Here is a 57,671-nt window from a genome sequence, read left to right on the forward strand (position 1 = left end):
TCTTATTCAATTACAAAACGAATTGTCACCAACGCTTCCTCCCCTTAGAAAGGGGAGGTTAGGAGGGGATGATGTGCAAGCAGCAGAACAGCAAACGAACAAATGAACCCATAAACGTGCAGAAAGAAAAAGGCATGAAAAAGGGGCAAAGAAACATCCTCTCAAGGTGCAAAAGACCACAATCGGGAACTTTCGACAAGTGTCGCACGATTGTGTGACAGGTGTCGAATAATCGTGCGACACTTGTCGAAAGTTCCCGAAGCATAGCTTCAGCACCCTTCATAAGGATTTCCGGCAACCGCAGCAACGATGTTTGCTACTGTAAAGGCACAAAAAGAGGCATCTCCACCGATTGGGGAGATGCCTCTGTATGTGATTGGGCGAAAGCCGTTACTGCATGTCGTAGACCACCTGCATGAGCTTCTTGCCCAGTGCGTCGGCCTCTTCCATGGTGGCAGCCTCGCTGTACACGCGGATAATAGGCTCCGTGTTGCTCTTGCGCAGGTGCACCCACTTATCGGCAAAGTCCAGCTTCACGCCGTCAATATCAGTTACCGTAACGCCCGGCTCGGCACCGAACATGTCCTTGACCTTCAGCAAGATGGCGTCTACATCGGTAGAGGCAGTGAGGTCTATGCGGTTCTTGGCTATGAAATAGGTGGGGAACGAGCGGCGCAGTTCGCTCACCTTGCAGCCCTTCTGGGCCAGTGAGCTCAGGAAGAGGGCAATACCTACGAGGGCATCGCGGCCGTAATGGCTCTCGGGATAGATGACTCCGCCGTTGCCCTCGCCGCCTATGACGGCGCCAACTTCCTTCATCTTCGTCGTTACATTTACCTCGCCAACGGCTGCGGCGTAGTAACTGCCGCCGTGTTTCAGCGTTACGTCGCGCAGTGCACGTGTGGAGCTGAGGTTGCTCACGGTGTTTCCGGCGTCGTGCGAGAGCACGTAGTCGGCCACGCTCACCAGCGTGTACTCCTCTCCGAACATGCGGCCATCTTCCTGAATGAATGCAAGGCGGTCTACATCCGGGTCAACCACGATGCCAAGGTCGTATCCGCCCTTGGCTAACTCGCCCATGATGCCGCCCAGATTCTTCTCCAGCGGCTCGGGATTATGTGCGAAGTCGCCGTCTGCCTTGCCGTTCAGGAAGGTGTAGGACACGCCCAGCTCGTCGAGCAGTTGGGGCAAGATGATGCCGCCAACGGAGTTGATGGAGTCGACAACTACATTGAAGTGCGCCTTGCGAATGGCCTCTGCGTCGACCAGACGGAGGTTGAGCACGACCTCGATGTGGCGGCGGTTGAAGCTGTCATCTTCTGTGTAGTGGCCCAGACGGTCAACGTCGGCGTATTCGAAGTCTTCCTTTTCGGCTATCGCCAGCACCTCGTTGCCGTTGTCCTTGGTCAGAAATTCACCCTCGCTGTTGAGCAGTTTGAGGGCGTTCCAGTGCCTGGGGTTGTGGCTGGCGGTAATAATGATGCCGCCGTCGGCTTGGCTCATGCGCACGGCAAGCTCCGTGGTGGGGGTTGTGGCAAGGCCTATGTCGAGCACGTTGTAGCCCATTCCCATCAATGTTCCGCACACCACGTTCCTTACCATGTCGCCTGAAATGCGCGCATCGCGGCCTACCACGATGGTGTTGGTGGCCTGCCGGCCGCCTGCTGCCGTGCTGCGCCGGATGAAGGTGGCATAGGCTGAAGTGAATTTAACGATGTCGAGCGGGTTTAGTGTGTCTCCCGCGCGTCCGCCAATGGTACCGCGGATGCCTGAAATGGATTTGATTAAAGTCATATTTCTTCTATTAAAAACCGGAAAAACGAAACAAGGAAGGGCCCCACTCCATGTTTCCGGTTGTTGGTTGATTGCTGTTTGCCGTTCCGGCAGTGCCGCTCCGAGCCCGCCCGGGGTACGGAATGCTACCGTCCGCGCATGTAGGTTATGTCGTAAAGACAGGGGTACACGTACTGCGATGCCGACCGCTGGCCTTGCGCGGCAGGTACAATGAGGCGCACCTTGGCAATGCTTTCGTTGGCTGATGCAGGCCGCCCTACGTTAATATAGGTAAAGGGAACCAGCCAGCCGCCGGGCACCGAGGTGCTTCCATAGGCGTTGGCCATCACGCTCTCGCCCTGTATGAAGGAGCCGGTGAACGTGCCCGAGGTATTGGAAACCGACATCTTGTCGGTTATCATGGAGTATGCCAGCACGTTGTTCGACAGGATGAGCGAGTCGGTAAGCAGGTTACGCTCGTTGAAACGGCAGAGAACTGTGGCCGTTTCGCCGTCCTTCAGTTTCTCTCCACAGCCCTGTTCAATAATCTGCATGTACACGCCGTTGCTGGCAAAGAGCACGAACTCGTTCTTCCTGACATCCGTCTTGTAGCCGTTGGCGGCAAAAGCAGCTTCCGAAATCACCGTTACCGATGAGTCGGCTATGTAGCGTGCAATGGCAGCGTTCTCTCTTTTACGCTGGTCGGCATAGGTCTCCGTGTCGTTGCAAGCCATAAAGGCAAAGGCTCCGACGAGCAGTAACAAAAGACTGGTAAGTTTCTTCATTTACAGTGAATATAATATGTTACAGTGTACAAAGATACGAAAAGATTGGCTATTAGGCTTGGGCAGGGCGTTTATTTTGCTTTTTTTACCATACCGGAGTCAGCGTTTCAGCTTCTCGGCGTAGGCTATGAGGGCCTGCCGTACAATTTTTTCAGCCTCATCCATCGAGCATTGCAGCCTGCCGCCGCTGGCGTTCAGGTGGCCTCCACCATTGAAGAAGCGCTCCGCCATCTCGTTGCACGGGAAGTCGTCTACCGACCTCAGGCTCAGCCAGATGAGGTTGTCGTGGCGGTCGTCCTCACGGAGCGAGATGGAAAGTTTGAGCCCCTTGATGCGCAAGGGCTCGTTGACAAGCCCCTCGACGTCGCCCTTCATGAAGTGAAAATCCTTCATGTCCTGGCGCGTAATGGTAAAATAAGCGGCGTGGAACTCGTCGAACACGTTCAGTTTCCGGTACATCAGATAGCCGCGCAGGCGTATGGCCCACGAGCTGTAGTTATTGAACACCTGCCTGTAAATCTTGTCTTTGTTGATTTGCTTGGTAAGAAGCTGGCTGATGATGAAGTAGATGGCGGGGTCGTTTGAGTTGTAGGTAAAGCCTCCGGTGTCTGTCATCATGCCGCAGTATATCTGTGCGGCGTTCTTCTTTGACATGAGTTCGAAGCCGCCCAGCTGCCAGATGATGCGGAAGATGAGCTCCGAGGTGCTGCTCATCTCCGGATGGGAAGCCAGCAGCTCGATGCCTGCGGGCTCGGGGTTGAGGTGATGGTCAATCATTACTTTGTGCCCCGGAGAGGCCGTAAGCACCTCTTCCATCTCGTCGACACGGTTCATGGCGTTGAAATCAAGGCAGAAGACAAGGTCTGCGTGCTGCATGACAGCGTCCACGATGTCGGCATGTTTGTCGTATCTCACTATCGTTTCGGTGTTTGGCAGCCACTGAAGAAAGTCGGGAAAGGCATCGGGTATCACCACCATCGGGTCCTTGCCGCGCTGGTTCTTGAGGTATTCGGCCCAGGCGAGGCTGGACCCCAAGGCGTCGCCATCGGGCGACTTGTGGCAGCAAATCACGATGTTGTCGGCCTCGTCTATCAGCTTATTGAGCAACGAAAGCTCGGTTTCGGAGAGTATTTCTATTCGCATAATGGATGCAAAGATAGTAAAAGATTGCCGATTCGGGGTGCATGAAGGTGTTATTTTAGCATAAAAAAAGAGGGCAAAACCCGCAGGTTGCGCCCTCTGTTGCTGTCAGTAAGCCTGCCATAGCTAAAAGAGTTTGGCGGGATAGACGCCCTCGTCCACCAGCTTCTGTATCTTCTCAACCACGCTCTCACGGTCGGCAGCGTAGGTAACGCCGAACCATTTGCTGGTTGTATCAAGTACCTTGACCGTTGCGGTGCCCTCGTTGATGAGCTTGTTGACCATCAGGGGGATGAAGAACTCTGCCTTCAGGTTGGCCAGGTTGGCCGGATTGGAGAGGAACTCCTTAAAGTACGCCTCGCTGTACGCGAAGTAATCGGGCGTAAAACCCCACACATTCATGGACACGGGCGTGTTGTCGGGCACGGTAACCCACTGCCCCTGCTCGTCTTTGTACTGCACGCCGGCCTCGTGGCGCTCTATCTCGGTGCGCTCAACGACGGTGGTCAGGTTGTCGTTTTCATCCTTTGAGCACACGCCGCGGGCCACTGTACCGTTCTCGCTCAGCGTGTTGCTTACGCGGAAACCTACCATGGCGTAGCGGTTGCGGCTGCCTTCGGGCAGCTCGCTGAGGAACTTTCCGAGTACCATAAAGCTGTCGCGGTTGTAGAAGTCGTCGCAGTTGATGACGCAGAAGGGTTCCTTGATAACGTCCTTAGCCATCAATACGGCGTGGTTGGTGCCCCAAGGCTTTACGCGGCCTGCGGGAACCGAGAAGCCTGCAGGCAGGTCGTCGAGCGATTGGAACACAAGTTCAGCGGGTATGTGGCCTTCGTATTTGGAGAGTATCTTATCGCGGAACTCCTGTTCAAAGTCCTTTCTAATCACGAAAACTATCTTGCCGAAGCCGGCCTGAATAGCGTCATAGATTGAATAGTCCATAATGGTTTCACCGTTGGGGCCTAACCCGTCGAGCTGTTTAAGGCCTCCGTAGCGACTGCCCATGCCGGCAGCAAGAAGTAATAAGGTTGGTTTCATAATCTTGATATTTAATGTAACTGAATGCAAAAGTAAACAATTTAATTGACAATCGGCAAACTACAGGCCCCTCAAATGCAGTTTATTTTGTGCTTCCTCCATTTGAGCAGCCACTCCTGCCCACATTTCGGGAGTGGCAGCAGGAGGCAAATTCAGAACGGATAGCCCACGGCCAGGTGGATGCTCTGCCCGTCGCGGAACGACTTGATGTTGTAGAAGCCGCTCTTGCCGTTGTCGTAGGGCACGTGCAGACCGAAGCCCCAGTCGAGCCGGATGACGAAGAGGCCGAGGTCATAGCGCAGTCCCACGCCCGTTCCTACGGCCATCTGGCGGAAGAAGTTCTTGGCTTCGAACTTGGAACCGGTACGGTTGTCGTCGCCGTGAAGCGACCACACGTTGCCTGCATCGAGAAACAATGCGCCGTAGAGGCTGCCGAACAGGTGGGGCCGGTACTCCAGGTTAGCCAGGAACTTCACGTCGCCGGTCTGCTCGATGTACGAGAGTTTGGAGTCGGGCGGGAAGTATCTGCCCGGCCCGATGCTGCGTACGTTGAAGGCTCTGATGCTGTTGGCGCCGCCCACATAGAACTGTTCGTAGTACGGAGTCTGCTCGGCGTTGCCGTAGCTGTAAACTACGCCGGCGCTTACATGGCCTACCAGCGAGGTGTGTTCGGCGAGTTGCCACTTCTTGGAGAAGTCGGTCTCTACCTTGACAAACTGCGCATAGGGGTTCTTGAACATGGTTTTGTCCTTCTCGTTCCACTTTTCGCCGAAGGCGGCATAGCCCAGCGAGAGGATGTTTGCAGCCTCGCTCACCGTGACCGACCACGAGATGGGATTGCGCAGGGCAGGTGCGCTTATATAATTATAGGTGTAACTCATCTTCGGTACAAACTGGTCGCGCATGGAAACCTGCAGGTAAGGGTTCTTCTGCAGCAGGTCCAGGAAGGCGGAAGTTTGTCCGTGCATGTACTCATACGAGAGGATAAGCGGACTGAAACTGTGATGCGACTGTGCCGAAGTCCAGAAATCGTAGGTCAGTTCGCCCGATACAACATGGCGTTTGAAGTACCCCGCGCGGTTCAGAATATTCATCGCTGCCTTCAGCGTGGTAGTGGGGGTTTGCAAATAGCTATGCTTCAAGCGCCTTGAACGATACCTTCGGGCGCCTTGCTCACGGCGTTCAAGGGTCTTGAAGATGGTGTTCGGCGTGAGCAGTCGCGGCAACACGAGCGATACGTCGCCACCGTACTCGTAGGAATTGAACTTCGACGAGCTTCCCTCGGCATTGTGTCCGGTCTGCCACTCGTAGGAGCCGTGCAGGTTGATGTCCAGCTTCTCGCCCCCGTGGAAGGCGTTGTTCTTCGTTAAACCCAGCACCAGCTCGGGGCCGATGCGGCCCGACGTCTTGCCCTTGGCATTGGCTTCGATGTAGAACTGGTAAGGTTTGTCGAACACCAAGTCCATCGTCAGGTTCAGCGTATCGCACGTTTCGGACGAGTCGCGGGGCGTAAATTGCAGCGAACTGTAGCTGAACAGGCCCATGCTGTGCAGGTTCAAGGCGGCCTGCTCCTCGTTCTCGAGGTTGTAGAGCTGGCGCGGACGGAACCGCAGTCCGCCCCTGACGGCGCCCATACGGATGGGTGGGCGGCGCCCGTTGTAGCGCACCGTGAAGTGGCCCCGGCGCATGCTGTCGCGCAGCACCTCCATGAACTGCTTGCGGAAGTTCACGTTGATGTTGCCGATGTACCACTGCCTGGTTTCGCGAGTCTCCAAGCTGTCGGCCATCTGCAGCCTCACGCGCGCCTTGCCGGGCACGTTCACCGTATCGGCCAGATACGAGGCATTACTCGCCTTGTAGTAATAATAGCCGTTGTTGCGGAAGAGCCGGCTCACGCGTTGGCGCTCGCTTTCGAGCGCGGGCACGCTGAAGGGGTCGCCCTTTCTGATGAGCGCCTCGGCGGCATGGGCCGTTATGAGGCTGTCGGCAAACGGTGGAAAGTTGACGTAGCGCACGGAGTCGAGCGTCCACAGATGGCCCATATCGACCGTGTAGGCCACTTTGGCCTTCTTGGGGTTGTGCTGTGTAATGACTTCATAGCCCACCTTGCCGTCAAAGTAGCCGTACTTGCGCAGCTGCGAGGCCGCCACCTGTGCGCGCAGAGCGGGGTTCACGGCGCTCATCAGCTTGGGTTGGGTGCCGAAAGCGCGGACCATCCACTTGCCGAAGCCGCTCTCCGAGCGCGAAAAAGCATTCCATATCCAGAGCTTGAACTGGAAAGGCGTGCGGTAATAGCTGCTGCCCAGGAGCGCTCCGTTGGGTGCCGAAGCCAGCGCGTACTCCATTTCTTCCTGCGTGGTGGTGGCATGCTTGCTCTTCTCGAAGTTCGTGTACTTGATGTGCTTGAGCCCGGTAAAGAGCTGTTCGCCCTCGGGAATGGCGCTGGTAGTGGAGCACGAGGCGGCTACTGCTGCCAGCAACAGTGCCCAGAGGGCCGGTAGAAGGTTATTTCTTTTCATTTCTTACAGAGTCTCTTGGTTGTTGCGGCAGCTGTACTTTGTCGCTCTTGAAGTTGAAGATGTCCCAGAAGTGCTGCAGTTTGCGGCGCCACATGAAGCCTGCTCCGTACTCGCCGATGGGCCCTTCGAGCCAGTCGTACTTATTGTTGTTGTAGAACAGGCGCAAATACTTGCTGGAGTTCTGGTCCAGCCGGTACTCAAGCTCCACGTTGTCAAAGAAGGTCTGGTCGCGTCCCTGCTCCAGGTCAGAGCCCGAGGAGACCTTTCCTCCCACCACGATATTGAGCCTGTTGTTCCACAATCGCTTGGCAAAACGGAAGTTGTAGTCGGTGTGCATGGCGCCGCTTGCACCCACCGTGTTGTCTACACTCATACCTAAATCGAGCCCCATGGAGCGCAGCGCCGAGCCTGCCACGTTGTTTATCTCGGTTTGCAGGAACGAGCTGAGCGCGCTGTTCATGGAGAACGCGCGCGTATTTCCATCCGAGAGGTACATGCCGGAGGCCAACATAGTGATGGCGACCTTGCTGCGTCCCTCGGCCGTCATGGTGTTCAGCTCGTCCTGAATGCTCATGTCATTGGGCGCCTCGATGATGAATTCGATGCCCGGACTGTTCAATGTCTTCGACAACTTCACGCCGGTTTCGAACTCAACCTGCCGCCCCTGCCCCGTTCCTTCGTTGACCGAAGCCTTCATCCGCTCCGTGGCAGCGATGTGCAACAGCGGGTTGTAGGGCTCTCCCTGGAACTCTATGTAGCTGCCGTCCTGTATGGTGAAGGTCTTGAGCGGAATAACCGGCAGCGAATATTTCATCTCTCCGTTGTTCAGAGTGTAGCGGCCGGTGAGCCTGATGTCGTCCGTCGGATTGTAGCTAAGCCGCAAGTCGCCGCCGCCCATGAGGTCTATGTAGTTGCTGTGGTCGGCATTGAGCATGCACATGATGTGTGCCGACTCGTCTACGTTGATGCTCAGGTTCATGTTGAAACCCGTGAGCTGCGGCCGCTGAACTACCTGCACGGTCGTTGTGTCATTGAAGTCGGTGAACTTAACCAGCTCGTCAAGCTGCGTGTCGGTGGCCAGTTCCGAGTCTCGCAGCACGTAAGTCATGTCCGTAGAGCCCAGAACTTCGAGCCTGCCCAATAGCGACAGGTTCTCAACCGGCCCGCGCATGGCTCCGTAGAAGTTCACGAACGCCTTGCCGTAGGCCTCCGAACGGGGGTTCTCCTTGGCGTCTATGATCTCAAAGTTCTGTGCCCGCATGCGCACGTCGAGCATCATCCGGTTGGTATTCGAGAAGTCGAAAGAGCCCGAAACATTAAGCGGACTGTCGTTGTTGGCATACAACTCGAAGTTCTCGAACAGCAGTTTGCTGTCCTGTATGCGCACGGGGTCGTTGGCAAAGCGCATCTCCACGCCGTACGGAGCACTCATCAGGTAGGCCGAATCGAGGTAGATTTCGCCGTCAACATCGGGTTTCGACAGGGCTCCTCGTATCTTCAGCTCGCCGTCTCCATAGCCTCGGAAGCCGAAGAGCTGCTCGGGAATGAAGCCGTTCATCATCGACAGCGGCAGCCGTTCAAGCTTCAGCGTGGCATCCATGAAGCCTGCACCAGCCGAATTGTACGTGCCCCGGAGGGTTCCCACGGCGTTGTCGTCGCGATAGAGTATGCCGTCTACATAGTGGGAGCCGTCCTGCCGCGGCATGTACACTATCTCGGCACCCACGTTACCCATCGGATTTTGTTCGTAGAACATGTTGTCTATGCGCACGTCCGACGACACCGAGAGCTCGTCGGCCGTCTGTATAAGGTGCAGGTCGCCGTTCATCATGCCCGCAACATCGGGCGTATAGGGAATCACGGAGAGCACTTTCTCCAGGTCGAACTGATGGAGCGAGACGGTTACGTTCTGCAGATGGTCGCGGTCCTCGTCGTTGGTGTAGACCTGAACGCCCATGCCGTCGGCTGCCACCAGCTTCAGATTGGCCGACACGCGGCGGTCGTCGCCCAGGAAAACGTAGTTGTCCGCATTGGCCGCAAACTGCTTGTAACCCAGTATCGGGTCATCGCCAAAGAGGTGGAAGCGTATGCCGTGCGGCTCCATATCGCCCGCCACGCCGAGGCTGATGCCCAGTTTGTCGTTTTCATCGAATATCTGCGCCGTCAGATTAGTGCCGTTCTCATCGATGTTACCGTTAAAAAGAGCGTTGAAAACGTACTGCGGATTCTTCTTGTTATTGCGCACCTGGGCGGTGTAAGTCATCTCGGTGGCATCCGAGATAACGGCAAACTTCACCGTATCTATCTGTATGCTGTCTGCCGTCAGCGCCTCAATCCGCACGTTGCCGTTGAGCCCCGCCACGGGCGACGACGTCATGTCCATGAACGCCTGGCCAAAAGTGTAGCCGTAGCGTTGCAGGATACGGCCTACAATGTTGTTCCTTCCGCTGGTCAGATAGACGCGTCCGAGCGGCAAACGGCTGCGCAGTCGCACCTGGTCTATATGCCTGTTCTTGAGCTGCCGCTGCAGTTCGGTCACGAAACCGCTGCCCTGCGCCAGCACCCGGCGGTAGCCCCCGCGGGCGTTGAGGTTGAGGTGGAAGTCGCCGCAGTCTACCACCGCGTGGGTTGTATCACGGTTGGCAAGCACGTCGAGCACCACATCTTCGGGCCGATAGGACTGCCGCCCGTCGGCCACTGATATGTCGCTCACCCGCCCCTGCACCTTGTAGTAGTCGCGGAAGTCGGTATTCACGTCAACGTGACCGCTGAGGGCAGCCGACAGTTCACTGTCGGCAATGCCGAGACGGAACAGGTCGGCCTTGCTCAAGTCGAAGGAGAACGTGCCGCGCAGGCTACGCTTGGAGGTCTGCGCGTTTAAGGAGAGCTGCCCCATGAGTAGCCGGTTGCGGCTGTCAACATCGGCTTTTATCCGCCCGTTGGCTATGGTTGCCACGCCACTCATGTGGTCCAGGCTGTAGTCTCCGTACCTGAAGCGGCCGATGTTGACCTTGGCAGAGAGGCGGGTGCGGGGCGAGAGGAAGTCGGTACCCACGCCCCGGGCGTCTACCGAGCCAGTAAAGGCGTGCAAACCCTGCCCCGGCACGAAGTGTTGCAGGGGCAGGTTGTTGGCCCGGAGCTTAGCCTGATAGGCCATGCGGTCAACATCTACCGAGGCCGTTCCGCCCACGCTGCCCCCGCCCTCGCGGGCAGTAAAGCGGGCGGCATACACGTTTCCGGTCTTCTTCAGGTTGCCTTTCAGCCATATACCGGATGGAATGCGGATGCTGCGGGCGGTCTCCCTGTCGAGCAGAGCCGTGAGGAAGCCGAGGTTATAGGTGCGGGCGTCGATGTCGACATCGGCAGCCAGCCGCTTCATGTCGGTAAGATGACTGATGAAACCGTCGGCCTTTACGTTGAAAGCCGAGGGCAACCGCAGCACCAACCCGGCAAAGTGGGCTTTCTGCATGTTGCCCCGCATCACGCCGTCTACGCGCAGCGGATAGTTTGGCCAGTGCCTGCGGAACTGTGCGGGCACATCGGCAACGAAGTGCATGAGGTCCTGCTTGCCGATGCTGCCGTGCACTGTGGCCTTCAGCTTGCCCGGGTTGCAGTCGTCAAAGGTATTGAGGTCCATCTCAAAGTCGGCACTGAGGGTCGACTCCGGAGTGCGAACAGCCAGCGCGGGCATCCACAACCGCGTGGAGTCCATGGAGAAGGGACCGCTCAGGTTGCTCACGGCAAGGCCGCTCTTTTCGCGGAACCGGCTCTCGCGCAGGCGTATGTCGAGCCGCGAGTCACAATAATAAAAGGAGTCGGCCTTCAGTGTCAGCTCCTCCAAAGCTAAATGGTTGAAGTCCAAACCCTCTGCTCGTGGCTCGAAGTTGTTGTCATAGTGCAGCGTGCCCCCCTGCCACAGCAGGCTTGCTGCCTTGTAGAGGCCCTTGTGCAGGTCAAGGTAGCCGCCGGTTGCGGTGGCATGCTGCATCATGGCAGAAACCGAGAGCGTGTCGCCGGGCAGATGGACGGCCAGCGCGGTACGGGTAAAGCGGACGCTGTCGAGCCGTATTTTCCAGAAGTTCTTGCTCGGAGCAGTGTCCGGCGGCACGGTGTCGCTCAGCTCTATCTGTATGCTGCCGTCGGCTATCTGCGCCTCGTTCAGCCTCACGGTCTCACGGTTCAGGTCTATACCGTGGGCCTTCAGGGCCAGCTGCCCCACCCTTCCGCGGATGCGCACCTCGTGTATCAGGTTGGCCGTGTTCACCTTCAGGTCGTTGAACCGCAGCTCGTCTATCTCCACCTGTTTGCGCAGCAGGGGCAGCAGACGGATGTCGGCAACCACGTGACCCACGTCGGCAACAGTGTCTCTGACCTGTGGCAGCGAGTCGTTGGGCTGCAGCACCTTGACGCCATCAATGCCTAAATTAAGTGGGAAATCAAGGTTTACGTGCTCAACGCTTATCTCCATGCCCGTTTGGCGTGAAGCATAAGCGGCCACCTGCTTTACTGCCCAGTTCTGAAAAGGGGGGAAGTAAAACAACAGAACAAGCAACGCAAACAGCAGGATGGGCACAAGAATCGCAATTCCGGCCCACTTTGCAACTTTCTTCATAAGCCCTTGGTGGCGCCGTTGCTGGCAGAACGGCATATAATGGTTGCAAAGTAAGCATTTTTTTTGGAAACAAGGAAATTTTCGTCTGTATTTTAACAAAAGTCGCCTTTCAGTTCCCTGCCTTCCGAAACGCACCAAGCGGCGTGCACAGAAAACAGCCGTTGAAGTGTTGGAGATATCTTTCGCGAACTTTCGACACTTGTCGCACATGAATTCGACACCTGTCACACAATCGTGCGACAGGTGTCAAAAGTTCCCGCAAGCCATTAATTGTCCTGCAAGTCTGTACTCTTTGCGACATAAGGCCGGAGTGATAATGTGGAGAATATGCCGTGGAAGAAGAACAACCTTAATCTTCCGGCTCGCAATTTTAATGGTTTTTATGCTCTCATCAGTGATAAAGAATAATCGGTTAACTGTTCTATTACAGTTCTGGTGCAATGGCCTGCCACAGGCTGTCGGCAGGTAACGGGGCGGTAACGGATATCTCTGCCTTGGAGACAGGATGGATGAATTCGACGTGACGGGCCAACAGAGAGATGCTGCCGTCGGCATTGCTGCGGCGTGCTCCGTACTTCAGGTCGCCCTTAATGGGGCAACCCATACGCGCGAGCTGGCATCTTATCTGGTGATGGCGGCCTGTCAGGAGGTTTACTTCCAGGAGTGTGTAGCGGTCGGTGTGGCCGATGACGCGGTACCTTAGCACCGCTTTCTTGGCGTTCGGCACCTCGTGGTCGTACGCATAGCTCTTGTTCTGCTTCTCGTTACGCACGAGCCAGTCGGTCAACGTGCCCTCCGGCTCCTGCGGGGGCTGCTGCACAATGGCCCAATAGGTTTTGTGCACCTGCCCTTCACGGAACATGGCGTTGAGCCGGGGCAATGCCTTTGAAGTGCGGGCAAACACCACCAGGCCGGCTACAGGGCGATCGAGACGATGCACCACGCCAAGAAACACGTTGCCGGACTTGTGGTATTTCTCCTTGAGATAATCCTTCACGGCGTCGGAGAGCGGCGCATCGCCGGTCTTGTCACCCTGTACAATCTCGCCCGCAGATTTGGAAACAATGATGATGTGGTTGTCTTCGTAAACGACTTCCATAATTAATTATGAATTCATCATTCACAATTTTCAATTAACAATGAGGTGAGCGCACTCTTCATCATTCACAATTCACGATTCACAATGAGAGGTACACCATGCCCGATTCTTATACATGACAATGCTTCTGCACTGCAGCAAGAATGCCACATGGCCCTCAATTGTGAATGATGAATGGTCTCCCTACATGTTCATACCGCCATCTACCTGGATGACCTGACCCGAAACATAGCTCGAAAGGTCGGATGCAAGGTAGAGAGCCGTATTGGCAATGTCCTCAACCTGACCGCCGCGGCGCAATGGAATCTTGCTTATCCACTCCTTGCGGATGTCCTCCGAGAGCTGCTGAGTCATGGCCGTATCGATAAAACCGGGAGCTATGGCGTTGGCGCGGATGCCCTTGGGGCCCATCTCCTGCCCAATGCTCTTGGCCAGGGCGATAAGTCCGGCCTTGGAAGCAGCGTAGTTTGCCTGGCCTGCATTGCCGTGTACGCCTACCACACTGGCCATGTTGATAATGCTGCCGCCACGCTGGCGCATCATTACCGGTACGCAGGCATGGATAAAGTTGAACGCACTCTTGAGGTTGACTGCTATCACGGCGTCCCACTGAGCTTCGGTCATGCGCAGCATGAGGCCGTCTTTCGTGATGCCGGCATTGTTTACAAGAATGTCTATTGAGCCGAATTCTTCCTTCACCTGCTTAACTACTTCCTCCGTCTGGGCAAAGTCGGCGGCGTTGCTTGCATAGCCCTTGGCCTTCACACCCAGCGCAGCAATCTCGCGTTCGGTGGCCAATCCGCCGTGCTCTTCGTCGATAACGAGGTCGGTGAAAGCAATGTTTGCGCCTTCGGAAGCGAACTTCAGGGCGATACCTTTTCCAATTCCACGTGCAGCCCCAGTAATGAGAGCTGTCTTACCTGATAATAATCCCATGTTGTTTATGATTTAATTGTTACGTTGTTATCAATCTGTTACTTTACTGCTGCAGCCTTGCGCTACCTCTGCAGGTTCTTGCCAAGGGCGCCATACACCACCTTTGCCACGAGCGGTTTGCTGGATTCTACGTTCAGTCCATGCCCCAAACGGCCATAAATGAATGGAACTTCGAGCCCCTTGATGCAATAGTGGGTGATGTCGGCTACCAGTTCCACGTTCTCGATGTCGAACTCACCGTCTGCCTTGCCCTCTGCATAGACCTTGCGGAAGAGCTCTATCTCGTCTTCATCAAAGTTCTTGCGCACTTTCTCCACCATCCAGATGTTGCGGAAGAACTCGGCTCGCAGATTTCCATTGCGCACTACGGTCTCCCGTATCATGCTCAGATGGGTGTAAATCAGTTCGATTATCTTGTCCTGAGGCCTTATTTTCATCGCCGCAACCTCATCGAGCTTGTCGGACAAACGTTCCAGTTCGGACTCGATGACGGCCGAGTAGACGTCTTCCTTGCGGCTGAAATAAGTGTAAAGGGTCCTACGGCCCTTGCCCGAAGCAATGGCTATATCGTTCATGGTGGTGTTGGCAATGCCGTTCTTGGCAAACAGCTGGCGCGCTACATCCACTAATTTCTGTCGCGTTTTGGATATTGACATCTTGTTGTCCTCCCTAAATTAATCTATTGCACATGTCACAATGCTTGTGCAAAAATATGACTTTATTTTGGTTTGAGCAAATAATTCTCGGACAAAATGCAAAAAACCGCGATGACAAAGCACTGCGTAAAGGTAACAGAAAACTATTCTTTAGAAACTTTCTTCACACTTCATGAAAATGCGCAAACTTAGTACAGTCTTATGTCAAGAACCTCTGTAAACGCTTCAAAGCTGTATATAGGAGTCAAGGCTTTGGACTATGCGCTTATGACTTTCAAACAGCTCGTCCCGCTTTAGCAGAAAGGAAGTTGAGACTTCGGCTGATTTTAAATGGCAATGAACATCCCTGAAAAGGGTGCCAACAATGAAAAGATTGTATGTACCACATAAACAAACTCAATAATAGAGAAAGATAGCTGTTAAAAAAGAATGAGCCCAGTACACTATCGAGCCCATTCTGCTGGAAGAAACATTTTATTTAACATCTAACTTCATAGAAACTCTATGGTTTAATACAGTCGGTGCATAAATCAGATTTTCATCGGCGTCTTTGTTCTTGTAAAGAACTCATTTACCAATTATTATATGCTTGATTCTTCTAATAGCAGAGAAATACAGATTCTTTATTTTTTCTCTACCAAACACCAATGTGTAGAAGACGATGCCCAGGCTGGATCGCAAAAGATAGCTCCGGGATCTGGTTCTATCAAAATCAGCTCGTTTTCATTGAAGACAGCAATATCGTAAACACCCGTACTTGGTGCTCCTGAATAATACTGATACCCACAAGGAGGGGTAACGCCTTTTAGGGTCAACGTCCCCCACCAACCTTGACCAGTGGCACTACCATCCCGGAAAGAAGGTTTCAATCCGGCTTTATCTGCCGATGTTCCTTTAGAAAATGAGAAACTGCCTTTAACAACAGAGCCATCATGGAGATGAAGAGTAGCGTTGGCTCCACCTTTCAAGTCAAAAGTGATATATTCATCGGCATAAACTGTATGCCCCTGATTTGAACCACCTATATCCGTACACGACCAGTTGGGCACATCGGAACTCCAGCCATAGCCACCAGCACCCCAGCATCCCCAACTGCCACGGGCAGGAGCCGGATCCCAGGTCCAACTTTTGCCCGTATTGTCAGTTCCTGCTAACATGGCCCATGAGGCATCAAGAGGATGGTCAATAACATCTATCTTTACTTTCTTTTCTACTAACACTTGCCCACCGCCACAAGTTGCATAGAACTTCAAAGTCTGTTCGCCAAGGAAAGGTATAAGTACGGTATCGGTCTGCGCGGTTGTTACGCCTACCAAATAATCCCACATACCACTAATTCCTTGATTATTGTTCTTTATAACAACCATATTACTGCCCGGTGTAATGCCATGAACATCAAGATTGGCAGCTATTTCTTCAGCTGGAACGACAGAACCAAGAGAGTCGTTGTCTACCTCTGCATCCATACAAGAGACCAACATCAAAATAAACACCGTGTTAAGAAGTGGCCATATATATTTTATACATTTCATGCTTGCTGATATTTAAGTATTCTACATTACATTTTTAGAAGTTTCCTTCGTTTGAAGCCCAACCTCCGTTTTGCTTTAAAACGCCTTGTGACTTCTGAATTTCCTGGTCGGGTATGGGCAGAAAACCTTTCGTTTCTTTTCTAAAAGGAACCGACACGACTGTTTCTACAGCCTGATTAAGCACTTTTACATTTGACCGATGAGAAGTAATCAGGTCTTCTTTGTGCCATCTTAGCAAGTCATAATAGCGAATACCTTCGAATGCCAACTCCCAGCGTCGTTCGTTCTGAAGAGCTTCATCAGAATACGCACTGATAGGGGCTAATCCAACACGCGCACGAACCTGATTAATTCCATTTACATCCTTTTTCAGTTCACTGGACATCAACAAAACATCCGAAAAACGAATAACAAACCAGTCTTGTAAATTGTTTGACTGATAATCTGGATTCTGAGCCGTCTCAAATGCAGGAATTAAATGCCAGTAAAGCGGCTCAATACCTTTACCCAAATAAGATGTGTATTCTGGGTCGTCACTCTTCGTATCAATGGCCGTGTATTTCTTATTCCACAAATGGGTATCGTACACTTGGTTTTGACCTCCATCCACGTAAGATACCAATCCTTCTTTTGCATCATCTACATTTAATATAGAACCAGAGCGTCTTGGATCTTCAACCGGCCAATTCTCATACAGTTCTTTTACAACTGTGCCACAACCCCATCCTTCGCCATAAGGATAGCAGTTTTCCCACGAACCTCCTTTATCATCTTGATAGCGAAGACTAAAAAACAGGGCATCATTGTTTCGAGCGCTCCAATCATTACCAGAATGTTTAACTGCAAAGAGAACCTCCGGATTACTAAAAGCTGCACCATCAGCCCCGTCACCAATCCATTTCAGTTTATTATCTATGTTATATTTATAGTCTTTTGCGGCAGAATAAGGCCATAAATTACGAAATTCAGGAACAAGTGAGTGTCCGGAATTATTGATGCAATCATCCAAATAAGCAATTACATCCTGCTTACCGATTGAGCCTCCCGCTTCACCTGGCAAAGTGACGGTTTCCTGATTGTAATATCCAGTGTAAAAGAGAAACACACGAGCCATAAGAGCTTCTGCAGCCCATTTGGTAGCATGTCCATCGGTTCCAACACCAGAGCCAGCTGTCCACTTTTCTGCAGGAAGTTTTTCTATAGCATTTTTAAGGTCAGAGACTATCTGCCCATACATTTCTGCAGGTAGAGCCTGAGCATTATTAACAGGGTCGGGGCTGAGAACTAAGGGCACATTACCAAAAGCGCGAGCAAGTTCGAAGTAATAATAGGCTCTCAAGAAATACGTTTCGCCAAGCACTTGATTTCTTACTGCCTCTGAATCCCACTGGATATTGTCATCACAATTTAGCAGGAAGTTTGCTCTATAGATACCTTCCCACCTCAACGACCAGTATCGGGCATACATATTCTCACTTGTTTTTTTAAATGCCGCTATTGCTTGAATGTCATGGTCATCGGTACCTCCACCACCAAATCGGTCATCAGACATCAGTTCTGCAATCAACAATGTCGAACTTTGAGGACTATTGGGATCACCCATAGCAGGACGATACATAGCTGTAAGTATTTGTTCTGCATCTTCAGTCTTCTTTGGAAAAACTCCACTATCTTTCTTAGTCAGGTTTTCTGTATCCAAGAAACTATCCGAGCAACTTGCGAATATACAGAAACAAGCTATGAGACAAAATATCTTTTTCATGAATAATACAAATTAGATTAATACTTAATATTTATACCTAATATAAATGTACGAGACGAAGGATAGTTACCAATATCCACACCTTGAGACCAACTGGAATAAGCGCCATAGCCTACTTCAGGGTCCATTCCCTTGTATCCTGTAAAGGTGAATAGATTCGACATTGAAATATAGAATCTCGCCTGCTGCAAAGGAATACTTGTAAATATCTTCTTGGCATCAAAACCAAGCGTTATGTTGGATATGCGGAAGAAGTCTCCATTATCTACATAGATATCAGAAATATATTTCCAATTCTGATGCGGGGATATTGTTATACGCGGATAACGGTTTGAGGTCCCCTCTCCATGCCAACGGTTTGCAGCAATATCCATGGTGAAATTGTCTTTCGGATTATCTCCAAAGTCACGATATGAATGAGCAATCTGCTGACCGAAAGCGCCGAAACCAGTGATTGATATATCGAAGGCCTTGTAAGAAGCATTTAAATTCAAACCGAGATTGACGTCGGGATGAGGATCACCAATCTGGGTACGGTCTTCGGCAGAAATAACGCCATCACCATTTACATCAGCAAATATAACATCACCAGGCTGAGCTGAAGGCATTATAACATTGCCTGTTTTGTCTTTATAGGCATATACTTCATCTTGATTCTGAAAAACACCTAATGTTTTATAGCCATAAAAGAATCCGATAGGATGATCAACTTCTACACGGGTTATGAAATCAGTCTGTGTAGAAATGGCATCCGAGCTGCCATTGATAACGCCTTCTCCATTCGCTAACTTTGTCACCTCATTCTTATTATAACCAAGGTTAAGTGACGCACCATAAGAAAAGTCATTTCCGTAATGGTCATTCCAGGTAAGCCCCAATTCAACACCGGTATTCCTAATATCGCCTCCATTGATATACGGAGCACCGGTTCCATATGATGCAAGTATTGGTGCTTGAACCAACCAATCCTTGGTTGTTTTTTGATACCAATCGAAGGTAAGTCCCAACCGGCTCTTCAAGAAGCGAGCATCAATACCTAAATCTATTTGTTCTGAAGTTTCCCATGTTATATCTTCATTAGCCAAGATATCTGGATAAGAGCCCGTAGTTTTGTTCGTCTTATCATTACCAAAATAATAATCAGCTCCTCCGACATTTATTGTCGAGAGATATTGGAAATTACTAATAGCACAGTTACCATTCTGTCCCCAGCTGGTACGCAATTTTAGATAATCCATCCAGTTCTTTGCTCCTTGCATAAAACTTTCGTTCATTATATTCCAACCTACAGACACAGAGGGAAAATATCCCCAGCGATGTCCACGCTTAAAGTTGGAAGAGCCATCGGCACGCAAGATAGCTGTGAACATGTAAGTATTCTCATAGTCATAATTTACACGGCCGAAATAGGATAGCAAACGTCCTTGAGTAGACGGTGTGCCCCACATACTCCACGTAGAAACGGCTTCCTGCTGAATAGTATTAGAAATATAAGCATGTTTCCAGTCTCCAAATGTCGACTTCTGTCTACTGGCACCTACACTCTCACCATAGCCCCATTTTTCTACGGACATGCCGATTAATGTATCGAAATGATGTTTACCTTTCACATTAAACTTATAGTTCGCAGTGTTTTCCCATGTCCATGAATAGTCATTTCCAGAACTCTGACTGGTGTTATCCGCCGTTCGCTGAAAGGTTCCGCCCAAATCGTACGGTTCTGCAAAACTTCTGCTGGTCCAACCTGCATAGCCATATCCAAACGAAGTGCGGATATTCAAATCCTTAATAGGACTTAATATAAAATAGAAATTACCACGTACGGAATAGTTTTTCCCACTATTATTCTTTCCATCATAATACAAACGAGCAATAGGGTTAGCTCTTAACGCACTCCAGGAACCTATACATTTTGACCAATCTCCAGTATCATCATACACTTTCATGAATGGGAAAGCCTCCATAGCCCAGCGAAGGTTATTGTTATAAGGTCCATCCGTCTGAACACCCAATCCGCTATTTACTGTCATGTTCATCTGCAAATTCTCACCAAACTTCAATAAATCAAGGTCATGCCTTTTTACAAGCACCCACTCTGAGTTAAGTCTTGCAGAATAGCGTTCATATTGAGACTTAAAATAATTTCGGCCTATCACTCCCTCTTGAGATGTGTAGCTTATCCCTATAGAATAGTTTCCTTGATTCATCCCGCCTGAAGCGCCAAAGGAATAGTTTTGCTGCGGAGCGTTTTTGCCGATCACTTCATCAACCCAGTTTGTACCATTCCATTCTCCGTTTTCTATCTGAGCCCAATCAGGCACAATTGATGAAAAATCAAACGGCGCCAATCCGTCGTTGATATTAGCTTCATTCATTATAGTGGCATACTCTTTGGCATTCAGCATTTGAGGCTTTCGGGCTATATTCTGCCATCCTACATAGGCATCGAATGTAATCTGCGCCTTGCCTTGTTTTCCTTTCTTTGTGGTCACAAGAATAACACCATTGGCAGCGCGTGCACCATAGATAGCCGTAGAAGCAGCATCCTTCAAGACGTCAATGCTCTCTATATCATTAGGATTTATATTATTGAGATTATCCAGGCCGCCAACCAAACCGTCTATCACAACTATTGGAGAGGCATCTCCCATGGTGCCCAGGCCTCGAATTGAGACCTTATAACCGGCTCCAGGCTTACCCGAATTTGAGACAATTTGGACTCCGGGACTTTGGCTCGCCAATGCGCCTACAGCCGAAACGGTATTGAGTTTGGCTATATCCTCACCTTTTACTTGGATGGTAGATCCCGTGACCAGTTTTTTCTGCTGAACGCCATAGCCCATAATAACCACTTCGTCCAGAGATTTCTGGTCTTCCTTCAATATTACATCGTACACGCTTCTGCCAGATTTCACCGTCACTTCTGTTGAAACAAAGCCAACATAACTAAACACCAAACGCTGTCCCGCTTCCACATTCATTGTAAAATTACCTTCCAGATCCGTTACAGCACCATTGCTGGCACCACGCTGTTCAATGCTCACCCCAACCAGAGGTTCACCATCAGATGCAGATTTAACGCTTCCTGAGATCTTCATACTCTGAGCATGCAAGAGGGTACAGACAAGCATAAACAAAGATGACAATAAAATTCTGCCATTTGATTTCAAACGACATCCCATAGGGAATAATCCTGATTTTTCATCCATAAATTTAAGTGTTAATGATTTTTTGCCAAGTCTAATGCGGCGAATATATAAAAAGAATGCACAAGAAAGGTTGAAACTTTGACAATTATGGTTCAAATAGTATTATTTTCCACATTATGCTTGAAGCTTTTCAACTGTCTATAACGATTATTCTACATTATTTCTACTCAACAGCATTTTACACTCCGAATATAGGCTACTACTCTTCTACGAGCTGAGCAGCCCCAAGCAGTGCAACATCTTCCTTTGTTTCATGTAAGACATGAAGGCGTCGAACTGTTTCTGGAAAAGGAAATTTATATATTTCCCGCAGCATAGCTGGATAAAACATCGAATAGTTCTGTGCAATACCACCACCAAAAACAACAGCTTCCGGATCATAAGCGTCAATCACAGAGCAAACCAAATGGCCCAAATGACATCCAAACTCTTTCCAAGCATTAATCACAGCCACCTCATCGGTTAGTGTAGTAGCAAGATTGGCAGCATCGCTACCGTAATTTCTTAAAAAGAAAGCACTGCTGCAATAATACTCAAAATTATGTCCACTGTAAGGTAAGCAGCCTATTTCACCTGCCCCGGTGTTATGTCCGGAATAGAGTTTGCCGTTAATGATAAGTCCTGCACCCAATCCCGTTCCAACCGTTATGCCCACTAAGTGCTTATAAGGCTTCCCCTCTCCATATTTATGAACGCCTAAAGTAAAGCAATTCGCATCATTATTTATTGCTACACGAGTTGCAAAACGAGCGGACAATATATCTTTTAGGCATACCTTTTTCATCGAAGGAATGTTCACGACATTATACACAATGCCCTGTACAGAGTCTACAAGCGACGGGACACCCACGCCTATTCCTGTGACCATAGGATTCCACAGCTGGGCTATTAAGTCACATATTGCATCTACAACCACCCCTTCAGGCTGATCTGCCGGGCATCTCGTGGCCAGCATCTTTACTATTTGCCCTTCATCAACAAGGCCTACTCTCAAATTTGTACCTCCTAAATCTACACCTATTTTCATAAACTTTAATCTTTGTGTTGTTGGTTGCGAGTTCCCGCCACCCTCCATTATAGTGCTGTATTATGATTTGTCATCTCGTTATTTAGTCCAACCTGGGTTTTGCGTAAGATTTCCATTCGAACGATCAATCTCCGACTGGTCTATTGGGAAATATCTAAATTTCTCGGTCCAACCCTTTTTACCCAAGATTTCAGTTCCTTTATCAAATCTCAGAATATCAAACCAGCGCTGCATCTCGTCAATAAACTCATAGCCGCGTTCTTTGAAGATTGTGTCAAGCGCCTGTTGTTTGGTCAGTCTGCCTAAGTCTATTCTGTGATTGGCATTTTGGAAAGCCCGGTCGCGTATCTGGTCAAACCATTTCTGCCCATCCGAATCCACTTTACCATTCACACGTACTTGCAATTCCGTTGCCAGCAATAATACATCTGCATAACGATAAAAACGATAAGAAGCTGCATAATTATAAAGAGGATTAATGTCCGAAGCACTTTCCTTACGTGGCTGATACTTATAATGACCTAAGCCTTCGTAATTTTCCTGTTGGTCACTGACATTGAATCGGCTGCCGGCATTCAGTTTACCATCTGCAATAAGCTGATCCACTTTTTTGGCTTCGTCAGCCCAAACTATGACTGTTCCTTCACGACGACTATCTCCCGGCTCAAACATATTGTAAATGGTCGATGGCATGGTGTTCTGACCGTATCCTTCACATAAGCCTCCTTGTTCTGCACTTCTTGGGTCTATCAGGTTACGCCCTCCAACTGACCTGCAAATGCCATTGCCTTCACCGGTATTTTTTCCTGCAAAAGCTACTTCGTAAATTGACTCTTTACCCCACTCGCCTTTCTTCCACCATAAGTCTTGATAATTAGGGAGCAGACTATAACGCCCACTGTTGATAATTTCTTTCATATCATTCAGGGCTGTTTGATATTTTGCTTCATCTCGGTGAAAAAGGATTATCTTCGTTCTTAGCAGCTTAGCCGCATCACGGCAAACTCTGCCTTGTGGCGTGGCACTCCGTTCTGGCAGGTATTGGGTCACTGCATCATCCAAATCCGACAGCATAAAATCATATACTTCTTGCCTTGTTCCTTTATGCACATTATACATGTCATCAGGTAACATAGATTTCGTTATGAGGGGTATTTCTTCATAGCCCATCCAGAGATAGTCATAGAAAAGGGCGCGATAGAATTTGGCCTCAGCATCCAACTCATGAACAAAATTCTCATTCAAATCACTATTCGATAAATGATCTATCAGCTTATTTGCTGCAATCACGCCATTATAAAGCCCGTAATCCCATTCATTCCACCACGAGCCATAGCCCCAGGCGCCAAAACAGCTATTGGCATCATACGAGAAATTATCCCACTTTGTTTTGTATGAACCCTCGCCTATACCTCCACCGGTTTCCGACTCATCAGAAAGCAAAGACGAATAAGACCAAACTTCCATCAGGCGTATCTGCACTTCGTCCATGAGGGCATATAGGCCTTTCATCATCTCTTCTTCGGAAGAATAATACTCGCTCTCCGATATCTGTGAAGCAGGTTCTGTTTCCAAGAAATCAGAGCATGCAGAAAAAGTAAAGCCAGCAGCAACTACTGTAACAAGGCTTATTAAAGTTCTATTTATCGTTTTCATATTCTATACTCTTAAACCGTTAAAACACAATGTTTGCACCCAATGTCAACACCCTGGCCTGCGGATAGGTCCCCGAGTCCAAGCCATTACGCGTTCCCACTTCCGGATCGTAGCCATCGTACCCCGTAAGCGTGAAAAGATTCTCCCCCTGTACGAAGATACGCAACTTCTGGACACCGTAGCGTCTGGTTAATGCCACCGGCAGCGTATAGCCCAGCTGAGCCACTTTAAGCCGCAAATAAGAACCATCTTGTACAAAGAAATCTGAAATCTGGTAATTGTTGTTGTCACCTTCTACAATGCGAGGCACTCGATTAGAAGTCCCTTCACCATGCCACCGGTTAAGCCAGTCTTTTTCAAAGTTACCTAACGCTACATTCGAACGCCGGTAGAGCTTGTAAATATCATTACCTACTGTTCCCTGGAAGAAAGCCGTAGCATCAAATCCGCGCCACGACGCATTGAACGTAAGGCCGTAAGTCCAATCTGGTATCGGATTACCTATCATCGTACGGTCATTGGCATCTATACCGTTTTTACCATCAAGATCCCTGAATTTCAAATCACCAGGCTTGGCTCCAGGCTGACATACAATGCCATCGGCCGTTTTGTAACTGTCTATTTCTGCTTGATTCTGGAACACGCCCATCGTCTGATAGCCATAAAAGAATCCGTAAGGCCGGCCGTTCTCGCTGTAGGTAACCTGACCGCCCATACCTCCAGTTATGCCATCAATACCGGTACGGTCATTTCCTTGGTTTATCACCTTGTTTACCACATGAGAGGCATTGGCTGTCAAGCCAATGTTAAAGTCATTAAGAGCTAATTTATAGGAGGCTTCCAATTCCAGTCCTTTGTTGCGTACTTTACCTCCATTAACCGTCATTCCGCCATAACTGGTATAAAGAGGGATAGGTTTCCAGAGAAGCATATCCTTTGTTGTCTTTACAAAATAATCTGCCGAAAATGTAAGGGCACTTTTAAAGAAACGTAAGTCTATGCCTAAATCTATTTGCTCTGAGGTTTCCCATTTAAGTTCCGAATTGGAGTAGCCCGAAGGCAACATGCCTGTATAGACTTTACCGTCTATTACCGCATTCTTGCCTTGTGCCATCATGGTTGTATATTGGAACGCACCAATGTTCTCATTACCATTCTGTCCCCAGCTGAAACGCAGCTTGGCAAAATCGAACCATGCTACAGACTGCATGAAGGCTTCTTTACTAAGCACCCAACCTAAAGATACAGAAGGGAAGGTTGCATACTGATGCTCACGGCTGAAGTTGGACGAACCATCGCGCCGAATAACAAACTCTGCCAGGTATTTCTCTGCATAATCGTAATTAAGACGGGTGAAGAGCGACGCTATACGATGGTCTCCCGCACTGCCCCACACTCGCGAGTCTTCTTCGGGTGCCGTTGCCGTATCAATGTATCCCTTCGAGAGGGTTGCACTCAGCAGATTAAAATCAGACCCTCCGAGCCATTCGTGGTGATAGGCCGACATACTCGTGCCCACCATGGCGCCCACATTGTGCAATCCAAAAGCATGCTGATAAGAGAGAATGTTCTCCCACTGCCAAAAGCGAGAATCCGACTTATCGTTTTGAACGGATGAGGTTGTGTTCTTGGAAGTAGCATTCAGGTCGTAAACAGGAACAACACTGCGCGTTGTGCTGTTGCTATAATCAAGTCCCAAAGTCGTTTTAAACTTCAATCCAGGCAACAAACTGATATTGACATTAAAGTTATAGCCATGAACAACCGAGGTGTTTAGCTGGTTATGGTTAACCTGCAGATCTGCTAAAGGGTTCACTATTTCACGCATCTCGATGATGTTATATGCTTGTCCATTAGGTGCTATAACATGATTAGGATAAGTAAGGTCGTATTGCGACAACATCTCGCCATCAGTTTGATACACGGGCTCTGTTGGAGGCAGCATATTCAGCGAGGCCATTAGTCCGCCTACTTCGCTGTTACCGATTGTGGTTCCCTTGCGCTTGGCTCGCGAATGGCTCACAATAGCTCCAAACTGAATGTTGTTAAGCCAGTTTCGGGTCTTCACATCGAGCAGCACATTATTATAATTAAGCCTTATGTTGGTACGGCTGTAACCAGTGTAACCCTTCCCAAAGATACCGTCCTGGTCTACATAACCCAGTGAGAGATAAAACGTCTGACGGTCATTGCCACCACTTACGGCCAACTTATGATTTACGATGGGGGCATTGTCATTGCGTACAGCTTTCTGCCAATCCGTATCTACAGTAACAGGCGTAGGAAAATAAGCCGGCTTACCCGAATTGGAAGCCATTTCATTTATCAGCATCTGGTAATCCTTACTTCCCAAAAGGTCAATGTGCTTGTCGGGGTTCTGAATACCATACGTAAACTCATAACTTACGTTTATTTTGCCAGCCTTACCGCTCTTGGTCGTTACCAGCACCACGCCATTGGCACCACGCGCTCCATAAATGGCGGCCGAGGCGGCATCCTTTAGTATTTCGACTGATTCTATATCGGTTGGGTTCAGATAGTCCAAACCGTTCTCCGATGGCATTCCGTCTACTATGTACAGAGGCACTGAATTGTTTACCGTTCCAACTCCGCGGATTCTAATCTTGGAACCAGCACCGGGCTGCCCCGATTCTGAGGTAATCATCACACCCGATACCTTGCCTTTTAAAGCATTCTCAAGATTAGTAGGGTTGCCCTTGTCGAGTTCATCGGCAGTAACACGACTCACTGCCGATGTCAAAACGCTTTTCTTCTGTACGCCGTAGCCAACCACAACCACTTCGTTAAGCGATTGGGAATCTTCTTTTAACAGCACGTCATATACTGCTTTTCCACTTACAACAGACACTTGAGCCTGGACAAAACCAACATAAGAGAAAACCAGCTGGTCGCCCACTGTTGCCGACATGCTGAAATGTCCGTCAATATCAGTAAGCACCCCACTTTTGCTTCCCGCAGCAACAACGCTCACCCCCACTAAGGGTTCACTGTCGGATGCTGACTTCACACTTCCTGTTACATTTACAGTCTGCGCCTGCAACCCTGTAACCACTAAGGATAACAGACATACCAACAGGCATCTCCAGTTAGGAATTTCAAAAGGCCTCAAAGAGAATTTCCGTATTGTTTCCATGTTATTATGTTATTGATAGATGTTTAGGTAATACTTTGTTGCAACAAAAGTAGGAAAAGGATAATTCAAGAAGGTTGAATACACGATATAAAAGGTTGAAAATAAAACAACAGAGTATAACATACCTGATATCAAACCACAACGTACGTTTTTTCAACCTGCCAAAGCGCCGTATACAAGGCGTTTTGCAGGAACTATGCTTCAAGCCTCCCGAAAGACACCTTCAAGGAGCTAAATTCATAGCTCCAAGAGGCTAAAAGGATTGCTACAAGAAACACACACATCAAACCCGAACATGGCGAAAGCAGCAAAATGGCAGATGAAAGGTTAGAAAATATTCCTAAATCCTTACAATTACAGGCAACGGGAAAGCACTAAAAGCCGAGTGTTACAGGCACCCGGCTTTTCTAACTTAAAACTACAACTAAAAAAATCTACAAGTCTTATAAATTGATAAAGTAGGACTTCCGTCTATTTTTGAAACGGATCTCCTTGCGGCGAACGGCTCACCACCCAGCGGAAAGCATTGACAAAAAGCAAATTCTGTGTGGCGTCTATAAAACATTCGTCACCATGCCCCATGTTGAGATAAATCATACGGTACTTCCGATTAGTCCAAACAACCGGAAAATCTCCGGAATTTACAACATCCTTTATTCCGAATGGATACATTTTAGGAGAGATGGACAAAAGTACATCAACATCCGGATTAAGTCTGGGACTCGGACTCCACTGATAGAACTCGCTGGCCGGAGCCACAAACGAGGGTGGTAGCGTACGCATAACCGTATGGGCAGGCTTATCGCTCTCTACCACCGCAGGCTGAGGAGGCCAGTTATTACAAAGAAAATGTCCGCAGCCTAAAAACTCATTCAACCACGGCCAAGCCGTATTCCTATCATTATAGGCTGCTGCATGGAATCCCATCCAGCCTCCACCATGTTCCATATAACGCTCAAATGCCTTACGTTCCATTCGATTTGTTGGCATACCGTTGAGCATGATGATGATATCAAAATTGTTCAGACTGTCAGCATACAATCCAAAATCAGTGGTAACCTTCAGTATGTAGCCTTCTCCGTAGGTGAGTTTGTGGAAGAACTGAATGGCCTGCCGGTCAAATTGCACATGAGCTTCTTCAGCTGTAGAATCATAATAAATAAGGGCTTTAAACCGAGGAGCTTTGGCATAATTTGCCGGATAATCTGTTTGGGCTGCAGCCGGCAGGCTAATGATAACAGCAATAGCAATGAGTATAATTTGAAAAAAACGCTTCATAGACTTCTCTTTTTATTAATTTATATCGCCCAGAACCCACAGAATGGCATTGCCAAACATGCGGATAAAGGCAGGTGTAGTGAGCAAATCGGCATGGTGACCTATCTGGAAATACACATTACGGGCTTTTTTGGAAGGGTTGGTCCAAATAACCGGGTGGTCGCCCATACGTATATCAGAAGCAGGCCGATAGCTCGCCTCGTCAACATGGGCCAACACATGAACGTGTTTTCGTGGATTGCTGTCGTACGTGTACCACTCATCTTTTGGTATGTCAAATACACAAGGCAAGCCGCGCATAACAGGATGGGCATCATCTTCTACACAAACGGTTCCGTCTGCCAGCGGAGCTATGTAACGGTCGAACCGGATATGCCCCATAAAGTCAGAGAACCACTGCCACATCTTGTAACCATCAAAAATATCACCTAAGAGAGTGGCATGGTGAAATCCTACATAGCCTCCATGTCCCTGGTCGATGTAACGTTCAAAGTCGGCTGCTGCCGCTTCGCTCCATGCGTAGGGAGGATAATTTAGTTGTATAATGGCCTGATATTTGTCTATCTCGCCAGCCTTTATTTCTTTCATACTATATACATACGTAAAGGTTACGTTCAAACTGTCTGCAACACTATTAAGCCAGGAGGTTGCCGCATCTACAAACCCTTGATGGCCCGTAGCCTGCTCTGCCAACACGAGCACTTTACGCGGATGTTTTGCTGGCACGGCATGCGATTGAGCTACTACATCCGTTGTAACAGACAGGAGGAACAAAATTCCTGATAGCAAAAGCAAATTAAACTTCTTCATTACCATATCACTTTTATGATTCTTATTTCTGGTTTTCCAATCCATCCATGGCCACGGCTCCTGCACCAATAAGTCCTATATTCTTGGCATCGAGTCTGGTTGGTACAACTCCACGCGTAACAAACCGCATGGTTACCGGTTGCAGTTTCGCCTTGACATGAGCCATATAATCACTTATCTCCAACATCTCGCCACCAAGAATAATAGTATCTGGGTCTGTTACCCTGACCAGATTCATAATAAGATCGGCCAAAGCATCTGTTGCGTTTTCCGTTAGCTTTACGCACAGAGAGTCGCCGGCTTTAGCCAGGCGGAATACATCTTCTACCTTAACACGCTCATTTGATGGTATCGAAAGGTTGGTATCAGGATAATCATTGCGCAACATGCGGGCACAACGATCTATTCCTACTGATGATGCTATTGTTTCAACACAGTCTGTACGCCCACATGCGCAACGCATACCTACTCTTGTTCCTACTTTCAGATGCCCCACTTCACCTGCATTAAAATGAGCGCCTCGTATCTGCTTACCGTCAATAACGATACTGGCAGCTATGCCGGTGCCGATGTATAGATAGATAAAATTATTACTTTCATGTCCTGCACCCCATCGCATAACTGCTCGCGTAGAGGCTTTTACATCGTTGTCTACGAAACAAGGCATGCTAAAAGTTTCTTGTAGTGTGCGCGCCAGATTAATAGGATGGGTCCGGGCGGGATCTATCTGTTGCCATATACCTTTTTCGGAGTCAACACGCCCTATCACGCCCACCCCCATCGCAAGGGGACGTTTGCCGATCCACCCCACGTGAGTCTCGTAATCGTGCAGAGAAGATATAATCATATCCTGTGCCGATTCCTGATTAAAGAACACGGTCTGGTAGTCTTTCATCTTCAACAACTTGCCGTACTCATCAATTTCACCTATCGTTAACTGAGTTCCACCTAACACGATACCTAAAAAAGTTTGTTTCATAGCCATTCAATAACTGATTTACATTTATATCAAGAAGATAATCATATTTTGCTCGGACTTGTGCCAAACTGCTTCTTAAAGCTTGTACTGAAATATTTGGGGTCGGCAAAACCAACCTTCATAGCAACCTCCGAAATAGTATAACGATGTTGAGCCAATAGCTCACGAGCATGATTGAGTCTCACCACCCGGATAATGTCATTAGGCCCGTTGCCCGTCAGCGTCTTGAGTTTGTTGTAGACAGAAGAACGACTCATGGCTAATTCTGAACAGAAATCATTAACAGTGAACTCACAATTTGACATCTGCTCCTCTATAACCTTCCGTACTCTCTCCATAAACTCTTTGTCAAGTTGGCTCTTATAGTCTATTTGATCGGTCTCTTTGTTCATAGCAGAAACTTTGTCACGCAATAATTGCGAGCGGTATAGGATGTTACGTAGTCGAGCCTTCATAATTTCGAAATCGAAGGGAATCGTAAAAAATTCGTCGGCTCCAGCTTCCAAAGCATATATCACATTCTCCCGTTCATACATCGATGAAAAAAGGATTACAGCAATATGACTCGTTTCTATCATGCTGCGCAGATGCCTACAGAGATCTATCCCTGCCACGACTGGTAACATCATGTCGGCAATGATGATGGCCGGATTTTTCTCCTTTGCCAACACCATAGCCTCATCGCCATCAGAGGCTTGAATAATATCGTATGTATCTGCTAAAGCTGCAAACAGTTCAGCCAGCACCTCACTTTCTTCAGAAGCTATCAGAATAATCTCCCGCTCGGGCGAGGCTTCCGTTTTGGACTCGCCGGCATTCTCGGCCGTGAGGCTGCCGGGTAGTTCTTCCTTTGTTTGCAATGCCGTATTTTTAAGTTGCCGTAATTCTCTGCTTTTTCTGAACAGTTCTACAAGCAAAATCAATACAATGACAGAAAGAGATAAAACTATATAACTCATAATACTTAATATTCTGACAACAACGATAGAAACTTGCCTGCTGAAGTCATCCACACTTCTTTATAGCACGCATTATTAACTTGGGGCCAATAAGGTTGGTCCGTATTACCATAAGAGCGTATACCTACGGGTATCTCTCCGGTAATTTCGCCAGACGAGAAACTGTCCATAGAGGGATAGCGATAGCCTTCTCCGTAAATGAGAGATTGGCAGAAAGGATTCTTTCCTACTGTCCAATAAAGCTGTCCTAAGCCTATATCAAGCAGTTCTCGGTCGCTTAGGTAATGGCCACAAAGTGCTGCTGATTTGCCCAAAGACAAAATAACAGCTTCATTTCCATTAAAGATAGAAAAACAAATCGGAAAACGCCTCACAGCATGAATACTGTCAAGACGAACTCCTTCAGAAAACTGAAGCCTGAAGAGGGAATCGGCATTTGCCGGAGCCCACAAATGAAGTTTCCGGAAACCTATGCTATCTTTATACTCATGAGCCATATACGTACCGCTGGGTGCCATGTCATAAGGCTTTGTATAAACAGCGAGAGCTTTAAGATAATTGCCATACAACCGAATTGCCTGCTGCCATTGTGGATAATCTGCTGCACGAGGTTGGGTTTTGCAGAGACTTACAAGTGCCTGCATAAAGAGTTCTGAACGTGATTGATGAATGAAATGAACAATGGACTGGCGAGTAGTATCACGGTAAAAGAAGCCTCGCAGTTCTGGTCTACCTACCCGTTTTTCCTGACAAGCCATAATGTAGCGAGCTGACGAACGGGCCACTTGGGCATAACGAGCGTCGTGGGTAAGTACATATAGTTGAGAAGCTGCCCAGGAACGAGCTGCATGAAACAGGCTGGCGGAAGTATTATAAGTATGCTCCATTGGTATGGTAAATTCATCTACGCCCTCATTTTTGTATTTTCCCTGAGCATACTGAAAATCTATAATGGCTTGTTTCTTCAACTCAGAGGTTATTTCTCGACAACTATCAAGTTGCATCGCAGCCATAGCCTCATAAGCTGAATAAAGATAATTGTCAAACGCATTGTGCTGTTTGCGCACAGTAAAAATATCATCTCCAGTACCTTTTATGCCATCAGTCCAATGGAGTAATCCCATGCTGCTCGCACGATATCCGTCTGGCAGCCGACATTGAAGGACAAAGCGTAGCCCCCACAGAGCTTCTTCTTGCAAACGGGCAGCCAGCTTAGGGTCTGATTTACGCCTTGCTACTGCTAAAGAGAGCAGGGCATGAGCTACATCAGCAGTTTGCAAAGCCTGTTGGGATAAATCTCCTGCATCATGCCAACCTCCACTATATGACAATGTATCGCCACGAAAAACTGCAAACAAATCAGCATGACATCTTCCGTGAATACCCGGTACAACGTAACCACACCTTTGGCAGAAGATAAAGTTAAGCAACCGCCATGTAGTATTCGTAAAAACATGCGTGGATATAGGAAAAGCCGGAGACAGATACTGACCCAAGCGAATAGCATAAAAGCCAGGTTGGCAGAATGAGGTAAAATCGAGAACGCCGAAGTTTCCCAAAGTCGTATGCAGAGATTCCAAAGGGGCACGGAAAACGACAGAATGATTATTTATGTCAACAAGCTGGAAAGAGTCAACAGGGTAATCTTTCTGATTCACGATAGCTATTTTGCGATATGCAGGCAAATAGCCCGACATTGAATAAGATACGTAATGGTCATGAGGAACCCAGCCCGTTTCTTGATTAGGACGGGTTATTTGTAATAAACGTAAATTTGAAACTTCATATCTGATGGAGTCACTCATCGTACCATCATTTCCCTTCATGTCTGCATACAATATTAGCTTTTGAACATATTTACGAGGCAGACAATTGATTTCGAAATAGACATGATTCGTTTGATGATTGTCTATATTAATAAGGTGTGCACCTAAGGAATGGGGAACTTGATCTTCTAATACAAAATTAAGATTCACGACATCCGATCCTCTTGCATCAGCACGAATATCCATGGCTATGCAGTTATAAGCAGTCCAATCTTTTCCGCCAATATGTGAAACGGCACGGCATTGTCCATAAGTTGCATAATCCGGGTCGTCTAAAGGTCCTATAGGCCGCTCACCTACCAATCGCGGAAAGGTCATAACAAACCCGCCGCCCCGTGCTGACTTCACTCTGCCGAAACCTTCGACTGTCCATTTTAATTTTGAAAGTGTTTTGGAATTAAGAACCTTCTTTGTTCCTGTAAGTGTTTCCAATTGACGTGAGCGATCTACTGCTAACGGAAAATGGTGTTGCACTGACAAAGATAACTGTTCACAGCAATCTGCTGACAAACTTTTGTTTTGCCCGAAAAGGGATATGACAGATAACCAACAAAACAAACAAATTATCTTTCTCATGCTGCACGATGACTATGAATGCGGGAGCCAATGACGGCATAACTCAACATAACCAATTCTCCTAACAGTACAATTGACCATGACCAACGCCATGACCCAAGCATATCTGCTATAAAGCCTTGCATTAATGGCAATACAGCCCCACCTACGACTCCTATCATGAAGACTCCGGAAGCTATAGATGTATACTTACCTAAGCCAGTAACCGCAAGTGTATAAATACATCCCCACATAATGCTATGAAATAAGCCTACTGCTACCAGTAGCCAAGGATTGTTTGTCCACATCGCTATAAAAAGGAATATTGTAGCCATAGCTGTTGTAAAAACAAGTTGTGTACGTGGAGATATTTTGTTCAGCATGCTGGAAATCAGTCGCCCTACCAATAAGCCACCCCAATAGAGGGTGGACATAAGCGTGGCTGTAGCAATACTACCTTGAAGGTCTGAAAGGATGTAGAGGTTGAGATTGCCTCCAATACAGACCTCACAGCCTACATAGAAAAAGATTGCAATAACGCCAAGCGTTAAGTGACGAAAAGACCAAACACTGCGTTCCAAAGTCTCACCTCGAGTTGCATGGGCTTCTTCTATATCGGGAAGTGGCAAATAAAGCAGAAGCATTACAAGTATAACAACAACAGCTATCAAGACTAAAAACGGGAAAGCTAACTGCGACACAGCAACTTCATCGACAGAAAGTCCGCCAAATACTATTCCGGAAACGAAATAGGGTGCTACCGTTGTGCCAATAGAGTTGGCCGTTCCACCAATAGCCATACGTTGTACGGCTTGGGTGTTTTTAACAAGACAAGCTACCAAATAAGGATTGATGACTACTTGGAGTATTGCAGCAGAAGCTCCGACAGTAAATGAGCCAAACAAAAAGATGAAGAAGCCTACAGGCAGTCTGTTGTCAGCCCACAGATAAACCATATCGGGATACCGGACGGTTACAACAGAAGACAACCAGAACAAGCCCAAGCCGAATATCATTATCCCAAGTCCCCTTACCAAAGTTACTTTATAACCACTGCGGTTTACCCAACGAGAACCAATTGGACCACTAATAGGATATGCCAAAAACCATGAGAAGGTAATAAGAGTGGCTAAGGTATTCTTCATGGAACCCACATCAGCAAGGAAAGTTGCTTTTAGAGGTGCTTGAAACTGAGTATTTGCCGTGGTTAGGAACCCAACGATAAAAAACAGCATAACCATTGAAATAAATGGTATCAGATAATTATTGGAATATTCTACTTGTTTAATGCTCATACTGAAGATATTTAGAAGCGGATAAATCAAAAAGGAAATGACAATCAGGATGAAGTTGAAGAATAGATGCAGGCACTTGCGGCGTAACTGGTCCATGAAGCATCTTATCTACTATTTCAGCTTTGTTGGTACCTTTTGCTACCAACAGTATCTTCCTGCTGTGCATGATGTTTTTTAATCCAATAGTAACTCCACCCAGCAAGACATCAGGAGGAGTATTCGTTTCACTCCGAATACGTGACTCCAATTGGTCATCCATTCGCGAAATCCAAGTGCATGTTTCAAATGGAGTTCCAGGCTGATTAAACCCTAAGTGCCCATTTTCACCTAAACCCAACACCAGTAAATCAACACCTCCTCTATCCACCAAGGCTTGTTCGAATTCACGACACGCTGCAGGAAAATCATTACTTTGTGTGGGAAGCATTAGGAAATGAGCATCATCTATTGACAGAGCATCTATCAGTTGATTCTTCAACATCATAAAACAGGCTCCACTATACTCTCTTGGTACATTCATAACCTCATCTACACCAAAAAAAGTTACTTGATGAAGGTCTGAAGGATATTCAGCGAAAAAATTGGAAATGATTTGGTGTATGTGCAAAGTAGTTCGACCTGTAGAAAGACCTATAACACTATCTGGCTTTTTCAGAATCTGCTTAATGACACACATGGCCGCCATAATATCAAACTGTTCCTCTGTTTTTGCAATTATTACTTTTTCCATTATCTTAGATTTGTCAACAGCATCTATAGTTATTGCTACGAGGACAAAGATAGAATCTATTTATAACAAAGAGGTTGAATATCTCTTATAATTGGTTTGATAAACGCCCTAATGGGGCATTTTTTTTATACTATGTTTTGAAACTTAGACCTGCATATTATCGTTTTAACCTTTTCTTTTTTGGTTTTACAATATGAAGCCTTCTTGGTCGTAACCTCGATGGTAATGATGGATGCAAGTCAATAGAGAACTTATCCTGCTGTCGGTTACGGACATCTTTGCGTATTGAGGCAGCTGGGCATCGTATCGTTCACGGTTTCCCTCTCGTATTCTTTCTTCGTAGTCCTCTGGTATCAGAAATGTACTGCGCATACCAAGATGCTCATAGAATTCATGCTGGAAGATAGCAATCCCTGCCAGATCAAGATCACCAAAGTGAATATATTGATTTGGGATAGACAAAAGCCAGTTGATGAGGTCAGCATGTTGCTGTTGCGGATATCGCGAAACAAACAGTAGCTGGCAACCTTGGGGTAAACACGACTCGAAGAGGTATCGTTGCCGCTTCACATAACGGAAATTTTCGGCATTCTCTACACCAACGATCATTACATCAGGTGGTATTGAGAAGTTCTGACTGTCGGCTATAAAAACAAAACTGCCGTCGGTCGGAAGAATAGTCAATGGAGTTCCATTGAGCGTTGCAGCTATTGACTGATAGCTATTGACCAGGAAACCTCGGAAGGTACGATGTCTTACAAACTTGCTATTGCCCGTTACTTGCACTTGCAAGGCTCTGTCTGCCAAGGGATGTTGCAGCAGGTGCAGCGTGGCTTCCAAATTACGAATGTCATAATGGCTGGCCAGATAATGACGCAGAGCTGAAGTATCGGCAGCCCGCAAGCTCTGATGACTGCCGTGAATGTTGGTTAGCAGAATGCCATCGGTCTGCATTTGCCTGAACCATTCACCCCGCAGGCTACTGGTCGGGAGTGCTTTGCCTTCAGCTAACAATATCAGGCGCTGAATAAGTGATGTGGTTATTTTCATCGGATAGTGAGTAGTGTCTTTACGACTGTGTTGCTCTGCTCGTCTTTGCTCAGTGCGTAGGTGTAGCGATAGGCAAGCGCATTGTAGGTGGTTGGCGACGAATTGACCAGGTAGATGTTGCGCACATTGGCAAACTTCAATATCCCCTCCACGTTATTAGGATGAAGTTTCCCTATTTCATCCATCATGCAGTGTAGTTTGAAATCACCGAATTTACGGGAAATCTTGCGCTTGAAAACATTGATTAGCATAATGTTCACCATGGCTTTCACCAAAATGTCAGTTCCATCCGACCCTACGTTGGACAATTTCTCCACCCAGTTTGTATCGTTATCATTCTCTTTCACCTTAAATTCCAGTTTGAAAGTGTCAGATAGCGTTATATGTTCACGCTTCTGCTCGACATCCATCATTTCGATAAGGGTCATGAGTAACCTGATGGCCTGTTCGTTGGTATGGTTCTGATTATCTTCTTCCGAGAACAGATTCAGTTCTCCGATATCAAACCCATGCTCATCGTCAAACCGCTTGATGTTGAGCAACTGCTGCATCAAGTGGTCGTTGCTTTCAACTGCGCGCAGCTCTATATCCTTGATGACGCCCACAAAATTATTCTCACGGAAATCGTGATTGATATCGCCGATTGTAGCACGCACATCGGCTGTATGCTGGCTCAAATCGCTTACGTCGTGGGCTATACGTTTAATAATCGTGGCATATTGACGGCTGGTGCGAACCCTGTACTGCTCTATCTTGGCATTTGAGAGAAATTCGTTCAAATCAACCGCAAATTCCGTGTAATCGCTATTTGAGTTGAACTCGGTACGGAAATTGAATGTGTTTTGGGGAGAGAAATTACTCTTGAAAGCGATTACAGCTTGCTTAAACGCCTCCAATGTTTGTTGCTGATTGCTGATTTGGTTATGCAGATTGTCTAAAATATCTGCCAAGGGTTTTACTGTTTTCCGCTCCCCTGCTGTGAGCAAAGCTTCGGGACACGATGAATTGTTTCTGAAACTATTCACATGATTGATAGCATTGGTGAGTTTTTCCTGTTCGTCTTGCAAAGACCGCAGAGACGAGGCCAATCGATTGATAGCCTCATCGTATTGTTTCTTGCGCTTCTGGAATTTCTCCGTAAGCTCATCTATCTTTCCTCGGTTCACCCTTCGCTCCTCTTTTTTATCGGATTCGAGGCTGAAATAATCACGGATATCATTCTGCCAGGAAATGTATTCAGGGCGATTTTCGTCAATGAACCGCAACTCATCAGAGACGGTTTGCAGTTGCTTGCGAACCTCGGCCAAGCGCTCAATGTCTACATTCAGACCTTTCAGCTCGGCATCCATTTCTGCCTGCAGCGCTACAGTTCGTTTCTCTGCCTCACGTTGGTTCTGCAAACGCTCAGTCTCAATAGCAATTTTTTTGCTGTTTACAGCCTCGAAAAGGTTTCTTGTTTGTCTTTCGAACGATTTTCTGACGTCAGTTAATCTTTTGTCGCATTGTTCTTTTAACAACAGTTTTTGCTTGCCAAGATCTTCGATGTCCCGTTCCGCTACGCTTTGTTGCTCATGCAGCTTGGCGAGTTCTCTCTCTCGCCACTTTGAAAGACGGTCGGCCAGGTTAGTCCTTTCCTTATTGATGCGTTGCAGACGCAACGGCAGTTGTTTGTACTCGGCATCAATATTCATTTTATCCTTGCGCAACTGCTTCAAGCGGACTTTGGGTTTGCGTTCCAGTTCTTCGATATCCACTGTTAACTGCTGCTTGCGAACTTTTATCTGTTTATTTACATCCTCTATTTGCTGCTCCAGTCTTGCTTTTTGGAGTTGTATTTCTTCAGGGGTCTTGACTACCTTTTCTATGTTTTCCGTATCAATCTTAACACCGAAGACGGTATCCTCCCCACCCTCTAACCGTGGGTTCAGCGCCGCATTGTATAACACGGCATCCTCATCTAGTACCTTGTCTATATGATGTTCCCAGCCGTCCACATGAGTTCCCAACCACTCAATGAACGAACCCTTTTGCCGTTGCAGCATGTCCTCAAGGCCCGCAGCTTCTGCCGAAAGCAAGGCGACGGTGCTCTGCAACGAGGTTGCAGCCTTGTCACAGTCCGTTTCAAGATCCTTGCGCCGCATAGCTACGTCAGCCGTAATACGGGAAATTTCCTGCTGCATGGCATTCGATTCATGCTCCAGCTGCTGCAAGCGTTGCTGCAGTTCGGATGATTGGGTATCCAACTCGGCCTCATCTTCGCGATAAGGATTGGCTTGCTTCATTCGCTCTACGTCTATTTTCAGTTTGCCGTAGGCATCACGAGCTTCTGTAAGCAGTTTTTCGTTTTCGTCAAGTTTCACGTTATATTGCTTTCTGATACCGTCAGCCTGCCTTGCTTGTTCCTTTTGTAACTCTCCTTGCTTTTCGGTAGCCGTGCGCTGCATATCGTTGAGCTGTTCCTTGAGCTGCAAGTCGTTTTCGCGCCATTCACGATTCACTGCTTGCTGCAATTCTTTGTATTTCGAGGTTACTGTTTGGTTCTTGCCCGTTAGAGTCGACTCCTGCTGGGCCAGACTTTGCTGCTGCACCTTCAGTTGTCCTTCCCTGGTGTAGCGCTCCGCAATTTTTTCAATACCTATTTCTTCATAATGTTGCCGCTTGATTTTTACCTGATCGAAGAACGATTTCAAGGCTCCGTCTTTCTGGTTCAGCTTGTCGCGCTCGGCATTATGTTTGTTCTCTTCTTCGCTGAAGAGTCTTTTCTGGCGCGTTAAGTCCTCAGTTACCTGCTGCTCCTTTCTCTTCAGCTCCGGCAAGCGCTTGGTGTCACGCTCCAACGCAAAGTTCAGGCAGGCGCACAATTCTGCTATCAGCTTGTTTGTGCTTTCATACTGTGCATATTTATCAACCACCGCATCTGCTTCTGCCTTGACTTTCACCCGTCCGTTTCTTTCTGTTTTATACCATTTCCATATATCTTCGTATTGCTGACGGAAGTTTTTCATCTCCTCGCGATATCTATTCAGGTCGATATCATCGCCCGAGAAGTCCATGGAATCTATAATGGTATCTTTGATGACACGTGACTCCAGACTCTGGTTCAGGAATATATTCTGGATTGTAAGCGGCACCTGGCGGTACTTACTACTTTCCATGAGCGAGAAACGCCACAGCTCCCTGCTCACTTCGCGGTGGTTGCCATAGAGAATGTTGCGGAACTCCTCGTAACTGCGAATAATGTTACTGCGGAAAACGCGCGTACCTATCTGCTCACTGATGCGCCCCCACTCGTCGCGTACACTTCCGTCTTCTTCCACAAAGTAACGCTTGTCGAACGGACAATCTACGATGCGGAAGGCGGTACGGCCGCGTGAAAGGAATGTCACCACAAAGTAAGTTCCCGTCTCGCGACACACCTCATAGATAATATACGAGTTACGGTAAGGCAGATAAAACTCATCGTAACTCTTCTGTCCAGCTTGTGTGCGTATGCCCAGTTTGTTCTTGTCTACATTATAAAAGAACAAAATGGCGCGCAGCAACGTAGATTTTCCCACGCCTTGCGTACCTATGAAGTGCACGTTTCCGTTGAGTTTTATCTCGGCATAAGGTACATGGGCGCTATTGATGAATATAATTTTATTGAGGTATCTCATCTTTCACCTCCTCGTCTATATTGATACAAAGGATTATCTGCTCAATGTAATGGAAAGCCGAGGTTACCTGATAGGTGCCATCGGTCTCGTTAACCAGCTCGGCAAAGCCCATGTTTACAAGCGTAAGAGCCAGCGCCTCCAGTTTGTCACGATTCGATTGCCGGTCCTGGAACAACCGGCCCAGTTTCTCCTTGAGTTCTATATTCGTAGACAAGCTGACCTCCATTTGCGCCAATCGGAATTGAGTGCCAGCGTCGAAAGAGGTATCGTAGGTCTTGAGGAAATCAAGATAATCTATCCATGAGAACAAGGACTGCAGCTTGTTCTCTACGATAACCTTGGCTTCTCGCCTGCTAAAATAAAAGAAACCGTCGCCCCCGCAAAGCTGGAAGTCTATTTTAGCAAAATAGTCTTCATATTCCTGCTGGTATTCTTCTATGTCATTGTAGATAGCTCGCGTCTCGGCATCAATGCTGTTGGCCGATATGAACTGCCCACGGCTTAGTCTTTGGAAAACTTCATTGGTATATTTCATCGCGGATAAATTACTGGATATTCTATATTTCTTATCATGTCGGTCTCTGCCGTGTACCGTAATCGCTCAGGATACTGTGAGGCCAATTGTAAAAAGAGCACCAACCGTAACTCGTCATCAACAGTTTCGGTAAACGGGTAATGCCATACGTAATTGAAAAGGTCAGTGCCCTGCGCCAAAAAACCATTCAGCAATTCCTGATGGTTAAAGGCACGTAAGGTCTCGATCTGGCCGGTCAGGAACTTCGTTGCGATTTTTCCGCCAAGTCGAGATTTTACGGCAGTTTTGTTGGAGAGCCGGCGGCGGATGTTGCTCAATATGTCGAGTGCGGCATCGTCATTACGCAGAAAGTCGAGCGAAACCCGGGTCACATACTTAGGTTGCCGTTCCATCCACACGTCGTTGGTTTGTGCCATTACCTCGTTTACGTTTGTAGCCTGCTCTATCATGAACTGGTCGCGCAGGTACTTGAGCTGGCGCACCTTCTTGACCAGCCTACTTTGGTATTCTATGCGGTTAAGATATTCTATGATTTGCTGTGAGATGGCTATCAGCCCATGAGCAGCATCACGCAAACCCTCTTGTACTTCCCTTACTGTTTGCTTCAACCCAATGTCCATAGCATTGGAAAAGAATATCACCTGCTCTTTAATCACCTTCTCGGTCTGCTCCGTCAGCTCGTGTATCAGGCGGGCTTTCTCATCAAAATCCCTCAGTCTGAGTTCCTTAATCTTAAAGTTATGCTCCTGTTTATAGGTATCGTCAACGTTCCGCTTCAGGTCAACCACATTTCTGCGGGTGGCATTTTCTATGCTTTTAAACGTGTGGCGAACCTCGCGGAGCAACATACTGCGGCGCTGCTGACTCTCGGCGGCCAGATACGAGTCCATGTCCAGCTTCAATTTACTGATGTAGGTCTGCACCAGGGCGATGTTGATATCCTCGTTAACGGCCAGCACTTCCTCAAAAAAACGCTGGTAAATATCGTCCAGCTCCAGCGTATCGCCGCTTTGCTCAATCACCCCGTAGCTTATCAAGTGCTGCAACCGGTTCTCGTCTCCGTCCAGTGTTTCGAGCGCGTCGTCGTATCTAATAGCAACGGTCTTTCGCTTCAGGAACATGTCATTCAGCAGTTTTGCGCCCTGCTGAAGTCCACGCGTGAGTTCTTTGATAGAGTTATAAGTTGCCATTGTTATTGTGCCGTCATGAGAAAATAGGTAGATTATCATCGCAAAGATACTTATTTTCTGCAATAATATACAAATAATCAACCGATTTTTGACAGAAAAGAAACTTTCCAGAGCCTGCAAATGGGGTGCTGAGAATCCTTAGCTACCGCCCAATACCTATCTTTCGGGAACTTTTGACAAGTGTCGCACGATTGTTCGACAGGTGTCACATGGTCGTGCGACACTTGTCAAAAGTTCCCGGGTGATAGTTCTTGGATGGTAGGTGATGTGGTATAAAACGGCAATCTCCGCTTCCGGGCGGGAGGCGGAGATTGCAGGAAAGGGCGTGTCAGATAATGCTGGTCTTGCGGGTCCACTCGATAATCTCGGGTATGTAGCCGAAGGCTAGTCCCGTAACGGTGTCGGCACAACCGTAGTACACGGCTACGCGGCCCGTTGCCGGGTCATGCAGCTCGGCACAAGGGAAGCAAACGTTGGGCACATCGCCCGTAAGTTCGTACTGTTTCTGCGGTGAGATGAGGTACGGACCGGAGCGGTAGATGGGCTTCCAGGGCTGTTCGAGGTCGAGCAAAGCCGACCCGAAGCTGTACACATAGCCGTTGCAACTGCGCAGCACGCCGTGGTAAAAGAGCAGCCAGCCCTCGCTCGTCTCGATTGGAACGGGTCCGGCGCCTATCTTCATGCACTGCCAGGCGCTCTCTTCGAAGGCTGCCGGGCTCATTACATGGCGGTGGAGGCCCCAGAACTCCATGTCGGGGCTCTCGCTGTAGAAGATGTCGCCGAAGGGCGTATGGCCCGTATCGGACGGGCGACTCAGCATGGCGAAATTGCCGTTAATCTTCTTTGGGAAGAGCACTCCGTTGCGGTTATAGGGCAGGAAGGCGTTTTCGAGCTGGTGGAAGGTCTCGAAGTCCTTCGTCCAGGCTACGCCGATGGTGGGTCCGTAGTAGCCGTTGCACCAGGTGACGTAGTACCTGTCGTCGATAAAACATACGCGTGGGTCATATCCGTACACCCACTTGCCAATCTCGTCGTTATCGCACTCAAAGCGCAAAGGCTGCTCGTTGATGTTCCACTTCAGGCCATCGGCCGAGAAACCTACATGCAGCACCATGCGCCGATTGGTGTCATCGCAGCGGAAAACGCCTGCATAGCCGTTGCCGAAGGGTACCACGGCGCTGTTGAAGATGCTGTTGCTGGTGGGCAGCAGGTCGCGGGGAATGATGGGATTGGCACTGCAACGCCACATGACATTGCGCTCGCCGTCGGGTCGCTCCTCCCAAGGCATGTTGGGTAAGGGCTGCCCCTGAATGATTAATTTACTCATACGTTATGATGTTAAAATAGTTGTAAGGTCTTGTTTCTACTGCTTCTTGTCGGGATAAGTAAAGGGTACGAACCACGTAATGAGCAGAGCAGGGATGGTGCAGAAGAGCACGAAGACGAAGAAGTGCCTGTAGCCGAGGGCATCGCTCACGGCTCCGCTCATCATGCCGGGCAGCATGACGCCCAGATTCATGATGCCGCTGGCGAACGCGTAGTGGCTCATCTGGTGCGCGCCGGGGGCTATCTGCTGCATCATGAACAGCGTGAGGCCCACGAAACCGAAGCCGTAGCCGAAGTATTCGAGTACGATTCCCGAGCCGATAAGCGGCAGACTCTGGGGTTGATAGAGAGCCAGAAGGGTGTAGGCCACGAAAGGCAGGTTGAACACCAGGGCCAAGGAGAAGAGGCTCTTCTGCAGTCCGCGCCGCGCGATGTAATAGCCTGCGAGGATGGAACCTACGACGAAGGCCGCTGCTCCGAACGTTCCGTAGAGCAAACCAATCTCCTGCTCGCTCAGTCCGAGGCCCTGCTGGGCCCGCGGAGCCTTGAGGAACAGGGGCACAATCTTCATTACAAAGCCCTCGGCAAAGCGGTACAGGATGATAAAGGCGATGTAGTACCAGATGTGCTTCTTGCGAAAGAAGTCGGCGAACACGCTCCACAGCTCGGCAAGCGACTCCTTCAGCGTCTTTCCCTCCACGGCTTTCTTGCCGTCGGTGGGCAGGATGAAGAAGTGGTAACAGCCCAACACAACCATGATGATGCCAATGATGAGCATGATAATCATCCACGCCTGGGTCACTCCAAAGTGCTTGATGAACGTTCCGGCCAGGTAAACCAGTCCGCCGGTGGCGGCAATCTTGGCGATGTTATAGAACGCTCCTTGCCATCCAATCCACTTGGCCTGCTCCTCGTTGGAGAGCACCGACATGTACGTACCGTCGGCTGCAATGTCGTGGGTGGCACCACTCAGGGCGATGACGGCCAGCAGGGCGATGGTAACTGCAAAGAAGTTGGGCAGATGGAGGGCAAAAGCCACGAGCGCGAACATCACTCCGGTGAGCATCTGAGTAAGCACCACGAAGAATTTCTTGGTCTTGTACATCTCCAGAAAGGGGCTCCAGAGGGGCTTCAACGTCCAGGGGAACATGATGAGCGAGGTCCAGAAGGCTATCTGCGTGTCGCTTACACCCATGCCTTTGTACATCAGCGTGCACACCATATTGAGCACCACAAAAGGCATTCCCATAGCAAAATAGAGCGTGGGAACCCACGCCACGGGGCTCACTTTCGTGTTCTTTTCTATGTTATTCATTACTTTTGTATCTTGAAAAGCCCGACTTTCTTAGTCCGCTACTTAAAAGGAACCATGAAAGTCGGGCTTACTAAAGTTATGTTTATTTAGCTTCCTTCTTGCAGGAGTTCAGCAGGTCGGCCTTTCCTTCATTGACCAGCTTGAGTATAAGCTCGCCGAAGAGGGTGTTCTGCCAGGCAAACCAGGGGCGTGTATAGTTGGATGCGTTGTCCTTGTTGAACGATTCGTGGATGACGCCTGTGCCTGCGTCGGTGTCCATCAGCATCTGGATGCACTGCTTAATCTCGTTATCGTCCTTTGAAGTGAAAGCTCTCATCATGATGCTCATGGGCCACGGCATGTCGTAACCAATGTGCGGACCGCCTATACCTTCACCTGCCTTGCCCTTGAAGAAGTAAGGATTGTCCTCACTCCATACGAAGCGGCGGGTGTTCTGGTAAACGGGGTCGTTTACGTCTACATCGCCCAGATACGGCATGGCAAGCAAGCTGGGCACGTTGGCATCATCCATGAGGAGCTGATTGCCGAACCCGTCGACCTCAAAAGCATAAATCCGGCCGTACTTGGGATGGTTAACAACGGCGTACTTCTGCAGGGCCGTCTTTACTTCTGCTGCCAGGTCGGTGCACTCCTTGGCCAGGTCAGCGCGGTGGTTGACGGCATTCAGCACCTCTGCAGCCTTGTTCAGGGTGGTTACTGCCATGAAGTTGGACGGAACGAGGAAGAGAAACGTGGTGGCATCGTCCGACGGACGGAACACCGAAGCTATCAGTCCGCAGGGTTTCACGGGATTACCCAGACCGTCGTTGCTCACGGTATCGAGCTGCCGGTCGGTCACTCGGGCAAACCTGTAGGGCCCTGTGCCGTTCTTGCGCTGCTGCTCGCGGAAGGTGCGGAGCACGCTCTGCACCACCTGCAGCCACTCATCGCCGAAGATGCTCGTATCGCCCGTAACCTTCCAATACTCGTAGGCAAGGCGCAGCGGATAGCAGAGCGAGTCTATCTCGTACTTGCGTTCGTGCAGTTCGGGCTTCATGTCGGTCTTGTCTTTCATCCATTCGCCGTTCGGGTTGGGGTATCTGTTGAAGGCGTTTGCATAAGGATCGAAGACTATATTCCTGAACTGGCGCATGATAACGCCTGCAATCATCTTCTTGAGGTTCTTGTCCTTGTTGGCCAGTTTTACGTAGGGATAAACCTGCGCGCCGGAGTCGCGGCCCCACATGGCGTGTATGTCGCCCGTGTAAACAAACGTATCGGGGTTGCCCTGGGCGTCTTCTTCGTAGTGAACGGTGGTGTCGAGGGTGTTGGGGAAGCAGTTCTCGAACATCCAGGCCAGGTAAGGAGTGTCCTTGAGCAGCTTCTTCACGCGCCTGATTTCTTTCTCTATGGCCTCCGAGCGGAACAGTCTGTCCTCCTCGGCAGGGCGCTTCGACACGTATGCCGTGCTCACTGCAATGGCCTTGATGTACTCTTTTCCAAACTCCTTCTGGGTCTTGTTGGCCTGTGCCTGTGCCGCGGAGACGCCGCAAAGCAGCAAGCCGGCACCCAGAATCACTGATTTCATTGTTACCGATGTATTCATATTTAATAGGTCTTTATGGTCTGTCGCTCTTTGCCGTACCGAACTTGGAGGGCTTGCTGCCCATAGTGAACTCCAGCGTTCCGCCCTTTTCGATGTCGGCATAGTTGATATATGACTTGGTGTAGTTGCGCCCGTTCAGCTTCACGCGCTGTATGTAGATGTTCCGGTCGCTGTTGTTCAGGGCGCGGATGGTGAAGGTCTTGCCGCCGGCAACCTGCATGCGGGCCTCGTCGAAGAGCGGAGAGCCGAAGACGAACTTGCCGCCCGCGGGCTCTACCTGATACAGGCCCATCGTTGAAATGACATACCAGGCCGACATCTGGCCCACGTCCTCGTTGCCCGAAAGGCCGTCGGCACTGTTCTTGTACTGCTCGCCGAAGATTTTGCGCAGCAGCGGTGCGGCCTTCCAGGGCTGCCCCACGTAGTTGTATAGGTACACAACATGGTGGCTGGGTTCATTGCCGTGGGCGTACTGACCTATGAGTCCGGAGATGTCGGGCGATGCCTCGGCGCCCAAATCGCCCTCTACGATGAAGAGCGAATCGAGCTTGTTGACGAATGCCTGCTCCGATGGGAAGAGGCTCACCAGCCCGTGCACGTCGTGCGGAACGAGCCAGGTGTACTGCCAGGCGTTGCCTTCGGTGTAGTCGTCGGCTATGTGGGCCGACTTAAAGGGATTGAACGGCTCGCGGAAACGACCTTTACTGTCGAGCCCGCGCATGAACTCCGTCTGCTTGTCAAAGAACTTGCGGTAGCACTGGCTGCGGTTGTAGAAGTACGTGTAGTCGTCCTTCCGGCCCAGCAGACGTGCCACTTTGGCTATTCCGGCATCAGCAATGGCGTACTCGAGGCTCTTGGATACGGTCTCGGGCGTATTGGCCACGTCGAACGGGATGTAGCCGTACTGCTTGAGTTCCTTCATTCCGCGCTCGTCGAGCATGGCCGATTTCTTCATTGCCTCAAAGGCCGCAGCCTTGTCCTTCACGTATCCTTTGAGCACGAGGTCGGCCAGCACGCTCACCCCGGGGTTGCCCACCATGCAGTCGGTCTCGTTTCCCATGAGGTGCCACACGGGCAGTTTGCCCTGCTGTTGGCAGATGTTGAGCATCGTCTGGGCTATGTCGGCCTGCTTCTCGGGGTGTATGAGCGTCATCAGCGGATGCGCCGCGCGGTACGTATCCCACAGAGAGAAGGTGGTGTAGTTGGTAAACCGGGCGCTGTAAACCTTGCCGTCGGCGCCCCGGTACTGGCCGTTCACGTCGCTGAACACCGACGGTGCCGTCATGGTGTGGTACAAGGCGGTGTAGAAGATGGTGCGGTCGGTATCGTTCTTGGTCTCGATTGAGATTTTGCCCAGTTCCTTGTTCCAGGCCTGCCGGGCTTCTGTAACGGTCTTGTTGAAGTCCCACGCGGGTATCTCGGCCTGCAGGTTGGCCTTTGCGTTCTCAACACTAACGGCCGAGAGGCCCACCTTTACGAGCAGCGGCTGGCCGTCGTTGCGGAACGAGAACACACCTACGCTGTCGTTGCTCTCCACAAGCGTAACGGGTTTAGAGAACTCTGCGACGAAGAAGTCCTGCTGGTTCTTGGCCCATCCGGTCGACATGCGGAAGCCGGAAACCGTTGTGGCGCCCTCTACATTGAGCTTGCAGCTCGTCATCTTGTCCCATCCTATGCCCTGGTTCAGGTTGATGGCGATGAGCCCTTCGGCCGTATTGGCGCCGTAGGTATAGCGATGGAAGCCGGCCCTCTTGGTGGCCGTTAGCTCCACAAACACGTTGGGCCGGCCCAGCTTGATAGCGTAGTAGCCGGGGCTTACGGTCTCGCTGGCGTGCGAGAACCTGATTTCCTTTTGTTCTTTATTGGCAACGGGCAGGAAGGCGAAGTCGCCCAGGTCGCCTATACCCGTTCCGCTGAGGTGCTGATGGCCGAAGCCTATGAGCACGGAGTCGCTGATGTGGTAGCCCGAGCACCAGTCCCAGCCGCGGGTGTGCTCCGTAGGGCCCAGCTGAACGTAGCCGAAGGGCACGTTTGCACCCAGAAAGACGTGGCCATGGCCGCCTGTTCCAATCCAGGGATTTACGTACTTCGTGAGGTCGCCCTCGGCCGCTCCGACGCCCGAAACGACCCAAGACATGGCCGCACAGGCCATCAACAGTTTCGTTTTAAACTTCATTTTAAGGTACAACTTGTAGATAATTTGATTTCTGCTATTCAGTTACAAAGGTACAAAAAATAGGCAAACGAGCGGTTGCACTCCTTAACAATTATCATTAAAATATGCTAATTGCGGCCTGTGGTGCCCCGTCCGGCAGGGCCGGAAGGTGCCTCGGTACCGGTGGTAGAACGCTTGTTGCTTGCAAAATCATCCCCTCCTAACCTCCCCTTTCTAAGGGGAGGAAACGTTGGCATCTATCTGCTGACAACTAAAAACTATCAGTTAAAGAATAAACATCAGGCAAACTGGTATCCTCCCCTTGGAAAGGGGAGGCGGAGGAGGGGATGACCATGTGGCAGGAAACAGTGAAGATGCAGCAACACACACACCCCTCTCAACCTCTGAATTGTGAATTATGAATTGTGAATTAACTGCTCCGGCATCGGCAGTCGGCAGCTCCCTGTTTTCCGAAGGATAGATTCAAGGTGCTTGAACATACCCTTCAAGGCGCCCGAACCTATCCTTCAAGCGCCTTGACCGATAGCTCTTTCGCAACCCCCGCTGGCAGGGGCTTTGGCAGGGGGCCGCAAGTTTGGCCCGCGGGGATGATGAAAAGGGTCGTTTTTCTTGCCGCATTCAGAATAAAAAGCTATATTTGCACAATGCGCCGGGGCTCTTTCAGCCCCGCTCATGCACTGCCCCGGGGCTGTACGGGCAGCGCTTTCTAAAACCATTATACGTTATGAGAAAAGACTTAGGAGTAAAACCGTACCTGTTTCCGATGCCGGTACTGATGATTGCCACCTACGACCGAGAGGGTAAGGTGGACGTAATGAACATGGCGTGGGGCGGCATCTGCGCCAACAAACTGGTGGCCCTGAACCTTGATGCCGACCATCAAACGACCAAGAACCTGCGTTTGCGCAAGGCGTTCACGGTGAGCATTGCCGACCGCGAGCACATGCGGGAGGCCGACTGGTTTGGCATTGCCAGCGGCAACGATACGCCCGATAAGTTTGAGCGTACCGGCATGCACGCCGTGAAGAGCAAGTTCGTTGACGCGCCCGTTATCGAGGAGTTCCCCGTAACGTTAGAGTGTGAGCTCGTGTTCGACAGCAACGAGAACGACGGACCTCATTTTTACGGCGAAATAAAGAACGTAAGTGCCGACGAGCGCGTGATGACCGGCGGCCGCGTAGACCCCGCCCTGCTCCATGCCTTGGTGTTCGACCAGTTCCGTGGCGACTACTACGTGGTGGGCGAACGCGTGGGCAAAGCCTGGCGAGAGGGCAAGGCGCTGGAATAACAGCACCCTCTCCCCCTCACTGACTGCCTGCAGCAACTGACTGAATACGCTGCTGTTCTGTCTTAAAAAATCAGAGGTCTCTCAACTGGAAACCTGCAATAACGGTTCCTCCCCTTAGAAAGGGGAGGTTAGGAGGGGATGATTTTGCAAGCAGCAAGCTGCTAATTCACAATTCACAATTCACAATTCACAGGTTAGGAGGGGATGATTTGCCCCGTCTCTTTGCGAATACCTGCTATTTGGTCATCCCCTCCTCCGCCTCCCCTTTCCAAGGGGAGGATACCAGTTTGCCTGATGCTTATCCGTTGACTGATTGTTTTCAGTTTCCAGCAGATAGGCGCCAACGGTTCCTCCCCTTAGAAAGGGGAGGTTAGGAGGGGATGATATCTTAAGCTGCATGACTAATCTTTGCTACCTGGTCATCCCCTCCTCCGCCTCATTTTACTAAGTGGAAGATACCGGTTTGCCTTCATGTAAACCGTTGCTTGCCCAGTCCTGTCATTCAACAGGTCCGTAACAGTTGAAAAATTACTCTGTTACTCTGTCTTTAAAAATAAGTAGCAAGCCAGCAGGAAACATGCAGCAGGCTTCCAACTTCGGTTTCCAAGACTTCTTTTTCATACATATTACTTGCCTGTTCCACTTTTTTATATTATTTTTGCAGCATTAATCATCAAATCGAATAACTTATCATGGAAGAAAATTTAGTATCTTCGCACCAGCTTAACATGAGTTCCTACGAAGGCAAAGGCAAGTGGAAAGGTGTTATCCAAGGCTGGGTTGCGTTTCTGGCAGTGTACATTGTAACCCGCATTCCGGCCGTGCAGCAGGCCATGACAGGCTTTGCCGAGTCTATGCACGTGGACTGGGTAACGAGTATGGTTAACTTCTTAATCAACGGATTTATATATATATCCATTCTACTTGCCATCGGTACGTTCATGATTTGGCGCAAGAAGCAGCTCTTCACCGAAGTGCGCATCTACGAAGACGGCATCGGCTTTGTCATTGACGGCAAGGAGCAGCGCGTTCCCTTCGAGAATGTTCTCTTCGATTATGGCAAGATGCAGAAGAGTGTATGTATAGAGTGCGGCGTGCTGGGCATATCAATGGGCAACTATTACTGGACCGAGTTCACGCAGGGTGATGTCATGGAGAAGAACCTGCAGCGCTATGCAAACTGGGGAATAAACAAGTACAAGAGCAAGTAAGGTTCTTTTAAGCTAAACAAGTTATATGGAATACGAAACGTATATGTATCTTGGCATCGCGATAATTGTCATTCTCATTGTGGCCATTATTGTCGGTACATGGCATCACATCAACTATGGAAAGTTCACGCCTAAGTTCGAGGAGTTCTCTGATGGCAGTGTCCGGATGATTTTCTTCGACGTTTCTGAGCGCTGCGCACGCCAGATGGAGCGCTTCAATGCCGAGTACAAGGTCGGCGATGGCGTGGAGTGGAAAGGCCGCCACTTTGTAATAGAAGAGATAAAGCCACAGATCTTCAACAATACGTTGGCGGCTCACCCTGCCTTGGTGGCCTATCTGAAAGAGCAGTAAGAAGGCTCCTGTAGGCTGAAAAACAAAAAGGGGATGCGTAAAACAACGCATCCCCTTTTGTTATCTGCAGGCACCAAGGCCGCCACATCATCTTATTTGTTGCGTTCCAGCCACTCCAGACGGCGCTGGTCGGGCAGGTGCTTGACCGTAAAGTTATCGAACCGGGCCTTGAAACCCTCACCATCGGGGCAGGCGGCAGCCAGACCCACCTGCACCGGAGTATTGTCCTGCATCCAGCAATTGCGCATAAGCGTGTAGTTCTTGTCATCGAACGAGTAGAATATCTCTATGGCATCCAGACGGCGAACGGCCTTAATCCAGAGGTTGTCAACGGGCTTGTCGAGCTCTATTACGCTCCAGTCGCTGGTGTGATGGGTAACAACGCAGCTCAAATGGTACTTCCCGTCAACGTATTCTATGCCCGTTTTGAGGTAGTTCTCCTTATCAATACGAATCATGAGGCAGGCCTGGTCGAAGCGTACTTTATAGTCGCCGCTGATGCGAACCTTAGCTTCAAACTCGCCGCCGTAGGTGGTGTAGTAGAACGGAGCATCGTCTACAGTGAACCCGTAGTGGCTGATGCGCCAGTAATCGCAGTGTGCCGGCACGTCCATCTCCAGTTTGTTGCCGTCCATTTTCCATGAAGCAGGTTCGTTGAACCACTGCATTTTCTCCAAACTTTGTGCTCCTGCTGTCAGCGTAAGGGCAGTTAGCAGGGCGGTCATCATCATCTTTTTCATCTTCTTTATTGTGTTACAATTAGGTTGCTATCAGATTTTTTGCTTATCTTTGCATGGCCCCGGCTTGAACGAAACGGGCCTTGCAGGGCTCTAATGCTTATCCGGTGCAAAGTTAATCAACTTTTTCAACACCGGCAATACTGAATAATAACCATTTTGGTATTCATGAACATCAACACCAAACTTGATGAGGAGTTCTCTCATCAGCAGTTCCGGCAGGGCCACGATGCCGGCAGAATGGAGACTGAATACATGACCCTGGCCCGCTGCTTTGCCGCAGTAGAGAACGGCATAGCCGTGCTGAGCAATCTCAACGGGCGCGTGAGCCACATCTACTACGGCGCTATGGGCGAGTTTCTCGGCATCGCCGGGCGCGGCACTCACCACCGGATAGAGAGCATCTGGGAAGAAGAAATCCTCTCGCATGTGCACCCCGACGACCTTATTGCCAAGCAACTGCAGGAGCTCAAGTTCTTTCAGTACGCGAAAAAGGACTGCTCCGGCGACCCTTCCGGTTACTCGCTGGAGAGTTGCCTGCGGATGGCAGACGCGTCGGGAACCTATCATGCCGTTACTCATCGCATCTTTTACTGCAACACCAACGACCGGGACATCTGGCTGGCGTTGTGCCTCTACAGCTTTGGAACGGAGGGGAAAGGCGACGCCATCATCCGTAACAACACCAACGGAGAGGTCATCAGGCTGACCGAAAACGACTATACAGCCATCTTGAGCAACCGAGAAACGAGCGTGCTGCGCCTCATCGAGCAGGGCAAGTCAAGCAAGGAGATAGCCGGCATGCTGTCTATCAGCGTGAACACTGTGAACCGCCACCGCCAAAACATACTCGAGAAGCTGCATGCGGGCAACTCTATTGAGGCCTGCCGGACGGCAAAGGAACTCCGAATTATTTAAAACCAAACATACTGACAACACCATGCGCAAACTTTTCATGCTGCTTTTGCTCCTGCCGCTCACGGCCCTGGCAGCGGGCATCAAGTCGCCCGACGGCAACGTAGAGCTGCAGTTTTACATCCTGAACGGCCGCCCCACCTACGAGATGAGCTACAAGGGGCGGGCTGTCATCAAGCCTTCGAGTCTGGGACTGGAGCTCCAGAACTGGCCCAGTTTGATGGATGGGTTCGAGCTGGGGGCCGTACGGACATCGACGTTCGACGAGACCTGGCAGCCCGTTTGGGGCGAGGAGAGCCGCATACGCAACCATTACAACGAGCTGGAAGCCGAAATCAGGCAGCCTGCCACGGCCCGCAGCATCGTCATCAGGTTCAGAGTGTACGACGAGGGCATAGGTCTGCGCTACGAACTGCCACGCCAACAGGGGCTTGATAACGTGATTGTGAAGGAGGAACACACGCAGTTTGCCCTCACGGGTGACCACATCGCCTACTGGATTCCCGGCGATTACGACACCGATGAGTATGAGTACACGGTCTCGAGGCTGTCGGACGTGCGCCGTCTTTCGGCCAAGGCACGCACGCCCAACGCATGTCAGGAGGGCTTCTCGCCCACAGGCTTGCAGACTGCTCTGCTGCTCAAGACCGACGACGGGCTGTATCTGAACATTCACGAGGCAGCCTGCATCGACTACTCAAGCATGCACCTGAACCTCGACGACACCAATATGGTGCTGGAATCGTGGCTCACCCCCGACTCCAAAGGCCGCAAGGCCTATCTCCGATGCCCAGCTAAAACGCCCTGGCGCACGGTCATGGTGGTGGATGATGCCCGCAAGATGCTGGCCTCGAGGCTCATTCTGAACCTCAACGAGCCCTGCAAGATTGAGGACACCAGCTGGATTCACCCCATCAAGTACATGGGAGTGTGGTGGGAGATGATAACCGGCAAGAGCACGTGGAGCTACGGAGAGTACCAGCCGGTGACAATAGGAGAAACCGATTTCACAAAAATCAAGCCCAGCGGACGCCACGGGGCAAACAACGAGAACGTAAAAAGATACATCGACTTCGCCAGCCGCCACGGCTTCCAGGAGCTGCTGGTGGAAGGCTGGAACCAAGGTTGGGAGGACAGCTGGCAGAAGGACAACAACTACAGTTTTACCCTTTCGTACCCCGACTTCGATGTTCCGGCGCTGCAGCAGTACGCCAACGCGCACGGCATGAAGCTCATGATGCACCACGAAACCTCGGCTTCGGTGGCCAACTACGAGCGCCGGATGGAGGCTGCCTACACCTTCGCGGAGCGCAACGGCTACGATGCGGTGAAGAGCGGCTACGTGGGCTACATCTTCCCCAACGGCGGACGGCACACCGACCAGTGGATGATTAACCACTACCACTACGCCGTCACCGAGGCTGCCCGCCACCATCTGATGGTGAACGGGCACGAAGCAGTGCGCCCCACGGGCCTCTGCCGCACCTGGCCCAACATGATTGGCAACGAGAGTGCACGCGGAACGGAGTTCCAGGCATCAGAAGGATGCCAGCCCAAGCACGTAACCATACTGCCCTTCACGCGCCTGCAGGGAGGCCCCATGGACTATACGCCGGGCCTGTTCGAGATGAACCTGGAGAACGTAAACCCCGAGAACCACGCCCACGTGATAGCTACCATCTGCAACCAGCTGGCACTCTACGTTACTCTCTATAGCCCGCTGCAGATGGCTGCCGACCTTCCGGAGAACTACGAGAAACATCTGGACGCCTTCCAGTTCATCAAGGACGTGGCCGTTGACTGGGACGAGTCGCGCTACCTGGAAGCTGAACCGGGCCAGTACATCACCATCGCCCGCAGGGCCAAGGGCACCCAGAACTGGTTTGTGGGCAGTGTAGCGGGCGAAAAGGCCCACAAGTCGGCCCTCAAGCTCGATTTCCTGACGCCCGGCAAGCAGTACATGGCCACCATCTATGCCGACGGTAAGGATGCCAGCTGGCAGCAGAACCCCACCAGCTACACCATCCGCAGGCAGAAGGTGAACAGCAAGACGCGCCTCAACCTGCGCGCCGTGCAGGCCGGCGGATGGGCTATCAGCATCTTCCCCCTGTAAACGCGGGGGGCCGGATGCTGCCACAAGCGGGCATGAAGCAGGCGCCGGCGGCTTCGGGCAGAGACGAACTGTAACTCGTTGAGGCACAATCGTTTCCGCCTTCTGCATCTTTCCGCTTTCCTGAAGCTATGCTTCAAGCGGCTTGAACGATAGCTTCAACGGCCTTGAAGGATAGCTTCAAGCGCCTTGAATGACAGCTCCGACAAGGCGACTGCGAACAGACAAAGTTTCTGATAAGCCCGGGGCTTAGGAATGCAGCTCCACTACAGGCTCTTTGAGGCAGATGAACGGCAAGGCCGGGGATGTGTTTCCCCGGCCTTGCCGGTTTGTGTCAGTAGCTCAAATCCGCCGGATTGGCGATGTAGGAAGGTATGCTTTCAAATATCTTCCGTATGCGGTCGATGTCGAACTTGGACGAACGGTCGTAGTAATAGATGCCGTTCTTCTCCTGTTCTACGTCCGTTAGCTGGGTGTAACAGAAGCCTACAACGTGCTTGCTGGCCTTGAGCGCCTCCACTTCTGCCTGCAAGATGCGGTAGAAGTCGTCCATAGTATTGATGTTGTCGCCATATCCCCACGACGTACTTCGCTCCGATTCGCGTATCCAGGGCAGGCCTCCGAACTCGTCGACCATGTACGGCTGTCCCTCGTAGCGGGCCAGCCAGGGTTTCTTGGGCTCGTTGCGGTAAGGCTCGGTGCCGGGCTTGAAGGTGAAGTCTGCAATGAGTTTCTGCGGGTTGCGCTCGTAGTTGTGCACCGTCCAGATATCGGTCTTCACGTGCCCATCACCGCTCGCATCGTTCACGGGGCGCGTTCCGTCAATGGCGTGGGTAAGCCGGTACACGTCTGCTACCATGCGGTTGTACACGCCGGAGCCGTTACTGTCCCACGTCTCGTTAAAGGGCGTCCACGTTACTATCGACGGATGGTTGCGGTCGCGCTCAACTAATTCGGTCCATTCGCTGATGAAGTTGCGCGCTGCCTCGTTGCTGTTCACGTCCAGACCCCAGCTTGCCGACTCGCTCCAGGTAAGGTATCCCAGCCTGTCGGCCCAGTAGTAGTAACGCTCCTCGAAGCTCTTCTGGTGCAGGCGGGCACCGTTAAAGCCCGCTGCCTTGGCCAGTTGGATGTCGCGCTTCAAGGCTTCGTCGCTCGGAGCGGTCCATATACCGTCGGGATAAAAGCCCTGGTCGAGCACCAGACGCTGGAAGTAAGGCCGGTTGTTGAGGTAGAAATAGCCGCCGCTGACGTGCACCTTGCGCATGCCGGCATAGGAGCTGACGCGGTCAATCACCTTTCCGCCGCTCTCGACCTCGTACGTCAGGCCGTAAAGGAAGGGCGACTCGGGGCTCCACAGCTTCATCCGCCTGACCGGCAGCACAACGGTGGCGCCGTTGCTGCAGGCCACGCTCTGCGTTGCCACGGTGCGATGGCCATCGGTGAGCTTCACTACAAGCCGGTTGCCGGCATTCTCGCGGTAGAAGCGAGGACGGATAACGAGCTGCTGCCGGTCGATGTCGGGCACGGCAAAGACCGACTCCAGCCCTTCCGGTGCAACCGCTTCCATCCACACGGTTTGCCAGATGCCCGTGGTGCGGGTGTACATGCAGCCGTTAGAGTGCAGCTGCAGGCACTGCTTGCCGCCTGTCTGGAGGCGGCTGCGCAGGTTGTCCTTTACCTGTACAACGAGGTTGTGGGCCTGCTGACCCTGAACATACGGGGTGATGTCGAACGTGAACGAGGAGCCGCTGCCGTAGTGGGTGCCCACCTGTTGGCCTTCGATGTAGACGTGGGTCTCATAGTCGGCGGCGCCGAAATGCAGCAAGACGCGCTTGCCCTGCCAGTCAGCAGGAACGCTGAGTGGCCGCTGATACCAGATGGCATTGATGAAGTCGGTGTGCTGAACGCCCGACAGCTTGCTCTCGGGGCAGAAGGGCACGGTGATGTTTGCATCGAAACGGCTCTTGTTCTGCCACTGTTTTTCCTCGCCGGTCTGGCCGAAGTCGAAGCTGTACGACCAGCTCCCGTTCAGGTTCTGCCATGCTTCGCGCTCGAATTGCGGCCGCGGATACTCGGCCCGCGGTGTCTGCCCGTGGGCCTGCAGGGCCATAAGCAGCAGCATAGTAATAAAAGTCTGCTTCATATTTTTGTATTTGGGTTGTTCCGGTTAACTGTCGGCAACGGCACCGCCCGGCCGCACCAGAGCCGCCGCCACACAGCACGGGCAGTGAGACTGCAGGGCAGCAGGCGCCGTGGCGGGTTGGTTCACTTCTTGTTTCAGGTTGGTTTGACAGTGGCACAAAGATACGCTTTTTTTTCTGAAACCACGCTCCCGTGCCCGATATTTCGTTCGTCACACCTCCCGTTTCGCCTCTTCAAGGGTTGCCGGATTGACCTTCGGGGCTCCGTGCAGGAGGCCTCCGCCAAGGCGTAAAGCGGCGGCAAGGGAGCCCGGAAAATAAAATATCAGGCAGAAATAAGCCGAAAGAGATATTTTTTTAGTATCTTTGCGGAGCAATACTTGCCCTAAGAACGACAGATGAACGTAGCAGAACTGCTGAACCGAAATAAAGACCAGAGGAACTTCTCATTTGAACTGTTGCCCCCACTCAAGGGCAGCGGAACGGATAAGTTGTTCGCCACCATCGAGAAACTCAAGGAGTTCGGCCCGCTGTACATCAACATCACCACCCATCACAGCGAGTACGTGTACCGCCAACTGGACAACGGACAGTTCGAAAGGCTACGCATACGCCGCCGTCCGGGCACCATCGCCATTGCTGCGGCCATACAGCAGCGGTACGACCTGCCCGTCATACCGCACGTGATTTGCAGCGGCACCACCGTTGAACAAACCGAATACGAGCTCCTGGACCTGCAGTTTCTGGGCAT

Annotated in this window: 38 protein-coding genes (1 of these 38 cut by a window edge); 6 read left to right on the forward strand and 32 right to left on the reverse strand. The window is 50.1% G+C overall.

What is annotated here, in order from left to right:
- Positions 1-390: 390 nt before the first annotated feature.
- The 30 genes from glmM to BMW31_RS00555 all read right to left on the reverse strand — a co-directional run bounded on the left by glmM (position 391) and on the right by BMW31_RS00555 (position 48,163).
- Positions 391-1,794, reverse strand: a complete 1,404-nt coding sequence (glmM, locus tag BMW31_RS00410) for a phosphoglucosamine mutase (protein WP_091819691.1) — start codon at positions 1,792-1,794, stop codon at positions 391-393.
- A gap of 125 nt (positions 1,795-1,919) precedes the next feature.
- Positions 1,920-2,558, reverse strand: coding sequence for a DUF4827 domain-containing protein (locus BMW31_RS00415; protein ID WP_091819693.1), 639 nt, complete (start codon positions 2,556-2,558; stop codon positions 1,920-1,922).
- A gap of 99 nt (positions 2,559-2,657) precedes the next feature.
- Positions 2,658-3,701, reverse strand: a complete 1,044-nt coding sequence (locus BMW31_RS00420) for a DHH family phosphoesterase (protein ID WP_091819695.1) — start codon at positions 3,699-3,701, stop codon at positions 2,658-2,660.
- A gap of 123 nt (positions 3,702-3,824) precedes the next feature.
- The gene (locus BMW31_RS00425) at positions 3,825-4,736 is read right to left on the reverse strand and encodes a sugar phosphate nucleotidyltransferase (protein ID WP_091819697.1); all 912 of its coding nucleotides are present in this window, start codon (positions 4,734-4,736) and stop codon (positions 3,825-3,827) included.
- 152 nt (positions 4,737-4,888) lie between these two features.
- Positions 4,889-7,255, reverse strand: coding sequence for a translocation and assembly module lipoprotein TamL (locus tag BMW31_RS00430; RefSeq protein ID WP_091819700.1), 2,367 nt, complete (start codon positions 7,253-7,255; stop codon positions 4,889-4,891).
- Positions 7,242-11,867, reverse strand: a complete 4,626-nt coding sequence (locus tag BMW31_RS00435) for a translocation/assembly module TamB domain-containing protein (protein WP_091820195.1) — start codon at positions 11,865-11,867, stop codon at positions 7,242-7,244. Before BMW31_RS00435 ends, BMW31_RS00430 begins: the two co-directional genes overlap by 14 nt.
- 424 nt (positions 11,868-12,291) lie before the next feature.
- Entirely contained in the window at positions 12,292-12,966 is a 675-nt protein-coding gene (locus BMW31_RS00440) for an RluA family pseudouridine synthase (RefSeq protein ID WP_091819703.1), read from the reverse strand.
- 183 nt (positions 12,967-13,149) lie between these two features.
- Entirely contained in the window at positions 13,150-13,902 is a 753-nt protein-coding gene (gene fabG, locus BMW31_RS00445; RefSeq protein ID WP_091819706.1) for a 3-oxoacyl-[acyl-carrier-protein] reductase, read from the reverse strand.
- A gap of 62 nt (positions 13,903-13,964) precedes the next feature.
- Positions 13,965-14,558 (reverse strand): TetR/AcrR family transcriptional regulator, encoded by a 594-nt coding sequence (locus tag BMW31_RS00450; RefSeq protein WP_091819708.1) that lies wholly within the window; start codon positions 14,556-14,558, stop codon positions 13,965-13,967.
- 623 nt (positions 14,559-15,181) lie between these two features.
- A complete protein-coding gene (locus BMW31_RS00455) occupies positions 15,182-16,090 on the reverse strand; it encodes a hypothetical protein (protein ID WP_091819711.1) in 909 nt (302 codons plus the stop codon).
- Between the two features lie 34 nt (positions 16,091-16,124).
- The gene (locus BMW31_RS00460; protein ID WP_091819713.1) at positions 16,125-17,852 is read right to left on the reverse strand and encodes a RagB/SusD family nutrient uptake outer membrane protein; all 1,728 of its coding nucleotides are present in this window, start codon (positions 17,850-17,852) and stop codon (positions 16,125-16,127) included.
- A 17-nt stretch (positions 17,853-17,869) separates the two neighbouring features.
- Positions 17,870-21,061, reverse strand: a complete 3,192-nt coding sequence (locus BMW31_RS00465; protein WP_255404762.1) for a SusC/RagA family TonB-linked outer membrane protein — start codon at positions 21,059-21,061, stop codon at positions 17,870-17,872.
- Positions 21,062-21,260: 199 nt separating this feature from the next.
- Entirely contained in the window at positions 21,261-22,088 is an 828-nt protein-coding gene (locus tag BMW31_RS00470; protein WP_091820197.1) for an ROK family protein, read from the reverse strand.
- A 78-nt stretch (positions 22,089-22,166) separates the two neighbouring features.
- Positions 22,167-23,744 carry a RagB/SusD family nutrient uptake outer membrane protein gene (locus BMW31_RS00475; RefSeq protein ID WP_255404763.1) on the reverse strand — a complete coding sequence of 526 codons (1,578 nt, stop codon included), beginning with the start codon at positions 23,742-23,744 and terminating at the stop codon, positions 22,167-22,169.
- A gap of 19 nt (positions 23,745-23,763) precedes the next feature.
- Positions 23,764-26,898 (reverse strand): SusC/RagA family TonB-linked outer membrane protein, encoded by a 3,135-nt coding sequence (locus tag BMW31_RS00480; RefSeq protein WP_091819716.1) that lies wholly within the window; start codon positions 26,896-26,898, stop codon positions 23,764-23,766.
- A gap of 471 nt (positions 26,899-27,369) precedes the next feature.
- The gene (locus tag BMW31_RS00485; protein ID WP_091819719.1) at positions 27,370-28,176 is read right to left on the reverse strand and encodes a ThuA domain-containing protein; all 807 of its coding nucleotides are present in this window, start codon (positions 28,174-28,176) and stop codon (positions 27,370-27,372) included.
- A gap of 15 nt (positions 28,177-28,191) precedes the next feature.
- A complete protein-coding gene (locus BMW31_RS00490) occupies positions 28,192-28,986 on the reverse strand; it encodes a ThuA domain-containing protein (protein WP_255404764.1) in 795 nt (264 codons plus the stop codon).
- Positions 28,987-29,008: 22 nt separating this feature from the next.
- The gene (locus BMW31_RS00495; protein WP_255404765.1) at positions 29,009-29,971 is read right to left on the reverse strand and encodes an ROK family protein; all 963 of its coding nucleotides are present in this window, start codon (positions 29,969-29,971) and stop codon (positions 29,009-29,011) included.
- A 35-nt stretch (positions 29,972-30,006) separates the two neighbouring features.
- Positions 30,007-30,924 (reverse strand): helix-turn-helix domain-containing protein, encoded by a 918-nt coding sequence (locus BMW31_RS00500; protein ID WP_091819724.1) that lies wholly within the window; start codon positions 30,922-30,924, stop codon positions 30,007-30,009.
- Positions 30,925-30,929: 5 nt separating this feature from the next.
- A complete protein-coding gene (locus BMW31_RS00505; protein WP_091819727.1) occupies positions 30,930-33,326 on the reverse strand; it encodes a glycoside hydrolase family 9 protein in 2,397 nt (798 codons plus the stop codon).
- On the reverse strand, positions 33,323-34,594 hold the full coding sequence (locus BMW31_RS00510; RefSeq protein WP_410524420.1) for an MFS transporter: 1,272 nt from the start codon (positions 34,592-34,594) through the stop codon (positions 33,323-33,325). The genes BMW31_RS00505 and BMW31_RS00510 overlap by 4 nt, the downstream gene beginning before the upstream one ends.
- Positions 34,590-35,330 carry a 6-phosphogluconolactonase gene (locus tag BMW31_RS00515; protein ID WP_091819732.1) on the reverse strand — a complete coding sequence of 247 codons (741 nt, stop codon included), beginning with the start codon at positions 35,328-35,330 and terminating at the stop codon, positions 34,590-34,592. Before BMW31_RS00515 ends, BMW31_RS00510 begins: the two co-directional genes overlap by 5 nt.
- Positions 35,331-35,516: 186 nt before the next feature.
- On the reverse strand, positions 35,517-36,380 hold the full coding sequence (locus BMW31_RS00520) for a hypothetical protein (RefSeq protein WP_091819735.1): 864 nt from the start codon (positions 36,378-36,380) through the stop codon (positions 35,517-35,519).
- Positions 36,377-40,036 (reverse strand): ATP-binding protein, encoded by a 3,660-nt coding sequence (locus BMW31_RS00525; protein ID WP_091819738.1) that lies wholly within the window; start codon positions 40,034-40,036, stop codon positions 36,377-36,379. The genes BMW31_RS00520 and BMW31_RS00525 overlap by 4 nt, the downstream gene beginning before the upstream one ends.
- Positions 40,020-40,571, reverse strand: coding sequence for a condensin complex protein MksE (locus BMW31_RS00530; protein ID WP_091819740.1), 552 nt, complete (start codon positions 40,569-40,571; stop codon positions 40,020-40,022). Before BMW31_RS00530 ends, BMW31_RS00525 begins: the two co-directional genes overlap by 17 nt.
- Positions 40,568-41,761 carry a hypothetical protein gene (locus tag BMW31_RS00535; RefSeq protein ID WP_143049121.1) on the reverse strand — a complete coding sequence of 398 codons (1,194 nt, stop codon included), beginning with the start codon at positions 41,759-41,761 and terminating at the stop codon, positions 40,568-40,570. The genes BMW31_RS00530 and BMW31_RS00535 overlap by 4 nt, the downstream gene beginning before the upstream one ends.
- 328 nt (positions 41,762-42,089) lie before the next feature.
- Positions 42,090-43,088 (reverse strand): glycoside hydrolase family 130 protein, encoded by a 999-nt coding sequence (locus BMW31_RS00540; protein WP_091819745.1) that lies wholly within the window; start codon positions 43,086-43,088, stop codon positions 42,090-42,092.
- Between the two features lie 36 nt (positions 43,089-43,124).
- Positions 43,125-44,402, reverse strand: coding sequence for an MFS transporter (locus BMW31_RS00545; protein WP_091819747.1), 1,278 nt, complete (start codon positions 44,400-44,402; stop codon positions 43,125-43,127).
- A gap of 82 nt (positions 44,403-44,484) precedes the next feature.
- Complete coding sequence (locus BMW31_RS00550) at positions 44,485-45,969, reverse strand: glycoside hydrolase family 125 protein (RefSeq protein WP_091819750.1); 1,485 nt, start codon at positions 45,967-45,969, stop codon at positions 44,485-44,487.
- A gap of 31 nt (positions 45,970-46,000) precedes the next feature.
- Entirely contained in the window at positions 46,001-48,163 is a 2,163-nt protein-coding gene (locus BMW31_RS00555; protein ID WP_091820200.1) for a GH92 family glycosyl hydrolase, read from the reverse strand.
- A 724-nt stretch (positions 48,164-48,887) separates the two neighbouring features.
- Between BMW31_RS00555 and BMW31_RS00560 the strand changes: the two genes are divergently transcribed.
- The 3 genes from BMW31_RS00560 (at position 48,888) to BMW31_RS00570 (ending at position 51,014) form a co-directional block, all read left to right on the forward strand.
- Positions 48,888-49,451 carry a flavin reductase family protein gene (locus BMW31_RS00560; RefSeq protein ID WP_091819753.1) on the forward strand — a complete coding sequence of 188 codons (564 nt, stop codon included), beginning with the start codon at positions 48,888-48,890 and terminating at the stop codon, positions 49,449-49,451.
- Between the two features lie 692 nt (positions 49,452-50,143).
- On the forward strand, positions 50,144-50,662 hold the full coding sequence (locus BMW31_RS00565; protein WP_091819756.1) for a hypothetical protein: 519 nt from the start codon (positions 50,144-50,146) through the stop codon (positions 50,660-50,662).
- Between the two features lie 25 nt (positions 50,663-50,687).
- Positions 50,688-51,014 carry a hypothetical protein gene (locus BMW31_RS00570; protein WP_091819758.1) on the forward strand — a complete coding sequence of 109 codons (327 nt, stop codon included), beginning with the start codon at positions 50,688-50,690 and terminating at the stop codon, positions 51,012-51,014.
- Positions 51,015-51,106: 92 nt separating this feature from the next.
- Here BMW31_RS00570 and BMW31_RS00575 read toward each other — a convergent pair whose 3' ends face one another.
- On the reverse strand, positions 51,107-51,754 hold the full coding sequence (locus BMW31_RS00575; RefSeq protein WP_091819761.1) for a DUF1349 domain-containing protein: 648 nt from the start codon (positions 51,752-51,754) through the stop codon (positions 51,107-51,109).
- A 165-nt stretch (positions 51,755-51,919) separates the two neighbouring features.
- Here BMW31_RS00575 and BMW31_RS00580 point away from each other — a divergent pair, with 165 nt between their 5' ends.
- The gene (locus tag BMW31_RS00580; RefSeq protein ID WP_143049122.1) at positions 51,920-52,669 is read left to right on the forward strand and encodes a response regulator transcription factor; all 750 of its coding nucleotides are present in this window, start codon (positions 51,920-51,922) and stop codon (positions 52,667-52,669) included.
- Between the two features lie 22 nt (positions 52,670-52,691).
- A complete protein-coding gene (locus tag BMW31_RS00585) occupies positions 52,692-54,779 on the forward strand; it encodes a glycoside hydrolase family 97 protein (protein WP_091819764.1) in 2,088 nt (695 codons plus the stop codon).
- 331 nt (positions 54,780-55,110) lie between these two features.
- Here BMW31_RS00585 and BMW31_RS00590 read toward each other — a convergent pair whose 3' ends face one another.
- Complete coding sequence (locus tag BMW31_RS00590; protein WP_091819765.1) at positions 55,111-56,922, reverse strand: glycoside hydrolase family 2 protein; 1,812 nt, start codon at positions 56,920-56,922, stop codon at positions 55,111-55,113.
- Positions 56,923-57,318: 396 nt separating this feature from the next.
- Here BMW31_RS00590 and metF point away from each other — a divergent pair, with 396 nt between their 5' ends.
- A protein-coding gene (metF, locus tag BMW31_RS00595; protein WP_091819767.1) for a methylenetetrahydrofolate reductase [NAD(P)H] crosses the window boundary here: on the forward strand, positions 57,319-57,671 show its start. The gene runs 604 nt beyond the window's last position; 353 of the gene's 957 nt are visible here — the first part of the coding sequence; it begins with the start codon at positions 57,319-57,321; its stop codon lies beyond the right edge, outside the window.

Origin of the sequence: Prevotella sp. kh1p2 (assembly GCF_900111525.1) — a bacterium.
GTDB lineage: Bacteria > Bacteroidota > Bacteroidia > Bacteroidales > Bacteroidaceae > Prevotella.

What these genes read in the sequence shown, in the direction of transcription:
- glmM (WP_091819691.1), bottom strand. Translation starts at nt 1,794, where the DNA reads ATGACTTTAATCAAATCCATTTCAGGCATCCGCGGTACCATTGGCGGA.
- BMW31_RS00415 (WP_091819693.1), bottom strand. Translation starts at nt 2,558, where the DNA reads ATGAAGAAACTTACCAGTCTTTTGTTACTGCTCGTCGGAGCCTTTGCC.
- BMW31_RS00420 (WP_091819695.1), bottom strand. Translation starts at nt 3,701, where the DNA reads ATGCGAATAGAAATACTCTCCGAAACCGAGCTTTCGTTGCTCAATAAG.
- BMW31_RS00425 (WP_091819697.1), bottom strand. Translation starts at nt 4,736, where the DNA reads ATGAAACCAACCTTATTACTTCTTGCTGCCGGCATGGGCAGTCGCTAC.
- BMW31_RS00430 (WP_091819700.1), bottom strand. Translation starts at nt 7,255, where the DNA reads ATGAAAAGAAATAACCTTCTACCGGCCCTCTGGGCACTGTTGCTGGCA.
- BMW31_RS00435 (WP_091820195.1), bottom strand. Translation starts at nt 11,867, where the DNA reads ATGAAGAAAGTTGCAAAGTGGGCCGGAATTGCGATTCTTGTGCCCATC.
- BMW31_RS00440 (WP_091819703.1), bottom strand. Translation starts at nt 12,966, where the DNA reads ATGGAAGTCGTTTACGAAGACAACCACATCATCATTGTTTCCAAATCT.
- fabG (WP_091819706.1), bottom strand. Translation starts at nt 13,902, where the DNA reads ATGGGATTATTATCAGGTAAGACAGCTCTCATTACTGGGGCTGCACGT.
- BMW31_RS00450 (WP_091819708.1), bottom strand. Translation starts at nt 14,558, where the DNA reads ATGTCAATATCCAAAACGCGACAGAAATTAGTGGATGTAGCGCGCCAG.
- BMW31_RS00455 (WP_091819711.1), bottom strand. Translation starts at nt 16,090, where the DNA reads ATGAAATGTATAAAATATATATGGCCACTTCTTAACACGGTGTTTATT.
- BMW31_RS00460 (WP_091819713.1), bottom strand. Translation starts at nt 17,852, where the DNA reads ATGAAAAAGATATTTTGTCTCATAGCTTGTTTCTGTATATTCGCAAGT.
- BMW31_RS00465 (WP_255404762.1), bottom strand. Translation starts at nt 21,061, where the DNA reads ATGGATGAAAAATCAGGATTATTCCCTATGGGATGTCGTTTGAAATCA.
- BMW31_RS00470 (WP_091820197.1), bottom strand. Translation starts at nt 22,088, where the DNA reads ATGAAAATAGGTGTAGATTTAGGAGGTACAAATTTGAGAGTAGGCCTT.
- BMW31_RS00475 (WP_255404763.1), bottom strand. Translation starts at nt 23,744, where the DNA reads ATGAAAACGATAAATAGAACTTTAATAAGCCTTGTTACAGTAGTTGCT.
- BMW31_RS00480 (WP_091819716.1), bottom strand. Translation starts at nt 26,898, where the DNA reads ATGGAAACAATACGGAAATTCTCTTTGAGGCCTTTTGAAATTCCTAAC.
- BMW31_RS00485 (WP_091819719.1), bottom strand. Translation starts at nt 28,176, where the DNA reads ATGAAGCGTTTTTTTCAAATTATACTCATTGCTATTGCTGTTATCATT.
- BMW31_RS00490 (WP_255404764.1), bottom strand. Translation starts at nt 28,986, where the DNA reads ATGAAGAAGTTTAATTTGCTTTTGCTATCAGGAATTTTGTTCCTCCTG.
- BMW31_RS00495 (WP_255404765.1), bottom strand. Translation starts at nt 29,971, where the DNA reads ATGGCTATGAAACAAACTTTTTTAGGTATCGTGTTAGGTGGAACTCAG.
- BMW31_RS00500 (WP_091819724.1), bottom strand. Translation starts at nt 30,924, where the DNA reads ATGAGTTATATAGTTTTATCTCTTTCTGTCATTGTATTGATTTTGCTT.
- BMW31_RS00505 (WP_091819727.1), bottom strand. Translation starts at nt 33,326, where the DNA reads ATGAGAAAGATAATTTGTTTGTTTTGTTGGTTATCTGTCATATCCCTT.
- BMW31_RS00515 (WP_091819732.1), bottom strand. Translation starts at nt 35,330, where the DNA reads ATGGAAAAAGTAATAATTGCAAAAACAGAGGAACAGTTTGATATTATG.
- BMW31_RS00520 (WP_091819735.1), bottom strand. Translation starts at nt 36,380, where the DNA reads ATGAAAATAACCACATCACTTATTCAGCGCCTGATATTGTTAGCTGAA.
- BMW31_RS00525 (WP_091819738.1), bottom strand. Translation starts at nt 40,036, where the DNA reads ATGAGATACCTCAATAAAATTATATTCATCAATAGCGCCCATGTACCT.
- BMW31_RS00530 (WP_091819740.1), bottom strand. Translation starts at nt 40,571, where the DNA reads ATGAAATATACCAATGAAGTTTTCCAAAGACTAAGCCGTGGGCAGTTC.
- BMW31_RS00535 (WP_143049121.1), bottom strand. Translation starts at nt 41,761, where the DNA reads ATGGCAACTTATAACTCTATCAAAGAACTCACGCGTGGACTTCAGCAG.
- BMW31_RS00540 (WP_091819745.1), bottom strand. Translation starts at nt 43,088, where the DNA reads ATGAGTAAATTAATCATTCAGGGGCAGCCCTTACCCAACATGCCTTGG.
- BMW31_RS00545 (WP_091819747.1), bottom strand. Translation starts at nt 44,402, where the DNA reads ATGAATAACATAGAAAAGAACACGAAAGTGAGCCCCGTGGCGTGGGTT.
- BMW31_RS00550 (WP_091819750.1), bottom strand. Translation starts at nt 45,969, where the DNA reads ATGAAATCAGTGATTCTGGGTGCCGGCTTGCTGCTTTGCGGCGTCTCC.
- BMW31_RS00555 (WP_091820200.1), bottom strand. Translation starts at nt 48,163, where the DNA reads ATGAAGTTTAAAACGAAACTGTTGATGGCCTGTGCGGCCATGTCTTGG.
- BMW31_RS00560 (WP_091819753.1), top strand. Translation starts at nt 48,888, where the DNA reads ATGAGAAAAGACTTAGGAGTAAAACCGTACCTGTTTCCGATGCCGGTA.
- BMW31_RS00565 (WP_091819756.1), top strand. Translation starts at nt 50,144, where the DNA reads ATGGAAGAAAATTTAGTATCTTCGCACCAGCTTAACATGAGTTCCTAC.
- BMW31_RS00570 (WP_091819758.1), top strand. Translation starts at nt 50,688, where the DNA reads ATGGAATACGAAACGTATATGTATCTTGGCATCGCGATAATTGTCATT.
- BMW31_RS00575 (WP_091819761.1), bottom strand. Translation starts at nt 51,754, where the DNA reads ATGAAAAAGATGATGATGACCGCCCTGCTAACTGCCCTTACGCTGACA.
- BMW31_RS00580 (WP_143049122.1), top strand. Translation starts at nt 51,920, where the DNA reads ATGAACATCAACACCAAACTTGATGAGGAGTTCTCTCATCAGCAGTTC.
- BMW31_RS00585 (WP_091819764.1), top strand. Translation starts at nt 52,692, where the DNA reads ATGCGCAAACTTTTCATGCTGCTTTTGCTCCTGCCGCTCACGGCCCTG.
- BMW31_RS00590 (WP_091819765.1), bottom strand. Translation starts at nt 56,922, where the DNA reads ATGAAGCAGACTTTTATTACTATGCTGCTGCTTATGGCCCTGCAGGCC.